This window comes from uncultured Aquimarina sp., from assembly GCF_947500065.1.
Lineage (GTDB): Bacteria > Bacteroidota > Bacteroidia > Flavobacteriales > Flavobacteriaceae > Aquimarina.
The window spans coordinates 230,330-288,000 of the sequence record NZ_CANMQT010000005.1; the positions used below are offsets into that span (position 1 = coordinate 230,330).

Sequence of the window (57,671 nt, forward strand, 5' to 3'; positions counted from 1 at the left end):
ATAATATTTGGCAAGCAAAAAATGATTGGTTCAAAAAAGAAGTTATTCCAGAATTACGCAATAGTGTACAGTCTATTATTAGTAAATAACTAGCTTACTATTTTTATAAATACCTTTCTTTAATGATGTCCATATGCCAAATTTCATGACCTATAATAGTAAATGCAGCGGCTCTAGCTGACATATTACCTCCATTAGCAGTACCAATACATTCTAGATGGCTATTATTTACACTTTCAAGAAATACAATAGAGCTTTGTCTAACAATATTAAATTCATTTATCAAGGAATCCATGGTTTTGTTATTCGCTCCAGAAGGTTCTATATAAATATTTTGATCAAATCCAGCTAAAGAAGTTTTATCATTTCTAGCGATTCTAAAACATCTATTCATAAATACTCTTTCTGTATCAATAAGATGTTGAAAAATTTCTTTTATACTCCACTTCTCTTTTTCATAACGATATTCTTGTTTATCAAGTGGAATAGTTTCAAAAAACTGGATCGCAGTTTTTTTGCCTACCTGAAAACCTTCTCTTAGATCTAATTCTGGTGATAACTTATTAATATATCGAGCATAATACTGATCATACTCTTGGGTATCCAAATCTGTAATTCTCATTTGTTTTATAGTTTAAGTATTTATACAATGATATTACTTATCACGAATTAGATTGTAGTCCGGTTTAGAGATATTCATGATCCCAGTTAAATTATTTTTTTTAAAGTTTTTAAGTTTTTAAGTTTAGAAATATCAGCATTTAATAAGACACATTCAATTTTTCCTTATTAAATAATGCACTTATTAATTTTCTTATTATTAGCAATAACTTATGAGCTTTTGAGAAAAAGAATAAATATTTTAAAAATTTACTTTTTTTGTTAAAAAACTGAAGGAATCACAGTATTTAGCAAAAAGGATTTCATTTTTTTATAATCAGTATAACTAACATTTATCCTTCTATCAACTTATCTCATAGACATGAGAAGCAAAATGTTAATTTTTTTTTTATATTTACCGCAAAAGTACTTTTAGAATACGGAATAGGTTACTATTATTTAAATATTCGACAGTTCTAATTAAACATTTTTACTTTTATAATAAATACTGAGTTATGGAATTAATGGAGAAAGCGCGTGAGTTTGAGAGCAGAAGCATGAGCAATATGTCCACTAGTGATAGAGTTGAAGCATCTAGAGAAGCTAAAGATCTTGTTTTAAGCCTTAATAAAATCTATAAGGAAAATAATGATCCTGAAATCATGGAAATGATGAAGATTATTACTGCTAAAAAACAAAAGATCGAAAAAAGACTTAAGGGTAGACCGGACGCATAAAATAATTTTTAAACAAATAACAAACAAGAGGTTCTTTATTAAGTATCACAATGATAAAGACCTCTTTTTTTCTACTTATTCGGGAATCGTAAAATAAAAGGTAGTGCCTTTTCCTTCTTCCGATTCTAACCAGATTTCGCCACCGTGAGCTTCAATGATTTTCTTACAGTGTGCTAAACCTATGCCTGTTCCAGGATATTCTTCTCGAGAATGTAACCTTTGAAAAATAGCAAAGATTCTATCTTTATGTATTTCAGGAATTCCTATTCCATTATCTTTTACAGAAAACTCCCAAAACTTAGACGATCCTTGCTCTTGAGTTTCTTTTTGGATAGCCGCAATATGAATTTCCGGAACGACGTCTTTGCCCGTAAATTTAATCCCATTACTAACTAGATTCTGTATCAATAATCGTAACTCAATCTTATTACCTTTTACGACAGGTAACCTTTCAGAATTAATCTTGGCATTTGTTCTTTCTAATACATTACCGAAATCACTTTTTAACTCTTCTACGACCTTATTCACGTCAACATCAGAGAATTCTCTAACTCTTCCTAATCTGGAATATTCTAATAGTGAATCAATAAGATTCTTCATTCGTATACTCGCATCCTTAATAAAGTTAAGGCTCTCTTTTCCCACTTCATCAAAGCTTTCGCCATAATCTTCTGATATCAATCCTATGAAACTTGATATCGTATTTAAAGGTTCCTGTAAATCATGACTCGCTATATATGCAAACTGTTCTAGTTCCTTGTTTTTAGATTCTAAAACCAAAGACTGTTCATTGATCTCCCTATTTTTCATTGCTAACTCTGCATTAAGCCTTTTTTTATTAAGGTAACTTTTATATATAAAGCCTCCGCACATTAACACAAATAAAATCAAAGCGATCAGTGACCAATTAATTTTTTTCTGATCTTCAATTTCCGAAAGCTTCTCTTGCAGTATGGCTTCCTGTTTTTTGATTTGATTATTTTGTTCTTTTAAAAATTCCTGTTGCTTTTCGATTTCTTCAGCACTTATTCTAATGCTTTCTTCCTGTGTCTTTATAAATGCAACTTGATCCTGAATGTTTTTTTCTAATTCTTTTTCTATCAGTAGTTTTTCTTCGTATTTCTTTTCTTGTATTGCGCTTTCGGTAGACAACTTTTGTATCCATTTATTTCGCTCACTGATATCCTCTTTTATAGTATCTATTACTTTTTCCTGATCAATTATCTGTTCTTCCTGTTGCTTAATCCGCTCTTCCTTACTTTTAATAACTTCTTTTTGTTCTTCATTCTGATCCAATACTTTCTCTAAGGAGTCTTCTGTAGATTTATACAATCCTTTCCATTTTTGGGAAGATGTGACAGCATATTGCTTTAGTGTGGGAGCAGTGACAAAACCTTCATTATTAATTCGATCAGTATTGATTTCATACTCAAATGAAGTACCTACATTAACCATATTAATCATGGAGGCATTATAATCATATTCCTCTGTAACCAGAAGTATCTCTTTACCAGAAATTTTACTAAGAATGTAATTAATATCGTAATTGTATTTGTTATGAACATATAATAACTGAACATCTTTAATACTTTTTACGAACTGAAAACGAATAATTTCTACAGGTTTACCAAAAATTTTACGTTTTTGAGCCATTGATTTTAGATCTATTATGGTACGATCTGGGCCCAGAACACCTATTTTAAAAGAGTCCATTTCATCTATTTGAGGCCAACTTACTTGTTGTGCAAAATTATTAATGAATATAGCACGTTGTACTCTTTTGACTTCTTCATTACTAGTATCTTGCCCCCAGACAGTAGCTAAATTGAAGATACTAAATAACAGGAACAACATATACGAAACATGTAGTTTGCTATAGGGGATATCAAAAATTTTACACGAACTATTCATCATAATCGCAACAATAGCCGAAGATAATAATTAGCTCCATTTACTCCAAATTGCTGCACTCTTCTGCTATACATAAAATTACCATTACTTGTATTTGCAGAATGCGTATGCTTGTCTGGAAATACGTTAAAAACATTATTCCCTCCTAAGGTACATTTTATATAATCGTTAACCTGATATGAAATGGCTAAATCCGTTGTTAACTTTGGTGAAAAAGTTTGATCTCGGGATTCTACTACTCCTGTAAATTCATTTAACACCCAATTAGTCTGATCTCCATCATCCGGATGAATAAATGCTACCTCTCCAAATAATGAATTCACCATCTGCAGTCTGAACTTATTAAATTCATAAGAGACTAGGGAATTAATCTTATAATTAGGTTGAGCAGATTCTACTCTTGCAATCTCTTCTCTATTAAACAATACATCTTCTTGACCTATAAGAGAAGGAGAAACTTTAATACGCCCTTGTACTTTAGTGTCTGTAATATTTGCGCCTAACGAGGCATCTAATTTACCTCCACCTAGCATAGTTTTATACGCCAAAGCTATATCAAATCCTGATGTTCTGGAATCAATCGCATTTGTAAAAAATTGTGCTGCTCCAACACCAAATGGTTCTAAAATAGTTTCATAACCCTCATCAAACCTACCCGAAAGTACAATTCTATCATCTATACTAATTAGGTAATAATCAAAAGTGAAAGTGAAATTATCATTTAGTTTCCCACTAACTCCCGCACTAAAATGTTTCGATAATTCTGGTTTCAATTTGTCTATCTGAAAAGCTTCTGTTGCTACAGCACTTTCATTATTAAATGTACCTACCTGGATACTCTCACCATTAATAAACTGCGTACTTATATTCTGAAAAAACACTTGATGAAGTGATGGTGCTCTAAAACCTGTAGAGAACCCAGCACGCACACTAATTAGATCATTAATTCTATATCTACTTGATAGTTTCCAAATAGCCTGGCCACCAAAATCATTATATGCCTCATACCGTGCAGCAGCTTTGATCAATAATTTTTCTGATACATTTGTTTCTATATCCAGATATACAGAACTATTGGTTCTAAAACGATTTAATTCATTTTCTGGTTGAAAACCAGGAAAAACCTGTGCTCCTGCTGCCCTGGGCAGCTCATCTCCTAATTCATCAAAATAGGTACTACCTCCATCGATATAAGAGGCTTCTTCTCCAGCAATAATTTGATAATTCTCTACCCTAAGCTCGGCTCCAAAAGCAATATTAATTCCATTAAGCCAATCAAACGTTTTGGAAAGATCAAGGTTGGTGGTATTTTGTTGATATTCAAACCCACCTGCATAAAAGGTTCTTGGAGAAGCTATTCCTAAAGAGGCATTATTAGAATTATTAACTGTATAATCCAAACTATTAATACCTATAGAATGACTAAAATCCACATTCCATCCATTCTTAATTCCCCTGATTCCTCCAGCAACTACATCATCCTGAATATCTGTTAATATTTGAGGAGAAAAACCATTGGGAAATAATTCAGGGACAACTCTATCCTGATTTTTTGGAAAACGATAAAACCCTGCAGCTTTACCTTCGCGATAATTTCTTCCTCCTTGAAGATAAAATGTTGCATTTTCAGACATTTTGATTTCACCGTTAAAGGCTAAAGCAAGGTTTTGTGTCTCTGCGCTTCCGATCTGCATAACTCTACGTCCGGAGTATCCTGTTTGATTAAAAAAACTATTTTCTTGAATCAATCTTTCATCTTCCACTGGATCTTCCGTATAGACTGTTCCGGTATAATCTCCTGCTCTATTGACCGATTCTCTATTCCTATATTCTGCAGTTACATTAATAAATCCTTCTTTTCCTATTTTCAATCCAAAATTAGCAGCTGAATAGGTCGTAAATCCATCTCCTTCTGTTGTAACTCCAACTCTATTATCTACATGAATAACTTCAGTTTGCTTCTTTAGAATGATATTGATTACTCCCGCAATGGCATCTGATCCATATTGCGAAGTTGCACCATCACGTAATATTTCAATTCGTTCAATAGAAGCTATCGGTATTGCATTAAAATCAGTACCAACAGTACCTCTACCCACAGTACCATTAACATTAAGTAAAGAACTATTATGTCTTCTTTTTCCGTTAATCAAAACTAAAACCTGATCTGGTCCTAGACCTCTTAATGTAGCAGGATCAATATGATCTGTACCATCCGCAATCGTTTGATGTGTAGAATGAAAAGATGGAACCAGATAATGCAAAATATGACTTAATTCTATTTGCGAAGAATTTGTGATCTCCTGTGGAGAAATTATATCCACTGGGGCGGTTGTTTTGAGAAGAGATCTGGGCTTTGCTCTAGAACCAATAGAGATTGGCTGATCCATAGAAAAACCAGTTTCTAATATAAAATCTAATTGAGCAGTTTCACCGACTTTAACCAATACGGTTTTAGAAACTGAATTATACATTACAAATCCAGCCGTGATTACATACTCTCCTTCATCTATATCAAAGGTATAATTCCCATTGACATCTGTTGTTGTATCCTGATTAATTCCTTCAATGCTGACTCTTGCTCCTGGTAAATTACCAAATTGATCAGAAACATTACCTGAAACTGTAGCTCGTGATTGAGACGAAACTATTTGAGAAAAACAAAAAAATAATACATAGGCGATACAGGGCGTAAACTGCAATCTAACCATAAGGGGTAATTTTAAATTTATTTCCTATTAAAAATGCGTGTGTGCTTAAATGATTATAGCAATATAAATAATAAAAAATCAAAAAAATTCTTAAAAGAGGTATTCTTTTGTAAATAAATCAAAGAACCAGACTTATCCCACTAAAGTTAATTCTTGATTAAAGTATTCTATTATTATAGTATCCATAACAACTCTCGTAAGCATTTTTCCCTTAACCCCCTTAATCTCTGGTATTGCATCTGCTATAGCCATATCTTCTGCTGGTAATACAGAACCAAGCATCAAAAAGATGTTTGTCTTTCTAAATGTACTTTCTAGTTTCTGAAATTCTGATAAAAACTCCCAACCATTCATTACGGGCATATTAATGTCTAAAAAAATTATTTCGGGTATAACTCCCGATTTGATTATTTCTAGAGCTTCCAAACCATTTTTAGCTACTAATATTTCATCAGCGTATCCCGCTTTTGAAAGTATTGTTTTATTAAAAAAAATAGTGGCTTCACTATCATCTACCAAAAGTATTCTTCTTATTTTTTTCATATAAAAGGGGTTTCGAAAAAATGTTTTTCTATTACATTATTTAACAATGGGAATGATAATGGTTTACTAATAAGGTCTTCAACTAAAGAATTAGCTTTAGAGTTTTCTATGTCTTTGACATCAGAAGAAGTAGTTAATATTATTACTTTAATATCTTTAATAATATTGCGGTTTAACTTTGAATATTCTATCAAAAATTCCCAGCCATTCATAGCTGGCATATTAAGATCTAAAAAAATCAAATTTGGTTTTAATTCAATTCCTTTTTCTACGTTCGTTAAGTATTTTAAAGCAGCTTCTCCACTCTGTTCTACTTTTATATTTTCAAAACTATCATGTTTTGATAACACCTTACTGTTATAAAAGTTCGTGGGTCTATCGTCATCTATTAACAAAACGCAGTTAACTAAATTATTCATAATACATTCTCGTTGGTATATGCCAAAAAAAACACATCACAGTAAAAAAGTAATAGTAATCTATAGTTTTAGTTCTTCACTTTAGGGTTAAACGCAAAAAAGATCGATAAAGTGTATTTTGTTTATAAAGAAGTACGTTTTTACACCTTTTTAAGTATAAAAGTTAAACAAAATGAGTTTATTAATTTCTAGTTTAGAGATTCGTCGAAATATTTAGACACAATTTCCAAAACAATTTCCTTGGTTAGCATCTTTTCTCTAAATTCAGTTACCTGAGGAAAAGACTTCAGTGTATTTTCTTCTTCTTCGCTTAATTTAGCACCTAACATTACTATAATCCTAGAGTTTTTATACGCTGCTGATAACTGATTATGTTGTTCTAAGAATTCCCAGCCATTCATCACAGGCATATTCAGATCTAAAAATATAATTTCAGGAATCGTATCAGATTGTAGGTGTTTCATAGCATTACTACCATTAGTAGCTATAAGTACTTCTTCTACACAGTTCGTTTTTTGAATAATGGTTTTATTAAAAAAATTAGTTGCATTACTGTCATCAACAAGAAGAAAACGTTTTAACCTATTCATTTTAAAAAATACATCTTATTAAATTAACATATTCTAGTTATCTCATGAATTACTTAAAATACCACTGGAAAAATGTTTTTCAAGAACGTTATCTAGTAAATCCAATGATAATGGTTTGTTTATAAAATCATCCACAGCATGGTTTTTTATTGATTCATTAACATCGTCTGGGTTAGAAGATGTAGATAATAAAATTACTTTAATGCCTTCTGTAGTACTCTTATTCAACTTAGCAAACTCAACCAAAAACTCCCATCCATTCATTGCTGGCATATTGATGTCCAGAAAAATAAGATCCGGTTTTATTGCTACCTTGTTTTCCACTTTAGTGAGATAATCCAATGCAGCTTTCCCACTATGCACTGTATTTACATTATCAAAACTATTGTGTCTGGTTACTACTCTTTCATTAAAGAAATTTGTGGCCTTATCATCATCGATTAAAAGGACACAGGGGATTGATTTCTCCATAAAGTTTTTCCAATTACATTCAAAAAAACTAAACTTATTTGACATAGACACCATAAAATAAGACTTTCCGAAGCAGTTTTCGTTCAAAAACCCGATTTAAACGACAAAACTACATCAATTGTTTTACCGTATCGGTATTACGGCATTAAAGTCACTAAAACACCCTTCTATCAAAATTGACAATCGTTTAACAAAGTTCTATTAAAAATAAATGTACATTTGGAACTAGTCAGACAGTAATTTGTCAATAACGTTTGTAAGGGATTTATGCTTGACAAAATAAAAAATAGGTGCAAAGCCACCACATTACATTATTCAATATTTAACAGCGCTAATGATGTTCCGTCCATTGATTGGAATAGTATAAATAATAAAAATAATCTTTTTCTTACACTTGATTATCTAAATACTCTAGAGGATACTTTATCAGAAACTATTGGATTTCGATATATATTATTCTATGACCAAAATGGACCGGTAGGTATTGCTGTAAATCAACTGATTAAATTCAATACAGAAGATTTAAAATTTCAGGAATTTCCTTGTAGAATAAGTGATGCCATCAAAAATACTTTTATGAAAAGTATGGATGTACGGGTATTGGTTTGTGGAAACTTATTTTCCTGTGGTGAACATGGTTTTCTTTACTCTGATAAGATTAGTGCTAAGGAGGCTTTTGAAAATCTATCAGATGCGTTGAAAGAAATCAGAAAAACTGAAAAGACTGACAAACCCTCTTTTATTTTATTAAAGGAATTCTGGCCAACATCTTTTGACCAAAGTGATTATATTATAAATCAGAAATTCAGAGAATTTAGAATCGATGTAAACATGGTTTTACAAGTGCAGTCTAACTGGAATAATTTTGATGATTACTTGGGTAGTATGAAAACGAAGTTCAGAACCAGAGCTAAAAAAGTTTTTAAAAAGTCATCCGACCTACTAGTCAAAGATTTTACTTCTGAAGATATAGATCAATATAAAGAAGCGATTGATACGCTATATCTTTCGGTTCTAGACAATGCTGATTTCAAAATTGGAAAATTAGACGCTGTCACTTTTAGAAACCTTAAAAAAACACTTCAGAGTTCTTTTGTTTTCAAGGCCTATTTTCTAGATACTAAACTAGTAGGTTTTACTACTTCTTTTATTCTAAACAATGTTGTAGAAGCAAACCATATCGGAATCGATTATGCCTATAACAAGTCACATGATATTTACCAAAGAATGTTATATGACTATGTTGATCTGGCTATAGAGAAGAAAGTCGATGAACTAAGATTAGGTAGAACTGCAGAGATTATTAAGAGCTGTGTAGGTGCTAAGCCTGTAGAAATGAAGCTTTATGTTCGTCATGGCAACTCCATTTCTAATAAACTTTTAAAACCTTTAGTAGAATTCATTTCACCTAGTGAATACGAAGTTAGGAATCCCTTTAAACTTCAACTAAGTTAAATATGGATTCATTAACCCAAATTGTATTAGGTGCCGCCGTTGGTGAAGCCGCCATTGGAAAAAAGGTTGGTAATAAAGCAATGCTTTGGGGAGCTATTGCCGGAACTATTCCGGATCTCGATGTCATGGCTAAACTGTTTTTTGACAATGTTACGGCAAATGAATTGCATAGAGGATTTTCGCATTCTATATTGTTTAGTATTATTATGGCTCCAATCCTTGGATGGTTAATCGCTAAATTATATAGAAATAAAGAGGCTGATTGGAAAGACTGGACAAAATTGATGTTTCTGGGACTATTTACACATCCTATTCTGGATGCATTTACCACTTGGGGAACACAGTTATTTTGGCCTTTTACGTATAAAGTTTCGTTCAAAAATATTTTTGTAGTGGATCCACTATATACTATCCCTTTTTTAATTCTTGTAATTACCGCTATGTTCTATAAAAGAACGAATGTAAAAAGGAAAAAAATAAATAATCTAGGGATTATTATCAGTAGTACCTATATGGTCATCACCTTAGGTTTAAAGTGGTATACCTATCAAAAATTTCAGGTTAGTTTAGAGAATCAGCACATCGCATATAAAGAAATTCAGACCAAACCTACTCCATTGAATAGCTTGCTATGGACTACTAATGTAGAAACGGAAGATTCTTTTATGATTGGTTATTACTCTTTATTAGATGACGATGATCGTATTCAATTTTCTGAATTTCCAAAAAACCATCATTTGCTAGGTAAAATGAAAGATAACCCTCTAATTTCAAGATTAATTAACTTATCTCAGGGTTGGTATACTATCGAAAAGATTAACAATAAAACGTATTTTAATGATCTTAGATTTGGTCAATTTGGAATGGGTGCTGAAGCCAGCCGTTTTGTTTTTAGTTATGAATTATATTACGATGCTAATGGTGAATTAAAAGCCAAAGAAAGAGAACGTGATATAGAGGAAGCCTCTCCTATGCTTAAAAAACTTTTCGCAAGAGTACTTGGAGATAAATCATAAAAAAAAGGTTCAATAGAATGAACCCTTTTTTTACATATATGATTATTGCCTATTAAGCGAATTCACAAATCACACCGCCCATTAATGCAAGACATACGATCCAATATCCAACATTGATAGCTATATATTTAAAGCCTTTTCTTTCGAACATTGCATTGGTTCCCATAACAGGAAGCACTGCAAATATCCCCAACATAGCTCCGTGTAAAGCACCATGCTTGAAAGTTCTGAAATTATCACCATACTTAGCCATAAAATCCTGAGCGTACTGGTACGTCTCAGTGCCTTCTTTCATTAAATCTGGATCTCCCATTAAGGTTGAGAAAAATCCAAACTGATGAATTACAAATGTATTAAGAATGATAGCCAGGAGAAAACTAAGTACATAGCTAAGAATAAAAATCAAAGCCATGTTTCCACCTTTTAAGTCCTCTTCGGTGAAACCGCAAACTTTCATCCATGCTTTCTGGAAAGCTATAGGGCTATACCAGATAAATCCTAAAACCATTGGGATCAATGCTGCGGCTGCAGCGATCAAAAAATTAAATTCCATATTAGTTAGTATTTAAAGTTGTTTCTCAAATATAACGAAAATCAATTTCATATAATGTTACCAAACTAAATAGGCCAAACGAAAAGAGAATACTAACAGCACTACTCCTGTAATTTTAAAGAAGATACTTAATCTATACTCAGAGATAAATCTCTTAAGTTTTTCTGAGAGAAATACTTTTAGCAAGTCCGTGGTTAAAATACCGATTAAAACCGCTGTTAAGAATACTAAAACTGATGTAGTATCATTGTACTTTTGCTGTCCATATTTAAACACTCCTATCCAAACTATAAATACGAAAGGGTTAAAAAAATTGACACTAAACCCCTTTATAAAAAAAGTACTCCATTTTTTGGAAACCATGGATAAATCCTTAGTAATTATTGCTTTTTTAAGCAGATAACTAATCCCTAATACAAGAAGGATACAACTCCCTATGATACCAATCCAGAATTGATTTTGTGTAGCTGTCATAAAAGAAGAAAGTCCATAATAACATAATGCTACACAGATAACATCACTCAATATGATCCCAAAAGCCACAGATACGCCTGCTTTAATTCCATACTGAAAACTACTATTAAGTAATAAAAAAAATACCGGACCAACAAAAATGATCATCGCTAATCCAATAACAAAGCCTTCGACAAATGACATCTATTATAACTAACAATTATTATATATGTAAATATAGATATAATCATTATTGATATTATAACTTCCTTTTAATAATACAAAACCACCTCGACATCTCGAAGTGGTTTACTTTTGCAACCTTAAGTAACTACGACCCCTTAATTTCGTAGATCTATTATGCAAAAAAAATGTGTAATGAATACTATTAACTATTAGCGCTTCACTAATTTGATCTTTTTATTAATCTGATTAGAAGATATTTTTACAAAATATACTCCTACAGATAATTCTTTCACAGAAATAGCTTCATCGATAGCATCAGCAGCTATTTCTTTTACCAGTCCACCATTAATATCAAATATCTTTACTTCATCTATTGATGATGTAGCACCTTGGATTGTAAAACTGCTAATTACCGGATTAGGAGATACGATAATATCATGTAATGTATCAGAAACCTCATCTATATTCAATAAAGGATCCATCAAATCATACATCACTAATCCAGATTCATTTCCTCCATAGAAATCAGTATCTGTAATAGGTGTTCCATCGATATCTGCTCCAAAAAAGTTAGATAGATCAAAACTTCCTCCGGAATTAGCTGCTAAATCAACAATCACAGCATCCGTGTTTTCTGTTAAGGTAATATCTCCACTAGTTGGCATATTAGCTACAACAAAAGAAAACAAAGGAATCTGTTGCCCTGCAGTATGTGAAGCAATCGTCAATTGTGAAGAAGCTTCTCTACTAAACGTCCATAAATCTCTGGTACCATCCCCTGCTGTAAAACCATTCAAAACTGTGGCTGTAAAATTGGTGTTATCATCCCAGTTAGAACCATTAATCTGAGTGAAACTTGTAAGGCTATTACCAGTAGAAATAGAAATCGTGATATTCACAGAACCTACTTCTACAGATCCATTGGAAAAATCAGGAACAATCACAAAAGTATATTCGTAATTCTCTCCAGTATTATTAAAATCTCGTACCAATCCATATTGATAGGTTTGTGCAGTCATCGTGACAACTCCGAAAAGGAGAGTTATGATAAATGTTAGTTGTTTGTTCATTTTTTAATCTTTTTAATGAGAAAAAGTTTATTAATTATTTTGAGCAGCTAGGACCTTCATTTTTTCCAACATCATAGTATCCAAAGCAATACGCTTGGTACTCACCTCCTCTGGTAACTGCTCGGTAATAGTAAATCCATAGAACTGGATGAAGGAATTTATCGGATGGTTTAGAATATTATCTCGTACAAGGTTTGCATCATTATTATTCCCAATGATCTGAGTACCTCCTGTAAGATTTACATCAGCATCATTATATCCGGTTACATTGAAACCATAAAACTGAATCGCTTGATTAATCGGATCATTAAGAATGGTATCTCGGATGGTATTGGCATCATTAGAACTTCCGATCAGGTTGATCTTACCATCACCATTAGTATCTCCAGACCACATCGCTAATATATCAGATGGCATACCATAAGTTGTCTGAGCATTGCCTCCATAAGTAATCTGATTAGTAGCATCCGTAAAATCAATAGTTGTCCTGGTTGGTGACAAACTTATCGCAGCAGCTGTCATTATTCCCAAATGATTACGATGCTTGATCACTACATAATAATCTCCTGTAGGAACATCAAAAGTCAGCGGAGTTACTAAATCGTCAGCAACATCAACAATATCACCATCACGTTGTAATATCCCTGATTGTCCAGCAATAACTAAAGTTGGATCTGTAGCGTCTCTCAATTCTACCCAAATCCAATCTACTGTTGAGTTATTTCCGTTATCACTTATTCCAACCGTTTCATTTATTGATGCTCCATCTGTATAAGGTGTATCAGAATCAATATATCCATTTGTTCTTAAATCGTCTCGCATTAGATTCTCCTCTCCTGCAATAGGATCTAGCATAGCTCCTTGTAAAAAGACATCAATATCAACGACTACATAATCACAACTCGTCTCGTTAAAACTTGCTGTGGCATCTTTTGTCCACGTACTATAATCATTTGCTAAATCATCTACCAGAATACAGCTTAAGCTAGAATTTCCTGAAGCGTTAAAACTTGTTATGTTGGTATTGTTACCATTTTTAATATTTAAACTTACTAAATCATTATTCTGCACTTCTACTACTTTTAAGGCGGTATTTAGAGAAAGATCTAAACCTGCTAGGCCTGTATTAGTGCAATACAATTCTTCTAATAAAAGATTGTTTGATACATCTAACGATGTTATAGCTGTATTATCAAGTTGTATACTCTCTAAATTTATATTCGCTGAAATCGTAAGATCTGCCAATGGTATATTTTCAAAATCAATTGTTTTTAGGTTTACGTTACTACTTAAGTCTACTGTAGTGAATGTATGATCTTTCATACTTAGACTTCTTAGCGCAGTAAAATCTTCGATTCCTGTTAAATCTGCTATCACTATCCCCGAACTTCCGAGAATAGACAAGCCCGTTATACCTTCAATTCTTGCTGTAGGTATGTAATTATCTCCTGGATTATCATCGAAGCTTACTAAAAACGATTCAAAGTTATCATCTGGCACATACGTATAACGGCAATAGGTGTTGCTAAAACTTGCTGTGGCATCTATGTCGTTCCAATTGGTTGTACTCCAAGCAGCATCGTCTACTAAAATACAAGACAAGCTCGGGGTGTTTAGAACTCTAAAGAAAATCACATCTGTATTCGTTCCATTTTTTAGATTTAGTGAAGAAAGATTAGGAAGATTATCTAACATAATAAACTCCAGATTGGTATGACTACTTAAGTCCAACTCTGTAATTAGAGTTCCGTATAAACCTATATCACCAAGGCTTCCTGTAAGATGACTTATATCTAAATCTGTTATATTGTTATTAGATAATTGTAAACTAAACAACAGTGTATTGCCACTTAAATCAATTGCATTTAAAGAGGTATCATAAAATGCTAAATATTCTAGATTTACTAAATGTGAAATGTCATAACCCGCTGATAAATCAATATCATAAAAATCTAGGCTTGTCAAATTCGTATTGTTTGTTAAATCCGGCGCTGTTAAAGCTGGCATATTATGAATACGAAGACTTGACAAAGCGTTATTATTAGATAAATCTAAAGAGGTTAAACTTGTATTATCAAGTTGTATACTTTCTAAATTTGTATTTGCTGAAATTGTAAGATCTGTCAATGGTGTATCTTTAAAATCAATTCCTATTAGGTTTATGTTACTACTAAGATCTGCTGTAGTAAATGTATGGTCTTCCATTTCTAACCTTTCTAAAGCAACAAAATCTTCGATTCCTGTTACATCTGCAATTGGTGCTGAACCTGCGTAAATAGTCAAGTTCGTCACAACTTCAATATTAACCGTAGGCACGTAATTGTCTCCTGGAATATCATCGTAGGTTCCTAATGACAATTCAAAATTATCATCTGGCACATACGTATAACGACAAAAAGTATCTGAGAAAGTTGCTGTACCATCTATACCTGTCCAATTAGCTGTACTATACGCTGCATCATCAACTAGAACACACGATAATTCTGAATTATTTAAGGCATTGAACACAGTAACATTGATATTATTTCCGTTTTTGGAATTTAAAGTGGTTAACGCATTATTAGACACATCAATGTATGTTAATGCTGCATTGGAACTTAAATCTAAGCCTTCGATATTATTGTTTTGGCACAATACGCTTTCAAGATTTACATTAGCACTAAGATCTAAAGCTGTTAGATTATTATCAAAAATGGTTAAGATTTGTAAAGCTGTATTATTACTAAAATCAACCGTCGTAAATCCACAATTGGATGCAAATACTTCTTCTAAGGCGGTATTATTTGTTACATTAATAGTTGTAAGATTTGCGTTATCTGCGACGTCTAGTATTTTTAGATTTAGATTAGCGCTGAAATCTAATGAGGTAAGTAAGTTATTACCAACATAGAGGTTCTCAACTGCTACAAAACCTTCGATACCAGTTAAATCGCTAATTGATTTACCATTAACACTTATCGAAGTGATAGTTTCTATAAGTGCTGTTGGCACTTGTCCATCACCATTTATATCGTCATATCCTAAAGCTTCTAAAGCTATTTCAAAATTAGCATCTGGGATGGTGGTATAACGACAATAGATGTCTGAGAAATTTGTAGTAATATCTTTAGTCCACGTACTGTAATCATTAGCTAAATCATCAACCAAAATACAGCTTAAGTTAGGGTTTCCTGAAGCATTAAAATTTGTGATGTCCGCATTGTTACCGTTTTTAACATTTAAGCTTACTAATTCACTATTTTGTACTTGTACTAGTTTTAAGGCAGTGTTATTAGAAAGATCTAAGCTTGTTAGGCTAGTATTATTATAACAGTATAATTGTTCTAATAAAAGATTCTGCGATAAGTCTATAGAAACAATATCTGTATCAAAGCATATTAATCTTTTTAATAAGGTATTATTAGTAAGGTCTAAAGATGTTATATTAGTGCTTCTACAGTTAAGTTCTGCTAATTGTGTATTGTTTGCTAGGTTTAGAGTTGTTATAGGGTTTGCTGTACATTGCAGTCCTATTAAGTTTACATTGTTACTAACATCTAAAGCGGCTATATTGTTAAGATTACAATTAAAAACTTCTAATGCAGTAAAGTCTGCTATTCCTGTTACATCTGAAATACTTTTACTTCTTACATCTAAACTCGTTACGACTTCAATTAATGCAGTAGGCACTTGCCCATCTCCAGAAATATCGTCATAACCTAAAGCTTCTAGTTCAGCTTCAAAGTTGGCATCGGGAATTTGTGTATAACGACAATAAGTATCTGAGAAACTTGTAGTAATATCTATATTAGTCCAGCTTGTTGTACTCCAGGCAGCAGCATCTACTAAGATGCAGCTTAAATCTGGATTATTGTTGACTCTAAATGTAGTTATATTTGTATTGTTTCCGTTTTTGACATTTAGATAGGTTAATTCACAATCGACACATTCTAAATCTTCTAATAGTGCATGATTACTTAAATCTAGATTGGCAATGGTATTATAAGATAAATACACGGCCCATAATTGAAGGTTATTTGATACATCTATTCCCACTAATGAATTATTCAAGACATCTAATGTTTCTAATACTGTATTTGCGCTAAGATCTAATGTAGTTAGAAAATTAGTATCAATATCTAAATCTTCTAAATCCGTATTTTGTGATACATCAATGGTTGTTAAGTTATTCTCGAAAGCAAATATTTGTTTTAAAGCCACATTGTTTGAGACATCTATAGACGCAATGGTATTTCTTGAAAAATTAAGACTTTCTAATGCTGTGTTGGAGCTTACATTTAAAGATGTTAATGAGTTTGACGAACAGTTTAAGTTTGTAAGTGCTACAAAGTCTTCTATTCCCGTTAAGTCTGCAATTGACAGATTGGGAACATTCAAATTTGTCACTACTTCTATAAATCTAGTTGGCACTCTTCCATCGTTTGCTGCACTATCGTCGTAACCTAACACTCTTAATGCTGCTTCAAAATTAGCATCTGGTATTAATGTATAATCACAATCTGTATCACTAAAGTTTACATTTCCGTCTATACCTAACCAAGTGGTTGTGGAATATGCAGCATCATCTACTAAAACACATGCTAAATCTGCATTTCCTGTTAATTGGAAGTTGGTACCTCCAGTAATATTTGTATTCGTACCATTTTTAAGGTTTAATGACGTTAAACTATTACTGCTTGCTCTAAATGAATTTAGCGCTGGATTATTGGTTAAATCCAGTGTAACAAAGTCATTACCGCTTCCCCAAAAAGAGGTCAACGCTATATTATTACTCAAGTCTATTGCAGTTAAATCATTACCTGAAAGCCATAATACCTTTAAATCTGGGTTATTTGTAATGTCTAAACTAGTTAATGAACAATTTTCTGCTTTGAAGCCTACCAATAGGGTATTTGCTGAAAGGTCTATTGTTGTAAGATTATTACTTCTTACTATTAATTGTCTCAACTCAGTAATATTTGTAACATCTATCGTAGTTAAGGAATTGTAACCTACATCTAAGGTTTTTATCGCACGAAAATCTTCAATACCTGTTAAATCCGAAATACTTTTATTCTCTACGTCTAAGGTTTCTAGTCCTTCAATAAGTTGTGTTGGCACTTGTCCGTCTCCAGAAATATCATCGTATCCTAAAGCTTCTAATTCTGCTTCAAAATTAGCATCTGATATAGCTGTGTAACGACAGTAAGTCCCTTCGTTAAAGGTTACACCAGTATCTACATTGTTTGCCCAAATAGTATTACCAGCACTGTAAGCTGCATCGTCTACAAGGATACAAGACAAATTAGGATTACTAGAGGCGTTAAACTCGCTAATAAGTGTGTTGTTTCCGTTTTGAATATTCAAGTTATATAAATTGGTTTCGGAACAGTTTAAAACGCGTAGATTGGTAAGTGTACTTACATCTAAATTTTCTATCGGAGTTTGGTTGATTCGTAATTGTAGTATCGCTGTATTATTAGTTAAGTCTATACTTTCAAGTCCTGTATCGTGTACTTGTAATTCAGTCAATAGTGGATTGCTTGAAACATCTAAAGAAGTAATACTTGTAGAACTTGCAATTAATCGATTTAGCAACGGGTTATTACTTACGTCTAAACTAGTTAGATTCGAGTTTGAAAAAATATTTAATTCTTCTAAAGCTGAATTATTAGTTAAATCTAGATTTGTAATATTAGTTGTATTTGCTCCTAATTTTTTTAAAGCTGTGTTATTTGAAACATCCAGACTTGTTAAGTTATTTAGACTAACATATAGTTCTTCTAATAATAAGTTGTTTGATACATCTATGCTTGTTAGGTTATTAAATTCACAACTTAATTTTTTTAATGCTGTAAAATCTTGTATTCCTGTTAAGTCAGAAATGGATTGTAATGTTACATTCAGGTTAGCTACATTTTCAATAGCTGCTGTTGGTACTAATCCATCATTAGATATATCGTCGTAACTCGATAATGCCGCTTCGAAATTGGCATCTGGTATCGCAGTATAACGACAATAGGTATCATTAAAACTTGTTGCAGCGTCTTTAGTCCATGTACTATAATCATTAGCTAAATCATCTACCAAAATACAGCTTAAATTAGGGTTGCTAGAAGCATCAAAATCAGTAATAGCTGTATTATTCCCATTCTTTACATTTAAATACGATAAGCTGTTCTGAGAACAATTTAGATTTGTTAATGCTGTTTGTAACGAAACATCTAGCGCTGTAATTTGTGTGTTTTGTACCCTTAGTTCTTCAATCAAAGGGTTTTGACTAAAATCTACATTAGCGATAGGAGTCTGATGCAAATAAACTAATCTTAACAACGGATTGTTTGAAAAATCTATAGTAGTAATACCTGTATTATTAGCTTTAAATGCCTGTAGGTTAGTATTAGAATCAATATCTAAACTGGTTAATGTCGCCATATTATACACATCTAAGTGTACTAATTGTGTATTATTTGAAACATCTAATATTGCTATGTTATTGGTATCACATCGCAAAGTTGATAAATTAACATTATTAGAAACATCAAGGGTTGTTAAGTTATTATCTGATATTCTTAAGGATACTAACTCCGTATTATTGAGAACGTTTACAGTTGCAAGTGAATTCTCCTTCAACATCAAACTTTCTAGATTTAAATTATTAGAAAGATCTATTGTTGTTAAAGCATTATTAAAACAAGATAATGACGTTAATGCTTTAAAATCTTCTATTCCTGTTATATCTAAAATTCCTTCACTATCTACATTAAGGTCTGTAACAACTTCTATTAAAACAGTTGGTACTTGACCATCTGCTGAAATATCATCATAACCTAATGTTTCTAAAGCAGCTTCGAAATTAGCATCTGGAATAGCCGTATAACGACAATAGGTATCGCTAAAACTTGTGGTAGCATCTTTAATCCAGAAAGTATAATCTTTATTTAAATCATCTACCAAAACACAGCTTAGATTCGCATTCCCAGAAGCATCAAAATCCGTTATAATTTGATTGAAACCATTTTTAAAATTGAAAGAGCTCAACTCATTATCTGCACATTCAACTTGTGTCAAGGCAACATTTGTAGTAAGATCTAATTCCGTTAAATTATTCCCAGAAAGCCTTATAATTCTTAAAACAGTTTGATTTGATAAATCTATGTTGATTAAATTACTATCGGTTAGGTTTACATTTTCTAGTAATGGATTTTGTAAAAAATCGATACTCGTTAGTGAATTACCACTTAAATATAGGTAGGCTAAATCTGGATTATTAGTTACATCCAAACTTGTAATACCTGTTTCATTAAGATTAAGTGTTCTGAGGTTTGTATTTGTAGCAACATCAACCGTTGAAAAGGTATTGTTCCTTAAATTCAAATTTGTTAAACCTGTATTCGCACTTACATCTACCGTTGTTAGTTGGTTATATCTTCCCGATACTTCACTAAGGATTGTATTTGTTCCCAGAACCAAGTTAACTACATCATTATTATCAAAATTTAAGATTTGTAGGTTTCCATTATTACTAACATCTAAATTGGTTAACCCATTATCATTTACATTTAGATCTATTAAATCGGTAAAGTCTTCAATCCCTGTTACATCTGCAATAGACTGATTGCTTACATCTAAGTTAGCTACCACTTCTATTAAGGATGTTGGTACTTGTCCATCGCTAGAAATATCATCATATCCTAAGGCTTCTAAAGCTGCTTCAAAATTAGCATCTGGTATGGCTGTATAATTACAATAATTAGTGGTAAACGTTGCTCCACCATTATTCGTCCAATTGGCAGTACTCCAAGCGACATCGTCTACTTTAATACAGCTTAGGTTTGAATTTCCTCCTGCATGGAAATAGGTGAAATTGGTATTATTTCCGTTTTTAATATTTAATCCTGTAAGATCATTACTTTGAACAGAGAAATTGGTTAAAGAAGTATACGTTGAAAAATCGTACTCTCCAGATAAGTTACAACCAGACAATGTTATCCTTGTAATTATGGATGGATCTGCTATAGTAAAAGAAGATAAGTTAGCGTTATTGTATACTATTAATTCCTTAAGTGCGGTATTACTACTTACATCTACCGTAGTTAGACCATTATTGTCTGCATATAGTTCTTCTAGTGCTGTAAAATCTTCAATACCCGTTAAATCGGTAATATTTTCTAAACGTATATTTAATGAAGTAACCGTATTAATTAATGACGTAGGTACTTTGTCATCTCCCAAATAGTTATCATACCCTAAGTTGTATAGAGCCGCTTCAAAATTTGCGTCTGGGATTTGGGTGTAGGCCATTTCATTCACTGTAAAGTTTCCTATACGTTTCGCACACAATTCATCTCCATAAGTTGCCCATACCTCGTAGGTATCCGCAGCTAAATCGGTTAATTCTGCAGTCCCTGTATTATCATTGAATACATAACCGTATGAAATTCCTCCATCTATACTAAACTTTATTTGTGTTTGTGTTGGTTCGTCTGGAAAACTAACTTGTATAATTCCATTAATTTCAGCAATATCAGCTTCAATAATAGCATCTACCGTTGCAGTTACCGTTGGTATTGAAGTTACTGTGTAGGTTCCTACTTCCCTTGGACATTCGTCTCCTCCGCGTCTTACCCATACATTATAATCGCCTGCATCTAAGTCTGATATAGTTTGTGAACCCGAAGTATCAGCATAATTATAAGGATAGGTTGCGCCTCCATCGATACTAAATTCTAGGTTAGATAGATTTGAAACTTCATTAAAATTAACCGTCAACGAACCGTCTGTAGCACTTGTACATCCTGCGCCGTTTGGCACCACACTAGTTACATCTGGCAATGTTTTTACATATAAATATCTATTGTTTGTCGTTGTAGTAGTACCACAATCGTTAAAAAATTTTAATCTAAAACGAACGCCATCTAATGCTTCAGTTGGATTGGTAATGGTTAATGTATTTGTTGCTACTCCAGCATATGTAGTATCATCACTTAAATCTACCCAAGATCCACTAGCATCATTTTGCCAAATCATAGTATTTGCATAATCTGCTTCGGCAGTAAATGTTGCAATTTCGTCTACACAAACTGTTTGATCCGAAGTATCTACAATAATAGATGGATTCTGTCCGGTATATTGAGCTCCTACTCCTGCGGCATACCAAGCATTTGTTACTGCTTCTTCTTCATTAGAACAGTTGCCATATAAATCTTTAGCAGCTTGTATTGCTGCTGCTCTTGCATCTTCATAATCCGAAGTAGATGTTAAATAAACAGACTCCATTCGATACGCTATGGCTGCTGATTTATCTATACCTATTGCTGAAACTGAATAACTATCAGCATTATCATTCGTTCCTGATCCACCCTCTGTTATTAAATAAAACCAATAATTTAAAACACCACTATTGGTATGTACGCCACAATAATCATTATTTGTACCGTCTGGTGTACACCCTACAACATCATACCAATACGTACCGCCATAGGTATCTGGTTGTCCATAAGCATTCGGATTAGACATAGATCTAAAAGTTCCACCTCCATTTTCATCATTAATTAACCACGGGGATTTTGTTGTTCCATGGTTCGTTGTAGCATACATATCAATTGCAGCTGCCCATATATCAGACATACCTTCATTTAATGCTCCCGATTCTAACTCATAATCCAAATTAGAATTTGCATTAGTAATACCGTGTCCTATTTCATGACTAACAACATCTAGATTTGTTAGTGGAGTAAATGAGCCTGCTCCATCACCATAAACCATAAAACCTCTTTGGTTGTTAAAAGAAATCCAAGCCGCATTGGTGTAATCAGTGTCAAAATGCACATAAGATACTATTGAGGCATCATTCCCATCATAACTATCTCTTCCGTGTTCGTTTTTCCAATAGTCATAAACTACTTGTGCTCCCCAATGCGCATCTAATGCATATTGATCTTCATTTGCACTCATTTCTCCGGCTGTCCAGTTGTTATCATTATCGGTAAAATCAGTTACAAAAGCTGAGTTGTAATCATTTAAAACATCATGATTATTAAAATTAACAGTTACAATCCCGTTACGTGTTCCAGAGCCATGATTATGACCTTGTCCTGTACTCGCTCTGGTTTGATCGTATAAAACATAATCGGTATCTAGGGTAGTTTCTATAGTTTTCGAACCAGAATAAACTGTTTCTCCTAGACCAGAAACTAAAGGAACATTAATATTTCCTGTATGATTATGAGGTGCATCTGCATGATTAGAATCAAAACAAGATCTAATTAAACTTGTATATTTTATTACACTACCGGTTTGTGCGTCTATATAAACCCTTCCCATTTTTAATTCTGGGGTAGAAGTTCCAATACCTATAGCATACGCTAAGCGCATAGTATCATCTTTTCTGTTTGGAAGTATCAGCAATTCTGGTTCTGGAACAACTGTTTTAGAAAAATCATTATCACCAATCCAAAACACATCATTAGACCCTATATATTTTTTTGCTATATTTTCTATTTGCGTAGTAGAAATATTAATAGTTGTCTTAACTCCTTCAGCATCAAAATAAACTCCGTTGAAGCTTTCTTTCAATCCATTTTTTTCATGTATTTTGATAACACCATGTACTACTTTTATTCCGTTATGATACTGTTGATAGGTTCTATGAACGAATCCTTTTCTATCCGTTTTTGTACCAATAAGTCGAAACTCTGTCAGGGCAGTAGATCGAATACTTTTACTCAAAGTTGTAGACTGAACACTATTACTTAAAATACTAGTAATAGAACCCGTTTTTTGAGTAGATGGAATTTCTGTTAAAGGGATTTTTACAATTTTTGATTGCTGTCCAATTGCAAGTACTGTAAATAGCATGAAATAGAAACGTAGAAATTTTGTCATAATTCGGGGTATTAGAATATTAATAATATAAACCTGATGCAATAGTAGGTTTTATACCTAAACAACCAAAGAAAAAACGGGGTGCAAAACAGGGTGCAACAACCATAAGTATTTGATTTACAGTGATTTTATAATAAAAAAGACAATGATTAAACTGGGGAAAGTTTATGCTTATTTTTAAACAAAATTAGTTTAGCGACTTCCTGTTTATCAATCTTTAGCTTCGCGATGATATTTCTTAGAGAAATTATTTATTCCTGATCTGATAATTCACTCAGATCAGTTGATATTAAAGCCTCTTTTATCGAATCTATAAGTTCGTTTCTAAAACAAGAAACTTTGGTATGTAGTTTCTGGATAAAAACCAGGAAGTGCATTGTAATCATCTCTATTTTTTTTTTAGATACACTAATTCTTATTAATGTCAATCATTCTTTTAGATAAAAATGTTAGTATATTCTTTAATCATAAAAAAACCACTTCGACATCTCGAAGTGGTTTACCTTTGCAACCTTAAGTAACTACGACCCCTTAACCTCGTAGATCTATTATGCAAAAAATATGTAATGAATACTATTTAACTATTAGCTCTTTACTAATTTGATCATTTTCTTAATCTGATTGGAAGATATTTTCACAAAATATACTCCTACAGATAATTCTTTCACAGAAATAGCTTCATCGATAGTATCAGCAGTTATTTCTTTTACCAGTCCACCATTAATATCAAATATCTTTACTTCATCTATTGATGATGTAGCACCTTGGATTGTAAAACTGCTAATTGCCGGATTAGGAGATACGATAATATCATGTAATGTATCAGAAACCTCATCTATATTCAATAAAGGATCCATCAAATCATACATCACTAATCCAGATTCATTTCCTCCATAGAAATCAGTATCTGTAATAGGTGTTCCATCGATATCTGCTCCAAAAAAATTAGATAGATCAAAACTTCCTCCAGAATTAGCTGCTAAATCAACAATCACAGCATCCGTGTTTTCTGTTAAGGTAATATCTCCGCTAGTTGGCATATTAGCTACAACAAAAGAAAACAAAGGAATCTGTTGCCCTGCAGTATGTGAAGCAATCGTCAATTGTGAAGAAGCTTCTCTACTAAACGTCCATAAATCTCTGGTACCATCCCCTGCTGTAAAACCATTCAAAACTGCGGCTGTAAAATTGGTGTTATCATCCCAATTAGAACCATTAATCTGAGTGAAACTTGTAAGGGTATTACCAGTAGAAATAGAAATCGTGATATTCACAGAACCTACTTCTACAGATCCATTGGCAAAATCAGGAACAATCACAAAAGTATATTCATAAATCTCTCCTGTATTATTAAAATCTCGTACCAATCCATATTGATAGGTTTGTGCAGTCATCGCGACAACTCCGAATAGAAGAGTTATGATAAATGTTAGTTGTTTTTTCATTTTTTAATCTTTTTAATGAGAAAAAGTTTATTTATTATTTTGAGCAGCTAAGGCCTTCATTTTTTCCAACATCATAGTATCCAAAGCAATACGCTTAGTACTCACCTCCTCTGGTAACTGCTCGGTAATAGTAAATCCATAGAACTGGATGAAGGAATTTATAGGATGGTTTAGAATATTATCTCGTACAAGGTTTGCATCATTATTATTCCCAATGATTTGAGTACCTCCTGTAAGATTTACATCAGCATCATTATATCCTGTTACATTGAAACCATAAAACTGAATCGCTTGATTAATCGGATCATTAAGAATGGTATCTCGGATGGTATTGGCATCATTAGAACTTCCGATCAGGTTGATCTTACCATCACCATTAGTATCTCCAGCCCACATCGCTAATATATCGGATGGCATACCATAAGTTGTCTGGGCATTGCCTCCATAAGTAATCTGATTAGTAGCATCCGTAAAATCAATAGTTGTCGTGGTTGGTGACAAACTTATCGCAGCAGCTGTCATTATTCCCAAATGATTACGATGCTTGATCACTACATAATAATCTCCTACAGGAACATCAAACGTTAGTGGAGTTACTAAATCGTCAGCAACATCAACAATATCACCATCACGTTGTAATATCCCTGATTGTCCAGCAATAACTACAGTTGGATCTGTAGCGTCCCTCAATTCTACCCAAATCCAATCTACGGTAGAATTAGAACCTTCATCATCTAATCCGATTGACTCACTAATAATCGCCCCATCTCCATAAGGAGAAGTTGGACCATATATACCGCCTTCTACTCTTAAGTCATCTCGCATCAAACTTTCTTCGCCTACATTAGGATTAAGTAATGCTCCTTGTAAAAAGACTTTAGGAGCAATAACCACTAGATTACAAGAAACTTCATTAAAACTTGCGGTCACATCAATACTTGTCCAATTCGTAGTACTATATATTACGTTATCAACAAGGATACAGCGTAGACTTGGATTATTCGTAGCATTAAATGTACTGATATTGGCATTGGTTCCATTCTGGATGTTAAGTGACTCTAATGAATTACTATTACAAGTAAAGTTTTTAAGAGCTGTATTAACACTTACATCCAAGCTTGTAATATTATTACTCTCTAATAAGAGGTCTTTTAATAAGAGGTTATTACTTACATCAATAGCGTTAAGTTGATTTCCAAAAAGATCAATTACAGTAAGTGCTGTATTATTACTTACATCTATTGAGGTAAGATCATTGTCATACATTCCTAGTTGTACTAAATCAGTATTATTAGTTACATCTATACTCGAAATTGAGTTTCCGTTAGCATATAAATTTTCTAAGGCAGTATTTGAAGATACATCCAGAGCAGAAAGTCCTGCAAACTGACAATCCAGCGTTTTTAAATTTATATTATTGCTTACATCAATTACACCTATGTTATTGTCTGAAACTGTTAGACTTGTAAGTGCTACAAAGTCCTCAATTCCTGTTAGATCTGTAATCCCTTTATTATTTACATTAAGTGTAGTAACAACTTCGATCAAAGTTGTTGGTACTTGTCCGTCACCTGAAATATCATCATATCCGAGGGCTTCTAATTCAGTTTCAAAATTGGCATCTGGTATTACTGTATATCGGCAATAGGTGTCAGAAAAAGTAGTACTAGATTCAATATTTGTCCAATTGGTCGTGCTATATGCGGTATCATCTACCCGTATACAGCTAAGGTTAGACGAGGCTACGGTTGTAAAGTTTGTAACATTTGTATTGTTTCCGTTTTGAACATTCAAGCTAGTTAAATTACTATTGCTACTTGCAGTTAGAGCTTGAAGATTTGTATTTAGACTGAGGTCTAATGAACTAATAGCCGTATTATTAACCCATAATGTTTCTAATAACAGATTATTACTCACATCCAAGCTAGTCAAATTACTATATCCACAATTAAGAAAACTAAGGTTGGTATTATTACTTACATCCAATGATGTAAATAAATTATATGATATCGTAAGGCTTTCAAGTGCTGTAAAATCTTCTATTCCTGTAAAATCACTAATATCTTCAAATTGAGCTGTTATAGAAGTTACTCCTTGAATTAAAGCCGTCGGTACTTGTCCGTCGTCCGAAATATCATCATAACCTAAAGCTTCTAACACCGCTTCAAAATTAGCATCTGGAATTGCAGTATAACGACAATAGGTTAACGTATAATTTGTGGTAGCATCTTTTTCCCAATTTGAATTCCCGGAACTATATGCAACGTCATCCACTAAAATACACGTAAGATTAAAATTAGTAGTTGCATCAAAAGAAGTGATATTTGCGTTATTCCCATTCTGAAGGTTCAGGTACGTCAATGTATTTCCTGTTCCTGAAACATTCAGTGTTTTTAGACCTGTATTAGTACTTACATCTAATGTTTCGAGATTGCTATTATTATATACTTGAACATCTTCTAATGTTGTTATATCAGTTGTATTTAATGTGGTTAGGTTACCTTCATAACAATGTAATGTTGTTAGTGCTTTATTAGTTGTTATATCAACGTTTGCTATCCCATTTCGATAAATATATAACTCTTCTAATGCTATTGCTCCGTTAAGATTAATACTCGAAACACTATCTTCATAACTATATAGTTTTTTTAATGCCGTATTTGTACTTACATCTAAACTCGTCAAGTTACTATGGTACACTTGTAATTCTTCTAAGGCAGTTGCATTTGATAAATCTATTGTTGCAAAACCAGCTTCGTAGCAATGTAATATCTTTAAAGCGCTCATATTACTAACATTTAGCGAATTACTTACAGCACTATTACAATATAACTCTTCAATAACTGTATTTCCGCTTAAATTTAAATCTGCAATATTATTAAAATACATTGTTAAGATTTTCAGAGATGTAAAATCTTCAATTCCTGTTATATCGGTAATACTTAAGTTACTTATATCTAATGAAGTTACTACTTCAATTAATACCGTCGGCACTTGTCCATCTGCACTAATATCATCATATCCTAAAGCCTCTAGAGCAGCTTCAAAATTAGCATCTGGTATTGCTGTGTAACGACAGTAGGCATCACTAAAGCTTGTTGTAGCATCTTTATCTGTCCAGTTTGTGTTACTGTATGTAACATCGTCTACTAAAACACAAGATAGATTTGGATTGTCTTCAACTCTGAATGTACCCACATTAGTATTGTTTCCATTTTTTACATTTAAGTAACTTAAGCTTGTATCATATGCAAATAGGTTTTGTAATGCAGTTTGGTTGCTCAAATCTAATGTTTCGATACCTGTATCATTTACACGTAAATTTATAATATTAGGATTGTTACTTAAATCTAATTCCGTAACACCAGTATTATTTACACGAAGTTCTTCTAATACAGGATTGTTGGACACATCAATTGCAGTAAGTGCTGAGTTATATGATTGTAACAGTTCTAGACTAGGATGAGCACTAAGATCTAAGGAAGCAATATTTGTGCTGTAAGTTCTTAATTCCTCTAAAAGAACATTATTACTGATATCGATACTTGTCAATCCGCTATTTGCTTGTAAACTTAATAATTCTAAAGCTGTATTGTTTGATACATCTAATGTGGTAAGATTATTAGCTCCTAGATTTACTGACTTTAAAGCTGTATTATTCGATACGTCTATGACTTCGATATTATTGTCATTTGCTGTTAAAGTTTCTAGTAAAACATTTTGACTAATGTCTAAAGAGGTTAAATTATTTCCTCTACAATTCAGTGTTATTAAAGCCACAAAGTCTTCAATTCCCGTTAAATCTGAAATAGATTTATTTCTAACATTTAATGTTGTAACGGCTTCAATATTTGCAGTAGGTACTTGATTATCTCCAGAAATATCATCATATCCTAAGGATTCCAATTCAGCTTCAAAATTAGCATCAGGAATAGTCGTATAACGAATTTCATTTACCGTAACATCTCCTAAATTAATCGGACAGGATGTTTCATCAAAAGCCACCCAAACATCATAAGTGCTTGCTACAAGATTGGTGATCTCACCACTACCTAATGTATCATCAAAAACATAAGGATAGGTAGTTCCTCCATCGATACTAAATTTTATTTGAGTTTCAGTCGCTTCATCACTAAAACTCACCTTGATACCTCCATTACTTTGTGAAGGACTAGCTTCAATGGTTTCTGTAACTGAAGCAACTGGTTGCACATCATTATTTAACTGTACAAAGTAAACAGAACCAGAATTAGAAGGGCTATCTGCTTCGTTCTGACCAATTAGTAATGTTGGAAAAGATACTGCCACTGCTCTATTGGCAAATTCATCCCAACCTGCTCCAGAAGTTATTTTTGATATTTGTGTCCAGTTGTTGGTTCCATCATCCTGAAAAATATAAACCGCATCTGTATTACTAGAACCATTCCCAAAAGTTCCTACATATAAATATTCGCCATCTAATACTACATCCGTGCCAAAACGCTGATCTGCAAAACTGTCTTTATCATCATTTTGTATCATAACTCTATTGACTTCCAGATAATCACCATTGCTATCGGCTTTATACACATATACTCTTCCTTGATCAGCTTCAGGTGTTGTAGAAGTTTCAAAATTCATGGCACCAATAGCTAGATAATCTCCTTGTACATCTACTGCCCATCCAAAAGATTCTGTAGTTTCTGTACCTCGTAATCTATGAGTTCTGGACCAAGATCCATCATTAGCTTGATCCCAGATCTGAACAGATCCTGCTGATGCATTTCCTACTGAAGAATAATCATATGGTCCTCCCACATAAGCACGACCATCTACGATCTTAACTTCATGTCCAAATCGCGCACCACTATAACCCGATTGTACTTGTGGTTCTAGCTTGGTTTCTGTATAGGTGTTCGTATTAGTTCCATCATCCTCATACACATATGCGCAACCTCCTGTACATCCATTTCTTGCTCCTACTATAATGATATCTCCTTCTACATCCACCGATTCTCCAAAACGATCGCCTGTCGCACCATCGCTTGGTTCAAAAATGGCGATCTCTGTCCAGGTATCAACTCCATTATATTCAAATAGATATGCGGCTCCGGTATCTACTCCTGTTCCATCTAATTGAGAACGAGCTCCAGCCACTACATAGTTTCCATCGATGGCTACGGCAGAACCAAAATTATCTCCTGCAAATCCATCGCTAGCTGTTAAAATAGTTTGCTCCGTCCAGTTTCCTGCTCCATCATTTATAAAAATGTATACCTTTCCTGCGGCCGTACCATTACTTCGAGAAGCTACTACAGCAATGTTACCATCTATAGTAACTCGTTCTCCAAATCTATGATTGGATGTTGCATCACTAGCTTTTGTTTCACTAGCGCCAACACCAGAAACAGTGACCGTTCCTGAGAATACACTCTGATCCAAAGGGCATGCTGTTTGACCATAGCTATAGGCAACGATCAAAATTGTTATTAAAAGTAGTTTTCTTTTCATATGTATCAATTTGTATCTGTTTTTTTCCTTTTTCATTCTTTATAAAATTGTAGGTATTTCTATAATTGAAATTCTGTTTTATTAACTAATTATCTATGCAGTATTGGTATCCACCAGAAATAGTTCTTTAAGCTGTTCAATATCAAAAGCATCAAAATTTGCCCGTGACTTTAATAATTTATTTTGAAACCCTTGTTTTTTGCTTTGCTTAAATAGTTCTTTAATAATCTGTTGTTGTTCTGTTATAATCTCGAATAATAACTGAACGTCCTGATACTTGTTTTTCAATGTTTTGGACTGATACTTTACAATCCTTGATTGTTTTCTGGAGAATATGGATTTAAACATTTTTAAAGATTTTAGGTTTTAATTTTTACAATATTTTCCTATTTCATCAAATAGTATTTTGATGAATCCAGTATCACATAGTTTTCAAAAAAAACGATGGTTCTTAAAATCTTAGTAGATAAATAGCGTGAAGGTTCTTCCTAACGTATAGGTAGTGAGAAACACCATACTTTGATAATTAAGTAGGATTTGAAACGTATTTTTTTATTCTATTAACGCTTCTTTTTTTGTTGTTTATGAAATTTGTCTTCATAGGTATAAGGGGTTTTTAGGTATGTTATCAACACATCACACTTGTAGTGTATTGACTTAGTTTTGGGTTTATGTATTAGAACGCTCTATTTTCTAACTGCCTAAGTTCTTTTTCTATACTTTCTAATACTTGTAATTTATTTTCTAACTCTTTTTTAGTTGCTATTATCTCCTGCATCTTTCTATCATTATTTTTCTTTGCTTTTATAAGCTGGGAAAATTCTTTAAAAAAATAAAACATCGTCATTAAAATATTTATACCGCTAAATAACTAATGAAATTCGAATTACGAAAGAAACAGAGGGGTGCAAAAAAGGGTGCAAAACCCAAAAACCCTTGTTTCACAAGGGTTTAAATTGCATTTCATAAATATCAATAAACTTCAGAAATGAAATTAATATACTAAAATGTTAGTCTAGAGTGAGCGAATATATTCGTCTAAAGAATCATTTTGGGTCAGATTTAGTTTCTTTTTTAGTCTGAATTTGGTTGATTTTATAGCATCAAGACTTGTATTTCTTAAATTAGAAATTTCTTTTCTCGAAAGACCAATTTTTATAAAAGAACAAATTTCAATATCTGTTTTTGTAAGGTTAGCATGAAGGCTTTTTAAGTTTTTTAAGAAATCATAATTAAGCGTTTCAATGTTCTGTTTAAGAACTAATATTTTTGAGTCTTCTAATTTATCTGCTTTTAAATCTGCAATAATACCTTTAAGTGTAACACCTTCTTCTTCATGTGATAATTTGGCCAAATTTTCGGCTAACTTTCCTTTAGTGTTCAGATGGATTACCGTTTCGGTTAAGAGCTCATTTACTTCTTCTGTTAATTTCTCTTTGTCAGAGCTTAAAACAGAAATTTTCTCATCACTCTGTTTTAATTTACTTTTAAACTGCTTTCCTAACTTACGCTCTTTTAACCATTTTTTTCTAAGCGTTCTTATGATAAAGAATGTTATCAACAAACCGATGAAGCTTAATAAACCAATAAATTTATTTTGAGCTAAAGCTTTATCCTTTTCTAAAACCAAGATCTCCTTTTGTTTAACAAAGAGAATACTATCCTTCATTTTCTTTTTTGCAAACTCATTAGCAATCTCTATCTCTCTAATCTCTTTTGATTTCTTGTCTGTATAAATCTTATTTTGAGTATTCTCATAGACTTTATAGTCTTTTAAAGCATTACCAAGATTCCCCAATTTTTCATTTATCTGACTTCTTAGCTTATAAGTCATCGACTCTAGGTGCTTCTTTTCAATTTGATGAGCAATATTTATGGTTGTATCAGCATATTTTTTAGCTAAAGAATATTTCTTAAACTCAAAATTAATATTTGCTAAATCATAGTAACTTTCACTCAAATAATGTTTGTGCCCCTCTTCTCTAAAAAAACTTGTGGTCTCATTGGCTAATTTAACTAAATCGTGATAAGAATAGCTTACATTTATATCTTCTAACTTATACCTTCCGTCTAAATTCCCTAAAGAATACGTTTCATCCAAATCTTCTAGAGAATATCTAACAAACTGAATATTAGACGCGAAATATTCAATATCAGCGTTGATATCTTTAAAAATCATTCTTGCTTTCTTTAAATAGTAAAAAGCTGAGTCCTTTATATCTCTGTGATTATAATTCCCTGAAAGCATCCTATAGCTTACGCCTAATTTTTTTTTAAAAGGTTTCGTGTTTATCTCTATAGATTTTTCAAAATATTTATGAGCATTTACATAGTCGTATTGATAAGAATATAAATTACCCATATTATTGTTAATCGTTATTAATTTAGAGGTATCCTTTATCTGCTCATAAATATCTTTTGCTTTATTGTAATTGCGCAATGATTTTGGATAATTACTTCTTATCCTTGAAATCACTCCTCTTCTATCAAATATTTGACCTCTATGTTTTCGAGAATCATATTGAACGGTATCCAACATTACCAAGATCTCACTCAAAAGAGAATCAGCTTTATTTAAATCACGAAAATGATAATACTTATTTAACCATAAATAATTAACTATTTTAATCGAATCGTTATCCGACTTTTTTATTGCTTCTTTTATTCGTAATAATGTAGAATCAGCTTCTTGAGAAAAAGAATTCAAGGAAAAAAATATCAGAAAAAAACAAATAAGTTTATGCATATGTTACAGGAGGCTATTAGAATTCTTCAAAATTAAATGAATTACTTTAAAATAAAAAAACGTCATCTCTATAGCAATTTTTCTTTTCTATTTACTAAATTTTATATTCAAAACAATTACTAATTTGTTAGTAAGAAACAAGGCTTAAAGCGAATGAATGTATTTATCTAATGAATCTTTTGAAGTAAGGTTTAATTTACTTTTTAATCGATATCGAGTAGATTTAATAGCGTCCAAGCTTGTTTTTCGCAAATTAGAGATTTCTTTTCTGGATAATCCCAGCTTTATAAAAGAACAAACTTCTATATCTGTCTTGGTTAATGCAGGGTGTTGTATACGCAGTCGTTTCAAGAACTCATAATTCAGCGTCTCAATATTCTTTTTCAATAATATTAGTTTTGTATCTTCTAATTTATCTGCTTTGAGTTCTGCAATGATACTTTTTAAAGAAGTTCCTTCTTCTTGATCGGACAGTTTACTAAGATCGTTAGCTAACTTTTCTTTTGTTCGAAGATGTATTAAGGTTTCTTTCATCAAATCAGTTACCTCCTCTTTTTTCAAAGAAACTTCGGTGTGTAGTTCTTCAATTTGTGACGTTAATTTTGTTTGTCTAAGTTGACTTTGTTTCCTTATTTTTCTAAAATATCGTACTCCATAATATATAACCCCTGTGGTTAGTATTAGTGTGATTAGAAAAAGAGTGAAATACCATTTTTTCTTTAATTCTTGATTTTCAGCTATTGTCGAAATTCGTTTCTTTTCTTCAACAAATTGAATGCTATCTTGCAACTTTTGTTGTTCAAATTCGTACTGAAGTTCAATCTCTCTTATCTCCTTTGCTTTTTGTAGGTTGAACACACTATCATTAGCTCTAGCATACTTACGATAATATTCTAAAGCCTCTTCAAACTGTTTCATTTTAAAATAAGAAAGACTTTTTCTTTTGTAAGACACTGCCAATCGTCTTCCTATTTTTTCTTTTTTTGCGATGATTATCGATTGATCAACGTGATAAATCGCCTTATTGAACTGTTCTAAATAATTATAGGTTTGGGCAAGATTGTAATGCGCAGTAGCGATGGCTTCTTTGATCCCTGTCTTTTCTACAAACTCTAAATATTGGAGTTGTAATGATAACGCTTCCGAATATTTCTTTTGTCGACTAAGAATTTGCGCTTTATTAGAAATTACTCTATATACTCCCTCTTCATATCCAGCTTCTTTATATTTTTTATATGCCTTTTCATAATAATAGGAAGCAGAATCTATTTTATTAATTCTTCTGTATGAGCTTCCTATGGCATTATAATTATCTCCAATCTTTTTAGGAATAGCTAGCTTCTTATTAATAGCAATCGCTTTTTTAAAAACATTGATTGATTTCCTGTATTCCTTTTGAAATTTAAATACATTACCAATATTATGGTAGTTTGAAGATAGGTTTAAAGAATCATTATACTCCAAAAAAATATTTTGCGCATCCAGATAATATTTTAATGCTTTAGAGTACTTGGATCTTTTACGGTTTAAAATCCCTAATTGCTGAAAAACTTCAGCCCGTTGTAAGTTTATATCGTACTCCAAATTTTCAGTTTCAAAAATATCAAGGATTTCATTGGTATAGCTTTCGACTTTATTAAAATCTCTTCGTAACTGATATACTCCCAGGTTTAACAATGCATCTATCTTTAAAGAATCGGTAGTAGCTATTTCTAACTTTTTTTCAAGAGCAACCAGCGTAGTATCTTTTTCCTGAGCCAAGGAAACCCAAGTAACAAAACACATACAAATAAATAAGCTGTCTAATTTCATTCTGAAAACGAATATACATAAAGGTATTTATTTTTCAACGAATACTGGCAAGTACACAACTAATAAAAAACCACCCAGTAATCTGAGTGGTTTTGTCTTGCAACCTCATGTATCTACGACCCCTTAACTTCGTAGAATCATTTTTTTTGCAAAATCAAGAAGGATCAAGAAAATATATTCATGATGCTCTCCTGTATGATTAAAAAGAGAAAGATTATTAATTATTTTTAATCGCCAAGGCATTCATTTTTTGTTCCATTATCTTATCCTTAGCAACACGTTTTACAGAAACATTCTCAGGTAATTGCTCTGTAATATTAAATCCATAAAACTGGATAAAGGTATTTATAGGATGATTCAGGATATTATCTCTAACCAAATTCGCATCATTATTAGCCCCTATAATCTGAGCACCTCCACTAAGATTGACATCAGCATCATTATATCCTGTCACATTAAATCCATAAAACTGAATAGGTAAATTGATTGGATCATTAAGAATCACATCTCGGATCGTATTACTGTCATTAGAACTTCCTATCAAGTTTATTTTTCCATCTTCATTAGCATCTCCTGCCCACATTCCTGAAAGTCCTGATGGCATACTAAAAGTAGTTTGAGCATTATTACCATAGGTGGCAATACTACCATTTGTAAAGTCTACTGACGTTGTACTATTATCTAGAGCTATGGTTTCGTTACTCATAATTCCTAAATGATTACGATGCTTGATCACGATATAATATTCACCAGCGGGAATACTAAAACTTAACGTTTGATAGTTCTCATCCAGGATATCACCATCTCTTTGTAGTAGTGCTGATTTTGAAGCAACAACAGTAATATTGTCTGTAGCATCTCGTAGCTCTACCCATACCCAATCTACCAATGCATTCTGATCTAACACGCTAAAAATACCAGGATCCAGTGCTATACCATCTGCATACGGAGAGTTAACAGGAATAATATTATCTCTATGTAAATCATCACGCATTAAGCTTTCTTCTCCTGTATAAGGATTAATTGCTGCTCCTTGTAAATACACTTTAGGAGAAAATTGCACATTACAATCTACTGATAATCCACCATCAGTAATTGTCCAATTGTATGGAGCGCTTGTTAAGGTATTTCTGGCACCTTCTCCTAAACAATAGGTTGCATCTGCATCCAACTGAACGTTTACAGGGATTTGAGTTTCTCCAGCTTCTAAAGTTGCCCAACCGATTAAGGTAGCATCATAATTTTCAGTAGACATTCCAGAACCTACAAACATATTGATCATGCCATCTCTATCCGTAGTACTAATATCCCAATTACCTAAATCCTGATCAAACGAAGCAGTTCCTTCAAACATGGATTCAAAAAAAGCAGCGCTAGTCATAGTCCAATCACCTATAGGTTGATTAAATGATGTCGCTCCATTAAACATATGCTCAAAATCAGAAACGTTTTCAGGAATCCATTGATCCAGAGGTTGATTAAATGCGGTATTATCCTGAAACATATTACCCATGGTTTGTACACCACTTACATTCCAGTTATTGATATTTTCATTAAAAACTGATCCTTCAAAAAGACTAACCAAGCTAATAACATTTGTAATATTCCAGTTATTCATCTCTCCTCCGTTATCTACAAATGATGTAGTACCGCTAAACATTGAATCCATAAATTGTATAATGCTTAAATCGGGCACATCAGTAGCATTAATTACCAAATTTGTACAACCTCTAAAAGCACTTTGCATTCCTTGCCATTGTTGTGCGCCCCACTGTTCAATAGAAAGAATTTTGTCTTTATCTCCTGTACTATTAAAGAAAATTCTTGGGAAATCTCCAATTAATTTCACCTCGTAAGTTCCAGCTGTAACATATTCATGAGTTGCATTTCCTGTAAATCCTCCTTCAATGGAACCATCACCCCAATCAACAGCATAGTTATACCCACTTCCAGTTGTTGGAACTGTAATACTTTCATTTGTCGTGGTAGTTTCCCAAGTGGTTATAAAAGCATCGTTACAATCTGATCCTGCATCATCAATGGTCCAATTATATGGCGCAGTTGTAAGGATATTTCTGGACACTTCTCCAACACAATACGTAAGTCCGTCTGCACCAAGCACCAGGCCATTAGGCGTATTAGTATTCGAAGCCCAACCCATTAAGGTAGCATCATAATTAGCAACTGAAAGTCCGGAATTGTCCAACATAGCATTAATATCTATAACTTTCTGCAAATTCCAGTTTCCTAGATTTTGATCAAAACTAGAACTACCAGTAAACATACTATTCATAGTAATAGTACCCGTTACATGTTCGCCAATATTCCAGTTACTGATATTCTGATTAAAACTTCTTGCTCCTGCCAACATTAATGTAAAATCGGTTACATTACCCACATCCCAGTTAGCTATATTTCCATTAAAATTTATGGCATTTATAAACATCCAACTCATACTAGTAGCGTTAGATGTATCCCACCCAGATAAATCCGGTGATTGTAAATTAGTACAACCAAAAAACATTTGATCCATTGCAGTTACATTAGATAAATTGGGGGTATCCATAGCGGTAATATTCATGTTACTACATCTTGAAAAAGCTTGTAACATACTTCTCCATTCAATTGTTCCCCACTGCTCTATAGTTCTCAGTTTTTCAGCATTAGATATCCCACCTGCCAAGGAAGCAAACTGAGGAAAATCTCCTAAAATCTTTACTGTATAATTACCAACAGTCGAATAACTGTGTGAAGCATTTCCTGTATTCCTTAATTCAATAGTTCCATCACCCCAATCAATATTATAATCATAACCTGAACCAGTAGTAGGTATTGTTATAGATTCATTTGCAGCAGTAGTTTCCCAAGTAGTTATAAAGAAATCTGTTGAAGCACAGGCCGACCCATCATCAGAGATAGACCAATTTAATCCGGTATCATCAACTAGTGTGTTTCTAGCTTCAGCACCAAAACAGTATTGGCTACCTTCAAAACTGATACTGATATTAGAAGGTATCGTTTCACCAGCATCCTGTTTTGCCCAACCAATAAGTGTGGCATCATAATTTTCTGTCGAAAGTCCTGATTGTTGAAACATTGCACCCATATTAGTGACACTAGAAAGATTCCAGTCGCCCACATTTTGATCAAAGCCTGATGCGCCAAAGAACATCCCTCCCATATTTTCTACAGTACTTGTATCCCAAGCATCTAATGGTTGGTTAAAAGCTGTTGCAAAACCAAACATGCTCACCATATTGGTTACTTTACTTATATCCCAAGTATTTAATGATTGGTTGAATCTGCTAGCGGAGTCAAACATAGCTTGCATACTAATGGAACCTGTCACAAATTCTCCGACATTCCAACCACTAATATTTTGATTAAACTGTGCATTATTATTAAACATTCCGACGAAGTTTTCTACTTTTCCTACATCCCAAGAAGTGATATTAAAGTCAAAAATAGAATCGGCAAACATATTAGCCATATTGGTAATGGTACTGGTATTCCATGAATTCATAGAGGCTTCATTATCCACAAAATTGTTAGTCCCCATAAACATTCGTTCTAAGGATGTGGCCTGAGTTAAATCCGGTGCATCTGAAACATTTAATTCTAAAGCAGTACATCCATAAAAGGCACGCTCCATACTTGTCCATTGTTGTGTTCCCCATTGATCTATAGAAGTAATAACATCTTTATCTCCCGTATTGTTAAAATAAATCCTTGGAAAATCTCCAGTTATTTTCACCTTATACACTCCTGCTGAGCTGTACATATGTGATGCGTTTCCTGTATATCCAAACTCAAACGTTCCATCACCCCAATCGATATCATAATTATAGCCTGACCCTATAGTAGGTATGGTAATACTTTGATTAGCTGTAGTTGTACGCCAAGTTGTTATAAAAAAGTCTGTAGTTGCACAAGCAGATCCTCCATCATTGATCCCCCAATTTTTATCAATATCCAGAGTATTTCGAGCAGACTCTCCTAAGCAATAGGTAAGCCCTGAAGCACCAAGATTAAGATTATCTGGCGTATTAGGATTCTCTGCCCAACCAATTAGTGTGGCATCATAATTTGCGGTACTTAGATTCGTACCATTTAGCATATTTGCCAGATCCGTAGCATTGCTTACATCCCAATTCCCCATATCTTCGTTAAAAACGGAAGCTCCTTGAAACGTACTTCTAAAGTTTTCTACCGTACTTACATCCCAGTTTTGCATTTGTCCGCCATTATCGACTAACTTCCTACAGTCTTTAAAGGCATTAAACATATTGGTGACATTGGATAAATCAGGAATATCCGTAGCATTAATCACTACATTTCCTGCACCTTCAAAAGCTCTATCAAAAGAAGACCATTCCCCTGTACCCCATTGTTCTACAGAGCGCATTTTATTACCAATACTGAAAAAATTGTTGGTATACAATCTTGCAAATGCTCCAGATATTTTAACGGTATAAGTTCCTGCAGTAGCATATGTATGTGATGAGTTTCCTCCTTGATTTTCGGAAGTGGTACCATCTCCCCATTCTACATTATAAAAAGATCCACCTCCAGAGGTGCGAATTTGTATACTTTCATTGTTGGATGTGGTTTGCCAAGTGGTAATAAATTTATCGGCTTCCATACAATTGATTGCATCTCCGGATATTGTCCAACTTTCTTCTATGATCAAACTTTGTCTTGCCGCAGCTGCATTACAATAACTTAAACCACTAGAATTCAAGGGCACATCTCTTGGAATTCTAGTTTCTCCATTGGCTATATCTAAAGTTGCCCAGCCGATTAAAGTAGCTTCATAATTTTCTTGTGACATACTAGTTCCTACAAAAAAGCTATTTAGTTGACTACTATCCGGAATATTACTTAAATCTAATGCCCCTAAATTCTGATTAAAATCTGTAGCATTAATAAATAAATTTTCTATTCCTACCGTATTTGCAAGACTTTGAAGTTTCCAGGAACTAATGTCTTGATTAAACTTTCTTGCATTAGAAAATGCTAGATTTAATGATGTTACATTTCGTACATCCCAATTGTTTAACGGTTGATTAAATGTAGAGGTTCCACCAAATATCAACCCCATTTCTTGGACATTAGCAACATTCCACGCATTGATATTTTCGTTAAAACCGGAAAAACGAAAAAGACTGCTCATATTAATAATATTTCCCGTATTCCAACTTCCTATAATGCCTTTTAAATCTTCGAGATTAGAAGTTCCACGAAACATCTTCTCCATAGAAGTTACCAAACTTAAATCTGGGGTATCATCTGCATTTAGTTTCAAATTGTTGCAGCCTTCAAAGGCTGAATTCATGTTTGTCCACTGCTGTTTTCCCCATTGCTCAATAGTCAATATCTTACTTCTATCCCCTGAATTATCAAAGTAAATCCGTGGAAAATCACCGTAAATTTCTATGTTATGTATTCCTGGTGTTTCAAATGTATGAGTAACATCACTGGTATTTCCGACAGAGATAGAACCATCTCCCCAGTTTACGGTATAATTGTATCCAGAACCTGCTGTCGGAATGGTAATTGTTTCGTTTGCAATAGTGGTTTCCCAAGTAGTTATAAACTTATCCTCATCACAAGCTTCACCTCCATCAGTAATGGTCCAATTAAATCCTCCTGGATTGGTCAATATGTTATTTCTTGCTACACTTGCATTACAATACGTACTGTTACCTGCACTAAAAACCACATTATTGTTCAAACTCAGTAATGCCCATCTGTCTAACGTATCATCATAATTGCCTGATGATAATTGTATCCCCTCGAACATGTCCACCATCGTGGTCGCATTACTAACATTCCAGTTACCAAAGGTTTCATCAATAGGTGCCCTGGCAAAGGTTCTATTAAAATTAGTAATTGTGCTTACATTCCAGTTTTGCACGGCACCGCCATTGTCTTTTAGAGAAATACATTCACGAAACATTTCCTGCATGTCTGTACAATTGGATAAGTTAGGTGTATCGGTAGCATTTATTTCCAGGTTGGTACATCCATTAAAAGCTTCTCGCATGCTTGTCCAGGTATTGTTACCCCATTGTTCTATAGATACTACTTTTTGTGTATCCCCAGCATTAGCAAAAAAGATTCTAGGAAAAGTACCTCTTATGGTAATGATATAGTCACGTGCTTCTGTATAGCTATGGGTAGCATCCCCAGTAAATCCATTTTCAAAAGCAGTAATTATGGTGATTCCTCCCGATTGATAAGGGTCGCTCCATCGTACATCATAATTATAGGTTTCATTGATATTGGTAGGTATGGTGAAGGTTTCATTTGAGCTAGAGATTCTTATTTTCATTCGAAAAGTATCCTGAGCAAATGCGGTACTAAAAAAACTAACAACAAAAAATAAGGTAAGGTAAAAGTGTTTCATAAGGGGAATATTTTGGGTAAAAAGGGTTGAAAACCAAAAATTAGTTCATCTCAAATCGAGTGCAAAATTAAGAGAATCCTAAGAATAGCAAAGATTTAGGGGGTTGCAAAGGGGTTGCAAATAGTTAAAATAAAAGGTTGTTCAATTTTAACTATACATCTGATTTATTGATAAAGTCAATAATATCTTCTTTAGAACCAACTCCTATCTTTTTGCGAATTCGAGATCGAGAAGATTTAATGGCAGAAACTGTAGAGTTTTGTAGTTTACTAATCTTGGTTGCATTCAGTCCTAAAGTCATTAAACAAAGAAGTTCTTTTTCTTTTTCGCTAAGTTGTGAGAAATTCGAATCCAAAATCACTTTAAAATCAAGACTTACCTTATCCAAGTAGGATTGTATTTCTGAAGTCGTCTTTTTAGTAACTTCCTCCGATAGCAAAGAGGCCGAAAGTGATTGTAGAGCTACTTTACGTTCTTTTTCATTTTCCAGTCCGATAATATCTTTTATTTCTCCCAACGTTTTATTTAAAATCTCCTGTCGCAAAGATCCTTCTACAACAACTCTCTTCAACTCCTTTTCTTTAGTCACTAAAGCGAGTTCCGCCCTCACTTTATCCAACTGCTCTTTTTGTAATCTATTCTGAGATAACTCCAGGCGATGCTTTGCATTCTTGCGAGTCAACCAAAAAATAACACTTCCTAAAATCACAGCAATTGCAAACAATATGAGATATAATCGTTTTTTTGCAGCCTCACTTTCCAATCGTAATTGATCCGCTTGCTTTTCTTTTTCAAATGTATAATTGAGCTCTAATGCAGTGATTCGTTTCACTTTTTCGGTATCATTAATAGAATCATTATACGTTTTATAAATTTTATAATCTCTTAAGGCTTGTTGATACTCTTTCCTTGTTTCATTAAGATTACTTCTACTATAATACTGCTTAAGCAACAATCCTTTGTTTTTTAAATCTTTAGCAACAATAATTGCGCTATCCAGATATGGAACAGCTTTATCGTACTCCTTTAGTGCGTTATACAATACCGCCACATTTAGATAACTAACACTTAGTTCACTTTGATCTTTTATATCTTTAGAAATCTCAACATTTTCTTTATAAATCGCGATAGATTTATCAAACTCCTTATTACTATAATAAATCGCTGCTAAACTCCCATTGGCTTTAGCTATATTCAAATTAGAGCATGGCAATGCTTTCACTTTTAAAATATGAATTAAAGAAGAATCATTTTGTTTATTGCCATAGTAAGTCACAGCTAACATTCGATGTGATGTAGCCAAACTTTCTACATCTGTCATTTCTTCTTTAATTCTAATAGCCTTCTTAAAATACTGTTTAGCTTTTTCATAATCTTTTTGCCTCCTGTAAAACATTCCCAAATTATGAAAGCCCAATCCTATCGTAACAGAATCGTTAATGGCTTCGCTTAAATCCAATGCTTCTAAATACGTAGTTAAGGCTTTTTCGGCATTGCCTTGTTTGTTTTCAATTATACCAAGGTAATTAAGTGCTTTTGCTTTACTTTTTTGATAGTACAGATTGGCATTCTGAATTCCTTCAATTTGCATTAAAACATCATTGATAATAACCCTGGATGTATCCAAATCGAACCGATGCATTTGTTCAACCAGTTCAACTTTGTAGGCAATTTGAGCAGAATCCGTGGTTGCTTTTTCAAGTTTGTGCTTCAATTGGTTTGCAATACTATCATGGGACTGAGCATAACAGTGTACACCAAAAAAAAGAATGATAAAAGTTATGTAGGTAGTTTTCAAAAAAAAGGTTTTAATCGTTAAAGAGATATTTGTCGGTTGTTATTCAAAAATACATTATAATATCTTTGCTACCACAATGAAACCCTCTTACAACCTTTTTGCAACCCTTGTTAGTTATTTTTTTGTTAATTCATTTATTGATTATATCTTAAAAATAAGAGCATTAATGAAACATATTTTAAAAAATTCACAACAAACATTCACGATAAATTTAAATACTTATATTTATCCACCAATTGAATAGTTTATTTATGAGTGCAAACTTTAAAGTAAAAGTAAATAAAGATTTTGAAGCTATAATATCTGAGAATGATATTTCTACAACCGATATTATTAAAACTTCTGATTCGAAATTCCATATTATTAATGACAATCAATCGTATCATACGGAGATTGTGAAATCTGATTTCTACAATAAGAAATACACCGTAAAAGTTAATGCAAATACCTATGAAGTCGATATCGCTAATTCTTTAGATATGATGATTTCAGAAATGGGTTTTTCCATTGGCGCTTCAAAACAAGTGAATTCGATCAAATCTCCTATGCCTGGACTTATTATAGATATTCAGGTAGCAATTGGTCAAACTGTAAAGGAAGATGATTATCTCTTGGTTTTAGAAGCTATGAAAATGGAAAACATCATCACTTCTCCAAGAGAAGGAACGATTAAATCTATTAATGTCGCTAAAGGAGATGCAGTAGATAAAGGAAAGTTATTGATTGAATTCGAATAAAGCATAAATAACAAAAAGTACTACTAAATTTAGTAGTCTGTATAAGCTAGTCGAAGACCAATTTAATGTAAAGATTACTAAAACTTCGACAAACCCAGTTTGACATAAACAATTGCTTTTTGCATATTATAAGAATAGTATACTATGAAAAAAATATTAGTTGCCAATCGAGGTGAAATTGCCATTAGAGTTATGCAAACAGCTCGTAAAATGGGGATTAAAACCGTTGCAATTTATTCTACTGTAGATAGAAACGCTCCGCATGTAAAATTTGCTGACGAAGCTGTTTGTGTTGGTGAAGCTCCTTCTAGTGAATCTTATTTATTAGGATCTAAGATCATTGAAGTTGCCAAAGAATTACATGTAGATGCCATACATCCAGGCTATGGTTTTTTAAGCGAAAATGCGGACTTTGCTGAAGAAGTTGAAAACAACAACCTCATATTCATTGGTCCAAAATCAAAAGCGATTAAAGTGATGGGAAGCAAATTAGCAGCCAAAGAAGCTGTGAAAGCATATGATATCCCAATGGTTCCTGGTATTGATGAAGCTATTACCGATGTTGTAAAAGCGAAAAAAATTGCTCGGGAAATTGGGTTTCCCATTTTGATTAAAGCATCAGCTGGTGGTGGTGGAAAAGGAATGCGTGTAGTAGAAAAAGAAAGTGATCTGGAATCGCAGATGCAGCGTGCCATCAGTGAAGCTATTTCGGCTTTTGGAGATGGATCTGTATTTATTGAAAAATATGTTGGTTCGCCAAGACATATAGAAATTCAGGTAATGGCGGATACGCATGGTAATGTTATTCACCTTTTTGAAAGAGAATGTAGTGTACAAAGAAGACATCAAAAAGTCGTTGAAGAAGCTCCTTCAGCTGTTTTAACTCCAGCTTTAAGATCCGCTATGGGTGAAGCTGCGGTTAAAGTTGCTAAAGCCTGTGATTATGTAGGTGCAGGAACAGTAGAGTTCTTGTTAGATGAAAACCATAATTTCTACTTTCTGGAGATGAATACACGTCTGCAAGTAGAACATCCCGTAACGGAATTGATTACTGGAACCGATTTAGTAGAACTTCAAATTAAAGTAGCAAGAGGTGAAAAACTTTCAATCTTACAGGAAGATTTAACAATAAAAGGACACGCATTAGAATTAAGAGTATATGCAGAGGATCCATTGAACGATTTCTTACCTAGTGTTGGTCATTTAGACACATACAAAATGCCTTCTGGTAAAGGTATTAGAGTAGATAATGGTTTTGAAGAAGGAATGGATATACCCATCTATTACGATCCTATGCTATCTAAACTAATAACATACGGAAAAACTCGTGAAGAATCCATTCAATTAATGATCAAAGCTATTGATGATTATATTGTAGAAGGTGTTAAAACCACCTTGCCTTTTGGGAAATTTGTATGTAAACATGAGGCGTTTAGATCTGGTAATTTTGACACCCATTTTGTAAAAAAATATTATACTCCCGAAGTATTAAAATCCGAAATGGAACTGGAAGCAAAAATAGCAGCATTGATAGCTTTAAAACAATACCAAGAAGATCAACAACAATTACGATTACCAACCCGATAATATATGAATTCGAAAATAAAAACTTTACAAGAAAAAATTGACCTTGCACATATCGGTGGCGGTGAACAGCGTATTGCAAAGCAACATCAAAAGAAAAAATTAACTGCACGAGAACGTGTAGCTTATTTTCTAGATGAAGGATCTTTTGAAGAAATAGGTATTCTAGTCACTCACAGAACAACCGACTTCGGAATGGAGAAAGAAATCTATTATGGAGATGGTGTGGTGACAGGTTACGGAACTGTTAATGGACGATTAGTTTATGTTTTTGCACAAGATTTCACAGTTTTTGGAGGAGCTTTATCAGAAACTCACGCAGAAAAAATATGTAAAGTAATGGATCTCGCGGTAAAGGTTGGTGCTCCAATTATCGGATTAAATGATTCTGGTGGAGCCAGAATTCAAGAAGGAGTTCGATCATTAGGTGGTTATGCTGATATTTTTCATAAAAATGTGCAAGCATCCGGTGTTATTCCTCAGATTTCTGCTATTATGGGACCTTGCGCTGGTGGAGCTGTTTATTCTCCAGCTATAACAGATTTTACCATTATGGTAGAGGATACCAGTTATATGTTTGTTACAGGACCCAACGTAGTAAAAACTGTAACAAATGAAGAGGTAACATCTGAAGAATTAGGAGGTGCCAGCACGCATTCCACAAAATCAGGAGTTGCTCACATTACTTCATCAAATGATATCGAATGCCTGGAAGATGTAAAAAAACTATTGAGCTACCTTCCTCAAAACAACCAAGAAACTCCAAAAACTATCTCTTATCCGTTAACTGACGAAAAAAGAGATGTTCTCTCGGATATTATTCCGGATAATCCTAATAAACCTTATGACATGCATGAGGTTATCGGGGAAATAATTGACAATGATTCTTTTTATGAAATTCATAAAAATTATGCAGAGAATATCATTGTAGGTTTTGCAAGATTGGGAGGAAGAAGTATTGGTATTGTGGCCAATCAACCGATGTTTCTTGCAGGTGTGTTAGATGTAAATAGTTCGAAAAAGGCAGCACGTTTTACACGTTTCTGTGATTGTTTCAATATTCCATTACTAGTGTTGGTAGATGTTCCTGGATTTTTGCCAGGTACAGATCAGGAGTGGAACGGAATTATAGTTCACGGAGCCAAGTTGTTATACGCTTTAAGCGAAGCTACTGTTCCTAAAGTAACTGTGATTACCCGTAAGGCATACGGTGGTGCCTATGATGTAATGAATTCTAAGCATATTGGAGCGGATCTTAATTTTGCTTGGCCAACTGCCGAAATAGCCGTTATGGGCGCTAAGGGTGCCAGTGAAATAATATTTAGAAAAGAAATTAAAGCTGCGGAAGACCCTAATGCCAAGTTAGCGGAAAAAGAAGCTGAATATGCAGATAAATTTGCTAATCCGTATAGAGCAGCGCAACGTGGTTTTATTGATGAAGTAATTCTACCAGAAGATACAAGAAGAAAACTAATCAAAGGATTTAGTATGTTAGAAAACAAAACAATCGATCGTCCTAAACGAAAACACGGTAATATTCCTTTATAAAGTTAACCAATATAACCCGTTTTGCATTTAGATTTTTTTCATCAAAATCCGTCAATTCGAGTGCTTCGACTGAAAGGAGAAGTGTATCGAGAATAGGGTTTTGGATCAAAAAAGCTATTCTCGATACAATTTTTCTTCATTTCATTACAAAAAATCACTCGAATTGACGCTTTTCTTTTACATTTCATTCTAAATGCACAACGGGTTAATAGAGATTCATAACATTTTTCTATTTTTACAATCCAAAAGAATAGACATAGCCCCATGAACAATAGACAAGTTACCAAATTTGCAATCTATGCTATTGCTGTACTTTGTGCAGCTCTCATCAAAGAATTTGTGATTACCTATGTAAAAAAGCATATTCATGAAGAAGGATATCTTCTAGTAGTAATAGATATGCTTGTTGTGATTTTGATTTTTGCACCAGCTTTTGCACTTGTATCTAAATATACCAAAAAGCTATCTAAAGCTTATCTTAAGACTTCAAAAAAGGTATCAAGTAGTAAAAATGGAAATCTATTAGGTTTTATAGTAGCAATTATCATCTTATTTATCCTTTTCGCATACATAAGACATAATATCAATGTGATTCAGGATCTGAAAACAATGATGCGTTAAGACTATATATCACATATCATAATTCCCTCTTTCAACGCTTCTAAGCTATCTGCATACGTTGGAATAAATTCTTGAGCTACATAGCCCGTGAATCCATTCGTCACAATTGCTTTCATAATTGCGGGGTAATTTAATTCTTGAGTATGATTGATCTCATGTCTTCCTGGAACACCACCCGTATGGTAATGAGCAATGTAATCGTTGTACTTATTGATTGTAGCAATAATATCACCTTCCATAATTTGCATATGATAAATATCGTACAGTAATTTAAAATTAGTTGAACCTATTTTATTTACTAAACTAACACCCCAAGGAGTATGATCACATTGATAATCCTTATGATCTACCTTACTATTAAGCAATTCCATAATTAAAGTTACATTATTCTTTTCAGCATGTTTCACTAATACATCTAATCCATTAGCGCAATTTTCCATACCCTGCTCATCAGAAATACCATTACGATTACCAGAAAAAACAATTACCTGTTGTATTCCAGAATGAGATGCTTTAGAAATTAAATCTTGATATTTGTTTTGTAACTCTGGGTGATTTTTTGGATCATTAAACCCATTTGTAATGCTGGCAAAAGTATCTGTTGCCAGAGAACAGCTTAATCCCTGTTTAGTAACAATTTCCCATTCTTCTGGTTTTAATAGATCTATTGCTTTAATTCCTATATCTTTTGATTTTCTGGTAAACTCATCTATGGGAATATTCTGATAACACCATCTACATACGGCATGGTTAATATTTCCTTTTAAACTATACTGAAAAGAACCTGAAATACTTTCAGGTACTGATTGAGCCATCACTGTATTTCCTAAACCTATCGCACCAATGCTTAGAGATAACTTTTTAATGGCTTTTCTTCGATTTACTTTTGACATAGCGCTCTAGTTATTTTTTAATGAATTACTAATTTAATTAATGATTTGTTAATTGTATTGTTAAAACACAAACAAACTTCTTATATTAGAACCAGAATTTTAGAATTATGAATTCTATAGCTATAAATTATAACAAGTTTTAGCTACAATACCTTTCTTCCAGAACAAGAAGAAAACAGACAAACAAAACTACTATCAGAGCTTACTAATAGTGCCTAAAAGCCTACTAGAAACAAGTTGTACTAAATTAAAAGAATAAGACGAGGAATTTCCTCGTCTGTATTAACTATAGATTGTCTGTAAACATCAACACATATGGAACAAGAACCTCAATATGACGCAATTGTCGTAGGAACGGGAATTAGTGGCGGCTGGGCTGCCAAAGAACTTTGTGAAAAAGGGCTTAAAACATTGGTATTGGAACGTGGACGTATGGTCACTCATATTGATGATTATACTACTGCTAATGATGATCCTTGGGATTATGAGTTAAAAGGTGAACCGTCCAAAGAAGAAATCGCCGAACAACCTAAACAACATCGTACTGGTTATGTAACCGATAAAGCCCATCGCCATTTCTTTGTTAATGACTTAAAACATCCTTATAACGAAACTAAACGTTTTGATTGGATAAGAGGATATCATGTAGGTGGTCGTTCTCTTATGTGGGGAAGACAAAGTTATAGATTATGTGATTTTGATTTTGAAGCGAATAAAAAAGAAGGAATAGCGGTAGATTGGCCTGTACGATATAAAGACATTGCTCCTTGGTACGATAAAGTAGAAGAATACATTGGAGTTAGCGGAGAAAAATTAGGTTTAGAACAATTACCTGATGGACAATTTCTACCTCCTATGGAATTAAATTGTGTAGAGGATCACTTAAAAAAGAATATCGCAAAGAATTACAAGGATCGATTGCTAACAATTGGTAGAACAGCTCATATTACAGGTACTAAAACCTTTGAAGGAAGGATGAATTGCCAATACCGTAATCGCTGTATGAGAGGTTGCCCTTTTGGAGCATATTTCAGTAGTAATTCCTCTACGCTACCGGCTGCAGAAAGAACCGGTAATATGACACTTAGACCTAATTCTATTGTTCATCAAGTGCTGTATGACGATAAAACAGGAAAAGCCACTGGAGTAGAAGTAATTGATACCTTAACCAAAGAAAAAACACAATTTACAGCTAAAATAATATTCTTATGTGCTTCTGCAATAGCCTCTGCAAGTATACTCATGCAATCTAAATCTGAACGTTTTCCTAATGGAATGGGAAATGATTCTGGAGAATTAGGGCATAATATTATGGATCATCATTTTAAAGCTGGTGCCTTTGCTAAATATGATGGATTTACAGACAAATATTTTAAAGGACGAAGACCTAATGGTATATATATTCCTCGATTTAGAAATATAGGAGGTGATACTGATAAAGATAATTTCAAACGTGGATATGGATATCAAGGAGGTGCCAGTCGTTCTAATTGGGAAGAAACGATTGCAGAATTAGGATATGGAGCAGAATTAAAAGAAAAGATTTTAGAACCTGGAGGATGGAGAATGGGTCTTATGGGATTTGGAGAATGCCTGCCTTACCACGAAAATAAGATGGTACTGGATTACAATAAACCAGATGAGTGGGGACTACCAACAGTAACTTTTGATGCGGAATTTAAAGAAAATGAATTAGAAATGCGTAAAGATATGATCCAGGAAGCAATGAACATGCTAAAACAAGCTGGTTTTAATGATATCCAGCCTTGGGATGATATCGGAGCTCCTGGTTTAGGAATTCACGAAATGGGTACTGCCAGAATGGGTAAAGACCCTAAAACCTCTGTACTTAATGGTAATAATCAAATTCATGCTGTACCAAATGTATATGTTACTGATGGATCTTTTATGACCTCAGCAAGTTGTGTAAATCCATCGCTCACGTATATGGCTTTTACCGCCAGAGCTGCAGATCACGCTGCCAAACAAATTCAAAAAAACGCTTAATCTTAGTACTATGAACAGAAGAGAAGCATTAAAAAACATAGGATTATCAGCAGGATATATTGCTGCTACTCCTGCCATACTAAGTCTTTTACAAAGTTGCCAAAAAGAATATGTATTAGACTGGACACCAGAACTTTTATCAATAGATGAAGGGAAAGCTTTAGAACAAATTGTAGATCTTATCATTCCGGAAACAGATATTCCAGGTGCAAAATCATTACACGTGCCCATGTTTATTGATAAGTTTATTAATAACGCTCTTGAAGAGGAAGAAGAAGTGCAAATGTTCAAATACGGTGCTGGTGTCATGATGAAAGAACTGGGCGTTAATGAAGAAAAGAGTGTTGATGATGTCACCTTAGAAGAGTATGATGTTCTGCTTTCCAAATACTTAAAACTTCCTAAAGAGAAACAAAAAGAATACTGGAAAGAGGTTTCTGAAGTAAAAAGCCCTGAAGATTTAAACAAGATTTCTCAAGAAGCTATATCTTTTAGTTTTCTTTCTTCGGTAAGAAGTTTATCTATTTATGGATTTAAAACTTCTAAAGATATTGCAGAAAATGTACTGAATTATTTACCTGTTCCCGGAGAATATATTGGTTGTGATTCTGTTCAAAATCTAACCGGAGGAAAAGACTGGGCTTTATAAAATTATTACCTAACTAAACTTAAAAAAATGCACAAAACCATCTTTAAAGGACTTATTTGTATGTTAATCATAAGTTCCTGTAAAAACAAAACAACCGAAAATACAATTACAGAGGAAAAAGAAGAAGAAAAAGCAATTGAACAACCTATAACATCAGAACCCTTTTTCGAATTATCATTAGCACAATGGTCTCTTCACAAAGAAATACAATCTGGTAAATTAGATCCAATAGATTTTGCGCAAAAAGCAAAAGAATTAGGATTTACTGGTATTGAATATGTAAGTCAATTATATAGTTATAAAGATGCTAAAGATCCCGATAAAGCACTACAGCAGCTTTTGGAAACTTTAAAATCAAAAAGTGATGAACATAACGTCCAGAATCTACTAATCATGGTAGATGGTGAAGGAGACTTAGCTGTAGTTGATGAAAAAGAAAGAAACCAAACAATAGAAAACCATAAAAAATGGGTAGATGCAGCTCAATTTTTAGGATGCCACTCTATAAGAGTTAATCTATTCGGAACTAATAAGCCTGAAGAATGGGTACAAGTAGCAACAGATGGATTAACCAAACTATCCGAATATGCAGCTACTAAAAGTATTAATGTGATTGTGGAAAATCACGGATATTTGTCTTCTGATGCTGCCTTGCTTGCAAAAGTGATGCAAAATGTCAACAAACCTAATTGCGGTACTCTTCCTGATTTTGGTAATTTCTGTTTAGAACGCGAAGGTGGTGAACGATGGGGCACTAAATGTGTCAAAGAATATCCAAAATATAAAGGGATAGAAGAACTCATGCCGTTTGCTAAAGGTGTGAGTGCTAAATCTTATGATTTTGATTCAGAAGGAAGTGAAACTACTATTGACTATAAAAAAATGCTCGAAATAGTAAAAAATTCAGGATATCAGGGATATATCGGAGTAGAATATGAAGGGGAACGATTGGGTGAAATTGAAGGTATTATAGCAACAAGAGATTTATTGAACAACCTTTCTAAACAACTAAACTAACCAACTATTTATTATGAAGAAATTCATTCAGTTTCAGTTATCCCTCATGATGTTTTTAGAATTCTTTATTTGGGGAGGCTGGTTTGTAACTATGGGGATTTATTTACCAAATTCTTTGAAAACCAGTGGAGGAGAAATCGCCATGGCCTACTCTACTCAATCTTGGGGAGCTATTATTGCACCTTTTATCATTGGTCTTATTGCCGACAGATTTTTTAATGCAGAACGTATCTTAGGAGTACTTCATCTTATTGGAGCTTTACTAATGTATCAAATGGCAAATGCTACGGATTTTTCCGCCTTCTACCCTTACGTTTTAGGATATATGATTGCCTATATGCCTACATTGGCACTAGTGAATTCTGTTTCTTTTAATCAGATGACCGATCCGTCTAAACAGTTTCCATTTATCCGTGTTTGGGGAACAATTGGTTGGATCGTTGCAGGATTAGTTTTTATTAGTCTGATTTTTAATTGGGATTCACCTGAAAATGTTGCCCAAGGAGCATTGAAAAACACTTTTTTCATGACAGCCATAGCATCTGCTATACTTGGTATTTTTAGTTTCGCACTACCGAAAACTCCTCCAAAAAGTGATGAAAAAGTTACTATTTCCGACATTCTTGGTCTAGAAGCCTTAAAGTTATTAGGTAATAAGAACTTTTTGGTTTTTTTCATTGCATCAATATTGATTTGCATACCGTTAGCTTTTTACTACCAACATGCTGGACAGTATCTAGGTGAAATCGAAGCATCCATACGACTGTTTGGTAAAGATATTGGTCCCGCAGGCTTGATGACTATTGGACAAATGTCCGAGGTGTTATTTATGCTTTTGCTACCATGGTTCTTCAAACGTTTTGGTTTTAAGAAGACCCTATTGGTAGGAATGATTGCTTGGACTGTTCGCTATGCCCTATTTGCCTATGGTAATTCAGGAGAACTAGCTTTCATGCTTATTGTTGGTATTGCATTACACGGTATTTGTTATGATTTCTTTTTTGTTTCTGGACAGATTTACACCGATTCTAAGGCTGGAGAAAAGTTTAAAAGTGCAGCACAAGGTTTAATTACCTTAGCAACCTATGGTTTAGGAATGCTTGTAGGATTTTATGTTGCAGGAAAAATAACGGATGCTAATTTAATAGGAGAAGGACAACATAACTGGAATAGCATTTGGATATTCCCTGCTGTTTTTGCAGCGGCTGTAATGGTATTATTTGCCATCTTCTTCAAAAATGAAAAAATAGAATATAAAGACAGTTAATATGACCCGACTTAAAATGGGAATGGTTGGCGGTGGCACCGATTCATTTATAGGTGATGTACACCGAAAAGCAGCTAGCATAGATGGAATGATTGATTTGGTTTGCGGAGCATTTTCTTCTAGTAAAGAAAAGAGCATTGCTTCAGGAAAAGAACTTGGCATATCAGATGACAGAGCGTATGGAAGTTTCGAAGAAATGATTAAAGAAGAGGCTAAACTTCCTGAAAATGAACGTATGGATTTTGTGGCAATCGTCACTCCAAATCATATGCATTTTCCTCCCGCAAAAATGGCTTTAGAACACGGCTTTCATGTCATCTGTGATAAACCTATGACTTTAACCTTGGATGAAGCTATTGAATTAGAAAAAGTAGTAAAATCTTCAGGAAAAATATTTGCTTTAACACACAACTATACAGGTTACCCTATGGTAAAGCAAGCTAAAGCAATGATTGTCAAAGGAGATCTCGGTACTATCAGAAAGATTAACGCACACTATTTGCAAGGATGGCTTTCTACAGCTGTGGAAAAAACAGGTCAAAAACAAGCAGCTTGGAGAGTAGATCCAAAGCGTTCAGGAATTGGAGGTGCATTAGGTGATATTGGGACTCATGCGGAGAACCTGATAGAATATATTACTGGAATCCAAATTGAAGCCATTGCGGCAGATTTAACTGCATTTGGTGATGGACGTAGCCTTGATGATGACGGCAATGTTTTACTACGTTTCGAAAATGGTGCAAAAGGAATTATGTCATTTTCACAAATAGCAACAGGAGAAGAAAATAATCTTGGCGTTAAAATTTATGGTACAAAAGGCAGTGTGGAATGGTATCAGGAAAACCCAAATCAACTTATTGTAAAATGGTTAGATCAACCAAAACAAATCTATACTCCTGGAGGAAATGGGACCTATCCCGAATCATCAGAATACGTTAGGATTCCTGCTGGTCATCCCGAAGGATATTTAGAAGGTTTTGCTACGATCTACAGAAGCTTTGCTAAAGAATTATTAGGTGTAAAAAATGGTAAAGCTATTTCTATTAATCATGATTTCCCAACAGTCACAGATGGTGTTCGTGGAATGAAGTTTATATATGCAGCAGTAGAAAGTAGCAAAAACAATGCAAGTTGGACTAAAGTGTAAATTAAAATCTAGTTTCTGTCTTCTCGAGCGGAGTCGAGAGATGAGAAATTACATCACATTTCGACTCCGCTCAATGTGACCGATAAAAACTAACTAAATGAAAACAATAAAGGGCCCGGCAGTATTTCTAGCTCAGTTTATGGATGATAAAGAACCTTTTAATTCACTGGATGGATTATGTAAGTGGGCGTCAGATCTTGGATATAAGGGCATTCAAATTCCTACTTGGGAAACAAGGCTTATAGATTTAGATAAAGCAGCAGAAAGTCAAACATATTGCGACGAACTTAAAGGTAAAATTGCTGACTATGGATTAGAGATCACGGAACTTTCCACGCATCTCCAAGGGCAATTAATTGCTGTACATCCTGCATATGATTTGATGTTTGATAATTTTGCTCCTGCTGATTGTAAAAACAATCCAAAAAAACGAACAGAATGGGCCATTACTCAAGTTAAGAATGCGGCGATTGCAAGTAATCGATTAGGGATAAACGTGCATGCTACATTTTCTGGAGCTCTATTATGGCATACGATGCATCCGTGGCCTCAACGACCTGCAGGATTGGTCGAAATGGGATTCGAAGAATTAGCAAAACGGTGGTTACCTATTCTCAATCATTTTGATGAGCAAGGTGTGGATGTATGCTATGAAATTCATCCTGGAGAAGATTTACATGATGGAGTAACCTTTGAGCGTTTTCTGGAAGCAACAGGAAATCACAAAAGAGTAAATATCTTATACGACCCGAGTCATTTTGTTTTACAACAATTAGATTATTTAGAATATATAGATCATTACCACGAGTTTATCAAAGCTTTTCATGTAAAAGACTCAGAGTTTAATCCTACTGGCAAAAAAGGAGTTTTTGGAGGGTATAGTGATTGGATAGATCGCGCAGGACGTTATCGGTCTCCTGGAGATGGACAAATTGATTTTAAAACAATCTTCTCTAAACTCACGCAATATGGTTGTGATGTTTGGGCAGTTATGGAATGGGAATGTTGCATTAAATCACCAGAACAAGGTGCCAGAGAAGGTGCTTCTTTTATTCGCGATCATATCATAGAAGCTACTCAAAAAGCCTTTGACGATTTTGCAGGAGCAGATATTGATAAAAAACAGTTAAGAAATATTTTAGGAATTAGCGATTCATAAAACTATCTTAATTTTTATATCTTTATGAATAATGTATGTTATCAAAGTATGGTACTTCTATAATTACTAAAGACTTTACAATGTCAATTCCTAATGATTATTTTTTAGATTTTTCTAATGTCGAATATACGCAAGTACGAGAAGCTCATCATGGAGCTGTACAGGCTATCAGAAGAGCTTACTATTTAATGCATGACTTTATTACTCCAGGTCGAACGTTAATGCCCAGACAAAGGCAATTGATAGAAGATTCCTTATTTGCTACTTTTCTTTCTAACTCTAGTAATTTAAGACCGTATACACATATCTCTAATTACGATTGGAATTTTAGATTGATCCATAGAAACTTGTATAGATTGAATAGACATTCTTCTCACTATGAAGTTCGTAGATCTGCTGATGCTGTAAATGGAAATGATTTTGCCAGATCCACAGTTTTGGATGGATCATATGCCGCTACGACAACGGGTGTTCATAATCATCGAAATCAGTCCGACAATGATAATCCAAATATTGTTTTGTTTGACCTTTTTTTTACTACATCCTATAGTAACAGATTACGCATCATTATTCATGAATTATGTCATGCAGTACTAGGATTTGACAACCCACGATCATTCAGAAATTCTTCTGCAGATGCCTTTTCTAATGATATTTACCTTGAAAATATCAATGTATTTAATGCTATGTCATTTAATCAAAGTATTCTTAATCCAGATAAACATGCACTTTTTGTATTGTTAGTTACAGAAATTACTTTAGCGTTCACTTCACATTTTAATCAAACACCTTAAGAGTTTTTAATGAAATATTGTAATCTTCAAATAACCAATACACTTGCTTTTTCTTGTAAACAAGAAAAACCTGACAATAAAATTATCAGGTTTGTGTTTATCCGTTTATAATTAGAATCTTATTCTACTAATTCAAACTCACTTGGAGCTTTTACATAAGAAATCTTAGCTAAGAATACTGTATTCACAAGTTGTGCAACATTTTCTCCTTCAATTAATGTAATTTGGTTTGATTGAGTTTCTACTCTATCAAATGTCATACTATATGCTAGTCCATTTATAGTATATTCAATAACAGTATTCTGCACCTCTCCTGCCCCTTCTCCTTTTACTCTTATTTCTACAGCATAAGTTTCATTAGGATTAATACAATCAAATAGTGTTAAAATACTACCATCTTCTTTAATGAAATTAATACTTGTAGGCTCTATTGTTGTTATGGACACTGCATCATCATTAGAGCAGTTAGAGAATAATATAAATAATACAATTACAGAAATATATGTTTTTATATTCATCTTTAGTTTTTTTGATTAATTACAATTTCCTTTATGATATTACCTATTTTAACCTCATAATTAGCTATCTCTAGATTATTAAATATAGTCTCACCATTGACTATAGTTTGTTTCGAAAAAACAACCCCATCTTTGATTAATTCTACCTCTTCATTATTTTGAGTAGAAACTATTTTAATAGCACCTCCTTCATAACAAACTGCATCTTTTTTATAATAGGTTACATCACCAGAACTCAACCTAACTGTAATTGTCCAATCTTTTAGAATAGATTGATCTTCTGACAACACTTTAAATTCTACCGGAGAACTAAAATCTATAGTATTCACTCCAGATGTTTGCTCTATCGTTCCTATATATAACTTTGCTCCAGAACTAAGTTGAAATAAAGGATTAAGTGCTGTTACATCCTCACTACTATCTATCAGAAGTGTAATTTGATCATTGTC

At 33.4% G+C, this 57,671-nt stretch carries 37 protein-coding genes (2 of these 37 running past the window's edge); 15 read left to right on the top strand and 22 right to left on the bottom strand.

The window, feature by feature from the left end:
* A protein-coding gene (locus Q0975_RS16340) for a uracil-DNA glycosylase family protein (RefSeq protein WP_299438584.1) crosses the window boundary here: on the top strand, positions 1-89 show its 3' end. It extends 487 nt beyond the left edge of the window; only the last 89 of its 576 coding nucleotides appear in the window; its start codon lies off the left edge, out of view; the stop codon is at positions 87-89.
* A gap of 14 nt (positions 90-103) precedes the next feature.
* Here Q0975_RS16340 and Q0975_RS16345 read toward each other — a convergent pair whose 3' ends face one another.
* Positions 104-622, bottom strand: coding sequence for a DinB family protein (locus tag Q0975_RS16345; RefSeq protein WP_299438586.1), 519 nt, complete (start codon positions 620-622; stop codon positions 104-106).
* Between the two features lie 493 nt (positions 623-1,115).
* On the opposite strand from Q0975_RS16345, the gene Q0975_RS16350 reads away from it, so the two are divergent.
* A complete protein-coding gene (locus Q0975_RS16350; RefSeq protein WP_299438588.1) occupies positions 1,116-1,337 on the top strand; it encodes a hypothetical protein in 222 nt (73 codons plus the stop codon).
* Between the two features lie 75 nt (positions 1,338-1,412).
* Here Q0975_RS16350 and Q0975_RS16355 read toward each other — a convergent pair whose 3' ends face one another.
* From Q0975_RS16355 to Q0975_RS16380, 6 genes are all read right to left on the bottom strand, one after another.
* Complete coding sequence (locus tag Q0975_RS16355; protein ID WP_299438590.1) at positions 1,413-3,191, bottom strand: YfiR/HmsC family protein; 1,779 nt, start codon at positions 3,189-3,191, stop codon at positions 1,413-1,415.
* Positions 3,192-3,247: 56 nt separating this feature from the next.
* The gene (locus Q0975_RS16360; protein ID WP_299438592.1) at positions 3,248-5,959 is read right to left on the bottom strand and encodes a TonB-dependent receptor; all 2,712 of its coding nucleotides are present in this window, start codon (positions 5,957-5,959) and stop codon (positions 3,248-3,250) included.
* A 132-nt stretch (positions 5,960-6,091) separates the two neighbouring features.
* Positions 6,092-6,502, bottom strand: a complete 411-nt coding sequence (locus tag Q0975_RS16365; RefSeq protein WP_299438594.1) for a response regulator — start codon at positions 6,500-6,502, stop codon at positions 6,092-6,094.
* Complete coding sequence (locus tag Q0975_RS16370; protein ID WP_299438596.1) at positions 6,499-6,921, bottom strand: response regulator; 423 nt, start codon at positions 6,919-6,921, stop codon at positions 6,499-6,501. The genes Q0975_RS16365 and Q0975_RS16370 overlap by 4 nt, the downstream gene beginning before the upstream one ends.
* Positions 6,922-7,109: 188 nt before the next feature.
* Complete coding sequence (locus Q0975_RS16375) at positions 7,110-7,511, bottom strand: response regulator (RefSeq protein ID WP_299438598.1); 402 nt, start codon at positions 7,509-7,511, stop codon at positions 7,110-7,112.
* Positions 7,512-7,553: 42 nt separating this feature from the next.
* A complete protein-coding gene (locus tag Q0975_RS16380; protein WP_299438600.1) occupies positions 7,554-7,982 on the bottom strand; it encodes a response regulator in 429 nt (142 codons plus the stop codon).
* A gap of 267 nt (positions 7,983-8,249) precedes the next feature.
* On the opposite strand from Q0975_RS16380, the gene Q0975_RS16385 reads away from it, so the two are divergent.
* Both Q0975_RS16385 and Q0975_RS16390 read left to right on the top strand, forming a co-directional pair.
* Complete coding sequence (locus Q0975_RS16385) at positions 8,250-9,437, top strand: hypothetical protein (RefSeq protein ID WP_299438602.1); 1,188 nt, start codon at positions 8,250-8,252, stop codon at positions 9,435-9,437.
* Positions 9,438-9,439: 2 nt separating this feature from the next.
* Positions 9,440-10,453, top strand: coding sequence for a metal-dependent hydrolase (locus Q0975_RS16390; protein ID WP_299438604.1), 1,014 nt, complete (start codon positions 9,440-9,442; stop codon positions 10,451-10,453).
* A gap of 52 nt (positions 10,454-10,505) precedes the next feature.
* Here Q0975_RS16390 and Q0975_RS16395 read toward each other — a convergent pair whose 3' ends face one another.
* The 12 genes from Q0975_RS16395 to Q0975_RS16450 all read right to left on the bottom strand — a co-directional run bounded on the left by Q0975_RS16395 (position 10,506) and on the right by Q0975_RS16450 (position 43,281).
* A complete protein-coding gene (locus Q0975_RS16395; protein ID WP_299438606.1) occupies positions 10,506-11,006 on the bottom strand; it encodes a DUF1761 domain-containing protein in 501 nt (166 codons plus the stop codon).
* Between the two features lie 57 nt (positions 11,007-11,063).
* Positions 11,064-11,663 carry a LysE family transporter gene (locus Q0975_RS16400; RefSeq protein ID WP_299438608.1) on the bottom strand — a complete coding sequence of 200 codons (600 nt, stop codon included), beginning with the start codon at positions 11,661-11,663 and terminating at the stop codon, positions 11,064-11,066.
* Positions 11,664-11,854: 191 nt separating this feature from the next.
* Positions 11,855-12,715 carry a T9SS type A sorting domain-containing protein gene (locus Q0975_RS16405; protein ID WP_299438610.1) on the bottom strand — a complete coding sequence of 287 codons (861 nt, stop codon included), beginning with the start codon at positions 12,713-12,715 and terminating at the stop codon, positions 11,855-11,857.
* Between the two features lie 30 nt (positions 12,716-12,745).
* Entirely contained in the window at positions 12,746-23,581 is a 10,836-nt protein-coding gene (locus Q0975_RS16410) for a M4 family metallopeptidase (RefSeq protein WP_299438612.1), read from the bottom strand.
* 251 nt (positions 23,582-23,832) lie between these two features.
* Positions 23,833-23,967: a hypothetical protein gene (locus Q0975_RS16415; RefSeq protein ID WP_299438614.1), complete on the bottom strand. Its 135-nt coding sequence runs from the start codon at positions 23,965-23,967 to the stop codon at positions 23,833-23,835.
* A gap of 198 nt (positions 23,968-24,165) precedes the next feature.
* Positions 24,166-25,026, bottom strand: a complete 861-nt coding sequence (locus tag Q0975_RS16420) for a T9SS type A sorting domain-containing protein (protein WP_299438616.1) — start codon at positions 25,024-25,026, stop codon at positions 24,166-24,168.
* Positions 25,027-25,053: 27 nt separating this feature from the next.
* Complete coding sequence (locus tag Q0975_RS16425) at positions 25,054-30,516, bottom strand: hypothetical protein (RefSeq protein WP_299438617.1); 5,463 nt, start codon at positions 30,514-30,516, stop codon at positions 25,054-25,056.
* Between the two features lie 93 nt (positions 30,517-30,609).
* Positions 30,610-30,864: a hypothetical protein gene (locus Q0975_RS16430; protein WP_299438619.1), complete on the bottom strand. Its 255-nt coding sequence runs from the start codon at positions 30,862-30,864 to the stop codon at positions 30,610-30,612.
* A gap of 667 nt (positions 30,865-31,531) precedes the next feature.
* The gene (locus Q0975_RS16435; RefSeq protein ID WP_299438621.1) at positions 31,532-33,223 is read right to left on the bottom strand and encodes a tetratricopeptide repeat protein; all 1,692 of its coding nucleotides are present in this window, start codon (positions 33,221-33,223) and stop codon (positions 31,532-31,534) included.
* A 183-nt stretch (positions 33,224-33,406) separates the two neighbouring features.
* Entirely contained in the window at positions 33,407-35,074 is a 1,668-nt protein-coding gene (locus Q0975_RS16440) for a tetratricopeptide repeat protein (RefSeq protein ID WP_299438623.1), read from the bottom strand.
* A gap of 217 nt (positions 35,075-35,291) precedes the next feature.
* Positions 35,292-41,483, bottom strand: a complete 6,192-nt coding sequence (locus Q0975_RS16445; RefSeq protein ID WP_299438625.1) for a BspA family leucine-rich repeat surface protein — start codon at positions 41,481-41,483, stop codon at positions 35,292-35,294.
* 151 nt (positions 41,484-41,634) lie between these two features.
* Positions 41,635-43,281 carry a tetratricopeptide repeat protein gene (locus Q0975_RS16450; protein WP_299438627.1) on the bottom strand — a complete coding sequence of 549 codons (1,647 nt, stop codon included), beginning with the start codon at positions 43,279-43,281 and terminating at the stop codon, positions 41,635-41,637.
* Between the two features lie 251 nt (positions 43,282-43,532).
* On the opposite strand from Q0975_RS16450, the gene Q0975_RS16455 reads away from it, so the two are divergent.
* From Q0975_RS16455 to Q0975_RS16470, 4 genes are all read left to right on the top strand, one after another.
* Positions 43,533-44,018, top strand: a complete 486-nt coding sequence (locus Q0975_RS16455) for an acetyl-CoA carboxylase biotin carboxyl carrier protein subunit (RefSeq protein WP_299438629.1) — start codon at positions 43,533-43,535, stop codon at positions 44,016-44,018.
* Between the two features lie 144 nt (positions 44,019-44,162).
* Positions 44,163-45,605: an acetyl-CoA carboxylase biotin carboxylase subunit gene (gene accC, locus Q0975_RS16460; protein WP_299438631.1), complete on the top strand. Its 1,443-nt coding sequence runs from the start codon at positions 44,163-44,165 to the stop codon at positions 45,603-45,605.
* Positions 45,606-45,608: 3 nt separating this feature from the next.
* Entirely contained in the window at positions 45,609-47,150 is a 1,542-nt protein-coding gene (locus tag Q0975_RS16465) for an acyl-CoA carboxylase subunit beta (protein WP_299438633.1), read from the top strand.
* A gap of 264 nt (positions 47,151-47,414) precedes the next feature.
* Positions 47,415-47,771: a hypothetical protein gene (locus Q0975_RS16470; RefSeq protein ID WP_299438635.1), complete on the top strand. Its 357-nt coding sequence runs from the start codon at positions 47,415-47,417 to the stop codon at positions 47,769-47,771.
* A 2-nt stretch (positions 47,772-47,773) separates the two neighbouring features.
* Here Q0975_RS16470 and Q0975_RS16475 read toward each other — a convergent pair whose 3' ends face one another.
* Complete coding sequence (locus tag Q0975_RS16475) at positions 47,774-48,664, bottom strand: TIM barrel protein (protein WP_299438637.1); 891 nt, start codon at positions 48,662-48,664, stop codon at positions 47,774-47,776.
* A 315-nt stretch (positions 48,665-48,979) separates the two neighbouring features.
* On the opposite strand from Q0975_RS16475, the gene Q0975_RS16480 reads away from it, so the two are divergent.
* From Q0975_RS16480 to Q0975_RS16510, 7 genes are all read left to right on the top strand, one after another.
* Positions 48,980-50,671, top strand: coding sequence for a GMC family oxidoreductase (locus Q0975_RS16480; RefSeq protein WP_299438639.1), 1,692 nt, complete (start codon positions 48,980-48,982; stop codon positions 50,669-50,671).
* A 10-nt stretch (positions 50,672-50,681) separates the two neighbouring features.
* On the top strand, positions 50,682-51,320 hold the full coding sequence (locus Q0975_RS16485) for a gluconate 2-dehydrogenase subunit 3 family protein (RefSeq protein ID WP_299438641.1): 639 nt from the start codon (positions 50,682-50,684) through the stop codon (positions 51,318-51,320).
* Between the two features lie 27 nt (positions 51,321-51,347).
* Positions 51,348-52,337, top strand: coding sequence for a sugar phosphate isomerase/epimerase family protein (locus Q0975_RS16490; protein ID WP_299438643.1), 990 nt, complete (start codon positions 51,348-51,350; stop codon positions 52,335-52,337).
* 13 nt (positions 52,338-52,350) lie between these two features.
* Positions 52,351-53,604 (top strand): nucleoside permease, encoded by a 1,254-nt coding sequence (locus Q0975_RS16495; protein ID WP_299438645.1) that lies wholly within the window; start codon positions 52,351-52,353, stop codon positions 53,602-53,604.
* A gap of 1 nt (position 53,605) precedes the next feature.
* Positions 53,606-54,751: a Gfo/Idh/MocA family oxidoreductase gene (locus Q0975_RS16500; protein WP_299438647.1), complete on the top strand. Its 1,146-nt coding sequence runs from the start codon at positions 53,606-53,608 to the stop codon at positions 54,749-54,751.
* Between the two features lie 97 nt (positions 54,752-54,848).
* Positions 54,849-55,910: a sugar phosphate isomerase/epimerase gene (locus Q0975_RS16505; RefSeq protein ID WP_299438648.1), complete on the top strand. Its 1,062-nt coding sequence runs from the start codon at positions 54,849-54,851 to the stop codon at positions 55,908-55,910.
* Between the two features lie 35 nt (positions 55,911-55,945).
* Positions 55,946-56,704, top strand: a complete 759-nt coding sequence (locus Q0975_RS16510) for a hypothetical protein (RefSeq protein WP_299438650.1) — start codon at positions 55,946-55,948, stop codon at positions 56,702-56,704.
* A gap of 119 nt (positions 56,705-56,823) precedes the next feature.
* Here the strand turns inward: Q0975_RS16510 and Q0975_RS16515 are convergent, their stop codons facing one another.
* Both Q0975_RS16515 and Q0975_RS16520 read right to left on the bottom strand, forming a co-directional pair.
* Positions 56,824-57,222 (bottom strand): hypothetical protein, encoded by a 399-nt coding sequence (locus tag Q0975_RS16515; RefSeq protein WP_299438652.1) that lies wholly within the window; start codon positions 57,220-57,222, stop codon positions 56,824-56,826.
* A 2-nt stretch (positions 57,223-57,224) separates the two neighbouring features.
* Positions 57,225-57,671: the 3' end of a hypothetical protein gene (locus Q0975_RS16520; protein ID WP_299438654.1), read on the bottom strand. It continues 468 nt past the right edge of the window; the window shows 447 of its 915 coding nt (coding positions 469-915); the start codon falls outside the window, past its right edge — the gene reads right to left on this strand; it ends in the stop codon at positions 57,225-57,227.

What these genes read in the sequence shown, in the direction of transcription:
- Q0975_RS16430 (WP_299438619.1), bottom strand. Translation starts at nt 30,864, where the DNA reads ATGTTTAAATCCATATTCTCCAGAAAACAATCAAGGATTGTAAAGTAT.
- Q0975_RS16495 (WP_299438645.1), top strand. Translation starts at nt 52,351, where the DNA reads ATGAAGAAATTCATTCAGTTTCAGTTATCCCTCATGATGTTTTTAGAA.
- Q0975_RS16425 (WP_299438617.1), bottom strand. Translation starts at nt 30,516, where the DNA reads ATGAAAAGAAAACTACTTTTAATAACAATTTTGATCGTTGCCTATAGC.
- Q0975_RS16355 (WP_299438590.1), bottom strand. Translation starts at nt 3,191, where the DNA reads ATGTTGTTCCTGTTATTTAGTATCTTCAATTTAGCTACTGTCTGGGGG.
- Q0975_RS16350 (WP_299438588.1), top strand. Translation starts at nt 1,116, where the DNA reads ATGGAATTAATGGAGAAAGCGCGTGAGTTTGAGAGCAGAAGCATGAGC.
- Q0975_RS16500 (WP_299438647.1), top strand. Translation starts at nt 53,606, where the DNA reads ATGACCCGACTTAAAATGGGAATGGTTGGCGGTGGCACCGATTCATTT.
- Q0975_RS16465 (WP_299438633.1), top strand. Translation starts at nt 45,609, where the DNA reads ATGAATTCGAAAATAAAAACTTTACAAGAAAAAATTGACCTTGCACAT.
- Q0975_RS16345 (WP_299438586.1), bottom strand. Translation starts at nt 622, where the DNA reads ATGAGAATTACAGATTTGGATACCCAAGAGTATGATCAGTATTATGCT.
- Q0975_RS16510 (WP_299438650.1), top strand. Translation starts at nt 55,946, where the DNA reads ATGTTATCAAAGTATGGTACTTCTATAATTACTAAAGACTTTACAATG.
- Q0975_RS16445 (WP_299438625.1), bottom strand. Translation starts at nt 41,483, where the DNA reads ATGAAACACTTTTACCTTACCTTATTTTTTGTTGTTAGTTTTTTTAGT.
- Q0975_RS16415 (WP_299438614.1), bottom strand. Translation starts at nt 23,967, where the DNA reads ATGATTACAATGCACTTCCTGGTTTTTATCCAGAAACTACATACCAAA.
- Q0975_RS16420 (WP_299438616.1), bottom strand. Translation starts at nt 25,026, where the DNA reads ATGAAAAAACAACTAACATTTATCATAACTCTTCTATTCGGAGTTGTC.
- Q0975_RS16440 (WP_299438623.1), bottom strand. Translation starts at nt 35,074, where the DNA reads ATGAAATTAGACAGCTTATTTATTTGTATGTGTTTTGTTACTTGGGTT.
- Q0975_RS16390 (WP_299438604.1), top strand. Translation starts at nt 9,440, where the DNA reads ATGGATTCATTAACCCAAATTGTATTAGGTGCCGCCGTTGGTGAAGCC.
- Q0975_RS16400 (WP_299438608.1), bottom strand. Translation starts at nt 11,663, where the DNA reads ATGTCATTTGTCGAAGGCTTTGTTATTGGATTAGCGATGATCATTTTT.
- Q0975_RS16455 (WP_299438629.1), top strand. Translation starts at nt 43,533, where the DNA reads ATGAGTGCAAACTTTAAAGTAAAAGTAAATAAAGATTTTGAAGCTATA.
- Q0975_RS16395 (WP_299438606.1), bottom strand. Translation starts at nt 11,006, where the DNA reads ATGGAATTTAATTTTTTGATCGCTGCAGCCGCAGCATTGATCCCAATG.
- Q0975_RS16485 (WP_299438641.1), top strand. Translation starts at nt 50,682, where the DNA reads ATGAACAGAAGAGAAGCATTAAAAAACATAGGATTATCAGCAGGATAT.
- Q0975_RS16505 (WP_299438648.1), top strand. Translation starts at nt 54,849, where the DNA reads ATGAAAACAATAAAGGGCCCGGCAGTATTTCTAGCTCAGTTTATGGAT.
- Q0975_RS16490 (WP_299438643.1), top strand. Translation starts at nt 51,348, where the DNA reads ATGCACAAAACCATCTTTAAAGGACTTATTTGTATGTTAATCATAAGT.
- Q0975_RS16375 (WP_299438598.1), bottom strand. Translation starts at nt 7,511, where the DNA reads ATGAATAGGTTAAAACGTTTTCTTCTTGTTGATGACAGTAATGCAACT.
- Q0975_RS16365 (WP_299438594.1), bottom strand. Translation starts at nt 6,502, where the DNA reads ATGAAAAAAATAAGAAGAATACTTTTGGTAGATGATAGTGAAGCCACT.
- Q0975_RS16515 (WP_299438652.1), bottom strand. Translation starts at nt 57,222, where the DNA reads ATGAATATAAAAACATATATTTCTGTAATTGTATTATTTATATTATTC.
- Q0975_RS16410 (WP_299438612.1), bottom strand. Translation starts at nt 23,581, where the DNA reads ATGACAAAATTTCTACGTTTCTATTTCATGCTATTTACAGTACTTGCA.
- Q0975_RS16475 (WP_299438637.1), bottom strand. Translation starts at nt 48,664, where the DNA reads ATGTCAAAAGTAAATCGAAGAAAAGCCATTAAAAAGTTATCTCTAAGC.
- Q0975_RS16405 (WP_299438610.1), bottom strand. Translation starts at nt 12,715, where the DNA reads ATGAACAAACAACTAACATTTATCATAACTCTCCTTTTCGGAGTTGTC.
- Q0975_RS16370 (WP_299438596.1), bottom strand. Translation starts at nt 6,921, where the DNA reads ATGAATAATTTAGTTAACTGCGTTTTGTTAATAGATGACGATAGACCC.
- Q0975_RS16385 (WP_299438602.1), top strand. Translation starts at nt 8,250, where the DNA reads ATGCTTGACAAAATAAAAAATAGGTGCAAAGCCACCACATTACATTAT.
- accC (WP_299438631.1), top strand. Translation starts at nt 44,163, where the DNA reads ATGAAAAAAATATTAGTTGCCAATCGAGGTGAAATTGCCATTAGAGTT.
- Q0975_RS16470 (WP_299438635.1), top strand. Translation starts at nt 47,415, where the DNA reads ATGAACAATAGACAAGTTACCAAATTTGCAATCTATGCTATTGCTGTA.
- Q0975_RS16480 (WP_299438639.1), top strand. Translation starts at nt 48,980, where the DNA reads ATGGAACAAGAACCTCAATATGACGCAATTGTCGTAGGAACGGGAATT.
- Q0975_RS16380 (WP_299438600.1), bottom strand. Translation starts at nt 7,982, where the DNA reads ATGGAGAAATCAATCCCCTGTGTCCTTTTAATCGATGATGATAAGGCC.
- Q0975_RS16360 (WP_299438592.1), bottom strand. Translation starts at nt 5,959, where the DNA reads ATGGTTAGATTGCAGTTTACGCCCTGTATCGCCTATGTATTATTTTTT.